The organism is Stenotrophomonas sp. YJH_SMC_82 (assembly GCF_059368875.1).
Genome location: NZ_JCAFSE010000002.1, coordinates 727173 through 782827 on the forward strand (window position 1 = coordinate 727173; position 55655 = coordinate 782827).

Here is a 55655-nt window from a genome sequence, read left to right on the forward strand (position 1 = left end):
CGCCGGCCTTCGCGGTCGATCGCGAACGCCCCGTGTTCCTGCCAGCCGGCGTCCGCGCGGGGCGCTGCGACGACCGCTGCCGCACGACGCAGGCGCGCGCGCACCCGCGCCACCAGCTCGCGCGGCGAGAACGGCTTGGTCATGTAATCGTCGGCGCCCAGTTCCAGGCCGAGCACGCGGTCCACTTCATCGTTGCGGGCGGTCAGGAAGATCACCGGCAGCTGCGCCGCCGGTCCGGGCTGCGCACGCAGCCGCCGGCAGACCTCGAAACCGCCCAGGTCCGGCAGGCCCACGTCCAGCACCACCACGTCGATATCGCCGGCCTGCAGCCGTTGCAGGGCCTCGCCGCCCAGCAGGCAGTGGCTGGCGGCATAGCCTTCGCTGCGCAGCGCATAGAGCACGGTTTCGGCGATGGCGGCTTCGTCCTCGACCACCAGGACATGGGCAACGGGAGCTGTCATGGCGCGCAGCATAGCCGCTGCGGCCGCCGCCCCGTACACTGCCGCCCATGAACTATCGCCACGCCTTCCACGCCGGCAACCACGCCGATGTGCTCAAGCACATCGTGCAGCTGGCCCTGATCGACAGCTTCAAGCGCAAGGACAGCCCGTTCTTCGTGCTCGACACCCACGGCGGTGCCGGCCGCTACCTGCTGGCCAGCGAAGAGAGCCGCAAGACCCTGGAGGCCGAATCCGGGATCATGCGGCTGATGGCCCAGCCCAGGCTGCCGGAGGTGGTCGAGCGCTACCTGAAGGCGGTGCAGGCCGACAACCCGGTGGGCGCGCTGACCAACTACCCGGGCTCGCCGCTGCTGAGCGCACAGGCGATGCGCGCGCAGGACCGCATGGCGGTCTGCGAGCTGCAGGAAGCCGAAACGGCCACGCTGAAGGCCCTGTTCGCCCATGACAGCCGCGTCGATGTGCGCGCTGGCGATGGCTATGCCCTGCTGCGCTCGCTGCTGCCGCCGAAGTTCAACGGCAGCAAGATCGGCCGTGGCCTGGTGCTGATCGACCCGCCGTACGAGGCCCAGGACGCCGAGTACCAGGCCGTTCTGGCCGCCCTGGCCGAGACCCTGGCGCGCTGGCCGCAGGCGACCTGCGCGGTGTGGTTCCCGATCAAGCAGCGCCGCACCATCCTGCACTTCCTGCGCAAGGCCACCGCCCTGCCGGTGAAATCGGCGATGACGATCGAGTTCCTGGTGCGCCCGGACGACTCGCCGCTGCGCCTCAACGGCAGCGGCATGCTGCTGCTCAACCCGCCGTGGCAGTTCGACCGGGTGGTCGGCCCGGCCCTGCCGGCGCTGCGCCAGCACCTGGGCGAACCGGGGGCCAGCACCCGCCTGGATTGGCTCAAAGCCCCCGAATGACGGCCTTCACGAGGCTGTACCGCCGTGAGCCTTTCGTTCACGGAATGCAGCCCCGGTGATGCCACAATCGATGGACCACCAAGGAATCACCCGGTATGGCCACTCGCAACCGCATGCCGCCCTGGCATGAGATCTTCAAGGCTCCCAGCGGCCACGAGCTGCTGATCCGCCCCATCCGCCCGGAAGATGGCGCACCGCTGCAAGCGGCGTTCAGCCTGTTCGGGCCGGAAGAAATCCGTGATCGTTTCCTGCAGGCGGTGACCGAGCTTTCGCCGGAAACCACCCAGCGCCTGACCCACCCGAATCCCAAGACCGAGATCACCCTGGTCGCAGCCGAATCCCTGCCTGCTGGCGAAGCGGTGGTCGGCGCGGTCGCCCGGGCCTCGATCATCCCCGGCACCCGTGAAGCCGAGTACGCGATCCTGATCAGCCGCTTCCTCATTGGCCAGGGCCTGGGCCGGCAGCTGATGCGCAAGCTGGTGAAGTGGGGCCGCGGCAAGTACCTGGACCGCCTGTACGGCGACGTCGCCGCCGAGAACGAGCCGATGAAACAGCTGGCCGCCTCGCTGGGCTTCAAGCCGGTCCCGCACCCGGCCGGTGCCGAAGGCCTGGTGCGGATGGTGCTGGAGCTGGACAACTGACAGATGCGCCGGGCCCCGCCCGGCGACGCCTGCCGGTAGTGCCGGCCGCTGGCCTGAACTGCGTTACCCCAACGGTACATGAGGCTGCCGGCAATCGGCCGGCACGACCCACCGGGCTTCGATCGGGCTTCTGCTAAAATCCGGGGTCCATGTCGCGTACCTCATACCCCGCCCCGCCGCTGCCGCGCGCCGGCCAGCTCCGCGCCTGGTGGCGCGCCCCCGCCTCGCCGACCGCCCTGGCCTGGTACCTTGCCCAGGCCGCGCGTGCGCACGACGCCCCGCTGCTGGTGATCGCCCGTGACAACCACGGTGCCAACCAGCTCGAAGCCGACCTGCACACCCTGCTCGGCGGCGATCCGGCCCTGCCGGTGGTCGCCTTCCCGGACTGGGAAACCCTGCCCTACGACCGCTTCAGTCCGCATCCGGACATCATTTCGCAGCGCCTGGCCGCCCTGCACCGCCTGCCCGCGCTGAAGCGTGGCCTGGTGATCGTGCCGGTGCAGACCCTGCTGCAGCAGCTGGCCCCGCGCAGCTACGTGATCGGTGGCAGCTTCGACCTGAAGGTCGGCCAGCGCCTGGATTTGGAAGCCGAGAAGCGCCGCCTGGAAAGCGCCGGCTACCGCAACGTGCCGCAGGTGATGGACCCGGGCGACTTCGCTGTGCGCGGCGGCCTGCTCGACGTGTACCCGATGGGTGCCGACGAGCCGCTGCGGGTGGAACTGCTGGACGAGGACATCGACTCGATCCGTGCCTTTGACCCGGAAAGCCAGCGTTCGCTGGACAAGGTCGAGGCGGTGCACATGCTGCCCGGCCGCGAAGTGCCGATGGATGAAGCCAGCATCGCCCGCGTGCTGGCCACGCTGCGCGAGCGGTTCGATGTCGATACCCGGCGCAGTTCGCTGTACCAGGACCTGAAGTCCGGACTGGCGCCGGCCGGCGTCGAGTACTACCTGCCGCTGTTCTTCGAACGCACCGCAACCCTGTTCGACTACCTGCCCAGCGGCAGCCTGCCGGTGGTCTGTGCCGGTGCGTATGAAGCGTCCGTCGCGTTCTGGGCGCAGACTGCGGACCGCTATGAGCAGCGCCGCCATGATGTGGAGCGCCCGCTGCTGCCGCCGTCGGCGTTGTACCTGTCGCCGGAGCTGCTGCGCGAGCGCCTGAACGATGCCCCGCGCATCGAGGTGTGGGCGGCTGACCATGCGCGCATCGCCGACGCGCACGCGCTGGGCGACCAGCCGCTGCCACCGCTGCCGGTGGCCGCGCGCGAAGCCCCCGCTGGCGATGCGCTGAAATCCTTCCTCGGCCATTATCCGGGCCGGGTACTGATCGCCGCCGATTCACCCGGCCGCCGCGAGGCGCTGCTGGAAGTGCTGCAGGCCGCCGAGCTGAAGCCGCCGGTGGTGGCCGACCTGCCCAGCTTCCTCGCCGACGACGCGCGCTTCGCGATCGCGGTGGCACCGCTGGAGGATGGCTTCGCGCTGGACGATCCGCGCATCGCGGTGCTGACCGAGCGCCAGCTGTTCCCCGAGCGCGCCGGCAGCACCCGGCGCACGCGCCGTGCCGGCCGCGAGCCGGAAGCGATCATCCGCGACCTCGGTGAACTGACCGAGGGCGCGCCGATCGTGCACGAGGATCATGGCGTCGGCCGCTATCGTGGCCTGATCGCGATGGACGTCGGCGGCATGCCCGGCGAGTTCCTCGAAATCGAATATGCCAAGGGCGACCGCCTGTATGTGCCGGTCGCCCAGCTGCACCTGATCAGCCGCTATTCCGGTGCGTCGGCGGAAACCGCGCCGCTGCATTCGCTCGGTGGCGAGCAGTGGAGCAAGGCCAAGCGCAAGGCCGCCGAGAAAGTACGCGACGTCGCCGCCGAACTGCTGGAGATCCAGGCCCGCCGCCAGGCGCGTGCCGGCCTGGCTCTGCAGGTCGACCGCGCGATGTACGAGCCGTTCGCGGCCGGTTTCCCGTTCGAGGAGACCCCGGACCAGCTGGCCGCGATCGACGCCACCCTGCGCGACCTGGCCAGCAGCCAGCCGATGGACCGCGTGGTCTGCGGCGACGTCGGCTTCGGCAAGACCGAGGTGGCGGTGCGTGCGGCCTTTGCGGCCGCCAGTGCCGGCAAGCAGGTGGCTGTGCTGGTGCCGACCACGCTGCTGGCCGAACAGCATTACCGCAACTTCCGCGACCGCTTCGCCGATTACCCGCTGAAGGTCGAGGTGCTGTCGCGCTTCAAGACCACCAAGGAAATCAAGGCCGAGCTGGAAAAGGTCGCCGCCGGCACCATCGACGTGATCGTCGGTACCCATCGCCTGCTGCAGCCGGACGTGAAGTTCAAGGACCTGGGCATGGTCATCGTCGACGAGGAGCAGCGTTTCGGCGTACGCCAGAAGGAAGCGCTGAAGGCGCTGCGCGCCAACGTGCACCTGCTGACCCTGACCGCCACACCGATTCCGCGCACGCTCAACATGGCCATGGCCGGCCTGCGCGACCTGTCGATCATCGCCACGCCGCCGCCGAACCGGCTGGCGGTGCAGACCTTCATCACCCAGTGGGACAACGCGCTGCTGCGCGAAGCCTTCCAGCGCGAGCTGGCGCGTGGTGGCCAGCTGTATTTCCTGCACAACGACGTGGAAAGCATCGGCCGCATGCAGCGCGAGCTGTCCGAGCTGGTGCCGGAGGCGCGCATCGGCATCGCCCATGGGCAGATGCCCGAGCGCGAGCTGGAAAAGGTGATGCTGGATTTCCAGAAGCAGCGCTTCAACGTGCTGCTGTCGACCACGATCATCGAGTCGGGCATCGACATCCCCAACGCCAATACCATCATCATCAACCGTGCGGACCGTTTCGGCCTGGCCCAGCTGCACCAGCTGCGTGGCCGCGTCGGACGTTCGCACCACCGCGCCTACGCGTACCTGATCACGCCCGACCGCCGCGCGATCACCCCCGACGCTGAGAAGCGCCTGGAAGCGATCGCCTCGATGGACGAGCTGGGCGCCGGCTTCACCCTGGCCACGCACGATCTGGAAATCCGCGGTGCCGGCGAACTGCTCGGCGAGGACCAGAGCGGGCAGATGGCCGAGGTCGGCTTCAGCCTGTACACCGAGCTGCTGGAGCGCGCGGTGCGCAGCATCAAGCAGGGCAAGCTGCCCGACCTTGATGCCGGCGAGGAAGTGCGTGGTGCCGAGGTCGAACTGCATGTGCCGGCACTGATCCCGGAAGACTACCTGCCGGACGTGCATACCCGCCTGACCCTGTACAAGCGTATTTCCAGCGCGCGCGACAGCGATGCGCTGCGCGAACTGCAGGTGGAGATGATCGATCGCTTCGGCCTGCTGCCGGATGCGGCCAAGCACCTGTTCGCCATCGCCGAGCTGAAGCTGAAGGCCAACACGCTGGGCATCCGCAAGCTGGACCTGGGCGAAAATGGTGGCCGCATCGTGTTCGAATCCAAGCCGAACATCGACCCGATGGCGGTGATCCAGCTGATCCAGAAGCAACCGAACCTGTACGCCATGGAAGGGCCCGACAAGCTGCGCATCAAGCACCCGCTGCCGTTGCCGGAAGACCGCTTCAACGCGGCCCGCGCCCTTCTGACCACCCTCGCCCCGGGTTGATCGCCCCCCGAACACCCCGCACCGGTCCCCACCCGGTGCGGGCGGATGACCATGTTTCCTGACGCCGTACCCGCCCCCGACCTGCTGCACGCGCAGGCCTGCCTGATCGATGCCCTCTCGATGTCGCTGCAGATGCGCGACGCCTACACCCGCCATCACTGCGACCGCGTCGGCCTGTTCGCGCAGCGGCTGGCCGCGCACTGCGATCTCGACGACCAGGCCTGTGCGCAGGTCGGCCTGGCCGCGCGCTTTCACGACATCGGCAAGATCGGCATTCCCGACGACGTACTGCTGGCACCGCGCCGGCATACCGATGAGGAGCGCGCGATCATGCGCGAGCATCCGGTGCGCGGCGAGCACATCTTCCTGGCCACCGGCCGCAGCGACGCCGCGCCCGTGGCGCGGCTGATCCGCGCCCATCACGAAGCCTTCGATGGCAGCGGCTATCCCGATGGGCTGCGCGGCGAATCCATCCCGCTGGGCGCGCGCATCGTCACCATCGCCGATGCCTACGATGCGATGACCAGCGTGCGCCCGTACCGCGACGCGATGGAGCACGAAACCGCGTTGCGGATCATCGATTCGCAGTCTGGAGGGCTGGTCGATCCCTACGTGCTGCAGCGCTTCCATCGCATGCTGGCGCGGGAGCCGGAGCTGGCCTGAGATCTTCCGGAAGGTGAAACGACCCGTCGGTAGAGTCGACTGTCAGTCGACTGCTCTTCGTCCAGATCGCGAAAATCCCGCGCTGCGCGCGATAGTCGACTGACAGTCGACTCTACCAGTCGGCGCTGCGCTACCGGCCTGGAAGACAAAAGGCCCGGCATTCGCCGGGCCTTTCGCATCACGCAGTCACGGGTGATCGATTACCAGATCACCACGCGCTTGTCGTCGGCACGCACCATCGCGTCGCCGGCCTTGCACTGGAATGCAGCGGCATAGGACGGCATGTTCGACGGTGCGCCGTTGGCACGGAAGTTGGCCGGGGCGTGCGGATCGGTGTTCAGGCGGACGCGCAGCTCACCATCGGTGAAGTTGCGGCGCCACACGGTGGCCCAGTTCATGAAGAAGCGCTGGTCCTGGCTGTGGCCATCCACTTCGACATTCGCCTTCGGGTCTTCCTTCAGCGCCATCTGCAACGCGTCGTAGGCCACGGTCAGGCCGCCGAGGTCGCCGATGTTCTCGCCCAGGGTCAGCTTGCCCTTCACGAACACGCCCGGCACCGATTCATAGCCGTCGAACTGCGCGACCAGCTGGTCGGTACGCTCGGTGAAGGCCTTGCGGTCGGCGTCGGTCCACCAGTTGTCGAAGTTGCCGTTGGCGGCGAACTGGCTGCCCGAGTCGTCGTAGCCGTGCATCATCTCGTGGCCGATGACCGCACCGATGCCGCCGTAGTTCAGCGCCGGATCGGCCTTGGCGTCGAAGAACGGTGCCTGCAGGATCGCCGCCGGGAACACGATCTCGTTCTTGGTGGCGTTGTAGTACGCGTTGACGGTCTGCGGGGTCATGCCCCACTCGGTCTTGTCCACCGGCTTGCCGATCTTGTCCAGCATGTAGCGGTAGTTGAACGCACGCGCCGCCTGCATGTTGCCCAGGTAGCTGTCGCCGTTGGTCTGCAGGCCCGCCCAGTCACGCCACTTGTCGGGGTAACCGATCTTCGGGGTGAAGCTGGCCCACTTCTCCAGGGCCTTCTTCCTGGTTTCTTCGCCCATCCACGGCAGCTGCTCCAGGCGCGCCTTCAGCGCCTGCGACAGGTTTTCCACCAGGTGCTGCATGGCGACCTTCGACTCGGCCGGGAACACGGCGTCGACGTACAGCTGGCCCAGGGCTTCGCCCATGCCACCGTTGACCGACTCCAGCACGCGCTTCCAGCGCGGCTGCATTTCCTTCTGGCCACGCAGGGTGGTGCCATAGAAATCGAAGTTGGCCTTCTCGAACTGGCTGCTCAGGTACGGCGAGGCGTCGTCGATGGTGTGGAAGCGCAGGTAGGCCTGCCAGGTGCTGGCCGGCACATCGGCCAGCATCTTGTCCATTTCAGCGAAGAAGCCCGGCTGGGCCAGCGAGAACTTCTGCGCGGCCGGCACCTTGAGGGTCTCGAACAGCGCGGTCCAGCTGAAGTTCGGGGTCAGCTTGTCGGCCTCAGCCGCGCTGAGCGGGTTGTAGCGCTTTGCCGGGTCACGCATTTCGATGCGCGACATCGAGGCCTTGGCCAGGCGGGTTTCGAAGGCCATCACGGCCTTGGCCTGCTCGGCGGCCTGCGCCGCGTCCACGCCGGACAGGGTCAGCACCTGTGCGATGTAGGCCACGTAGGCGTCGCGGATCTTGGCCTGCGCATCGTCGAAGTAGTAGCCCTTCTCCGGCAGGCCCAGGCCACCCTGGCCGACGTAGGCGATGACGTTGGCCGAATCCTTGTAGTCGGCATTGGCGAACAGCGAGAACAGCACGCCCTTGCCCTCGGCCTGGCTGTCGCGCAGGTACCGGGTGATGGCGGCGGTGTCGTTCAGCGCGGTGATCTTGTCCAGCTGCGGCTGCAGCGGCCCCAGGCCGGCAGCTTCGATCTTCGCTTCATCGTTGCCGGTCTTCCAGATGTCACCGATCTTCGCTTCCACCGAGCCCGCCTTGGCCTGGCTGGCGGCGGCCTGCTGCACCAGCGCGTGCTGCACTTCCAGCGAGCGCTCGCGCAGGATCTCGAAGCTGCCCCAGGTGGTCTGGTCGCCCGGCACCGGGTTGGCCTTCAGCCACTTGCTGTTGACGAAGCCATTGAGGTCGGTACAGGCCGGAATGGCCGGATCGAGGTCGGCGCTGTTGAGCGAGATCAGCGGCGTCTTGATCTGCGACAGGTCGAAGGCCGGCTTGGCGTCGGCACTGGCCGCCGGGGCGGTTTCGTTCTTGCCACAGGCCGCCAGTGAGGCAGCGATGGCGATGGTCAGGCCCAGCGGGACCAGGTTGCGGACGTTCATGAGGCTCTCCTGCGGGTAATTTCACAGGGTAGCCGCGGGAGCGACGCTGGGGACCGGCCAAAGGTCACGAGCGCATGGCGCGGCTCCGTCTGCATGCCGCTATGCTCTGGCTTCCGCGATCACTGGACTTCATGACCATGGACGAAGCTGCGCTGCTGCAGGCCATCGACGCTTGTGAGTGTCTGTTCCTGGCGGGCATCGGCGAGCCGGAAGCGAATCGTCTGCGCCTGGTCGTCGAGGAAGGCCTGGTGGTCGGAAAGCCCTCCCGTGTGGAGCTCGCTCATGGACGTTCAATCGATGATGCGCGTGCGATAGAGGTGATGCCCCACTCGCAGCGTTTTGAGCTGATCTGGGACCACTACATCAGCTACGCCGTGCACAACGAGTCCTACCAGAGCTGGGACGACGCCGAAACCTGGAGCGGCAACCTGTTCCGCCGCTACAGCCGTTCGAAGTTCCTCGATTATCTGGACCATGCCACCTTTGCCGATGTCAGTTACCCGGGCCCATTCACGCACTATCAGGTGATATGCCAGGAACACGTCATCGACATTGCCGCGTTGCGGCCGCCGAAGGTGCGCCGCATGGATCCCTCGTAGCTGGCCGATGCAGCCCCCATGGGTTGGCTCTACCGGGTTGCGACAGCGCCGGCCGAGCGTGGGCTCGGCTCGACAAAAGCGAAGGCCGGCTTGCGCCGGCCTTGTGCTTCTTACTTCGCCTTGCCCTGGTTGGCCACGGCTTCGGCGGCCTTGCGCGCTGCTTCCGGGTCGCCCAGGTAGCGGAACGACTGCACGGTCAGGTCGTCGTTCAGTTCGAACAGCAGCGGGATGCCGGTCGGGATGTTCAGCTCGAGGATCTCCTCGCGCGAGACATTGTTGAGGTACTTGTACAGCGCGCGCAGCGAGTTGCCGTGGGCAGTGACCAGCACGGTCTTGCCGTCCTTCAGCTGCGGCGCGATGGCGTCGTGCCAGTACGGCAGCACGCGGTCCAGGGTGGTGGCCAGCGACTCGGTGCCCGGCAGCGCGTTGCGGTCCAGACCGGCGTAGCGGCGGTCATGGATCGGGTGGCCCGGATCTTCCAGGTCCATCGGCGGCGGCGGGATGTCGTACGAACGACGCCAGACCTTGACCTGCTCTTCGCCGTGCTTGGCCGCGGTCTCGGCCTTGTCCAGCCCCTGCAGGCCGCCGTAGTGCCGCTCGTTGAGGCGCCAGGACTTGTTCACCGGCAGCCAGTCCTGCTCCAGCTCGGCCAGCGCACCCTGCAGGGTGTGGATGGCACGCTTGAGCACGGAGGTGTGGGCGACGTCGAACTGCAGGCCTTCCTCGCGCATCAGGCGACCGGCGGCGGCCGCTTCCCGGCGCCCCTGCTCGGTCAGGTCGACATCGACCCAGCCGGTGAAGCGGTTGTCCAGGTTCCACTGGCTCTGGCCATGGCGCAACAGTACGAGTTTACGGGTCACTGCAGGGTCTCCAACGCGAGGAAAGGCAGGCCGCCATTGTAGCCCGGCCGCCGCTCACCGGGCCGTGGCGCCGCCCGTGCGATGCTGTGACCGATGAATACGGTGATCGATCCCGGATGTTGGGAAGGCAGCGTCTCCGCGGCACGCGCGCAGCAGCTCCAGCTGGCCGGCCGCGTGGAGCGCCAGGACCGCCTGCCACGCGACGTCCGTTGGCTGGCCGGGCTGGATGTTGGCTTTGAAGACGACGGCGCCATCACCCGCGCCGCGGCGGTACTGCTGGACGTGGAGACGCTGAAGCCCGTGGCGCAGGAGATCGCGCGCATCCCCACGGTGATGCCCTACATCCCCGGCCTGCTCAGCTTCCGCGAGCTGCCGGCACTGCTGGCCGCGCTGGCGCTGCTGCCGCGCACGCCGGACCTGGTGTTCGTCGATGGCCATGGCATCAGCCATCCGCGCCGGCTGGGCGTGGCCGCGCATCTGGGCGTGGTCACCGACCTGCCCAGCATCGGCGTGGCCAAGTCGAAGCTGGTGGGCCGGTTCGTCGAACCGGGCGCCGAGGCCGGTGCACATGCGCCGCTGCAGGATGGCGACGAACAACTGGGCTGGGTGCTGCGCAGCAAGGTGCGCTGCAAGCCGCTGTTCGTGGCCGGCGGCCATCGGGTCAGTGCCGATACCGCGCTGGACTGGGTGCAGCGCACGCTGCGCGGTTACCGGCTGCCGGAACCGACCCGGCTGGCGGATCGGCTGGCCTCGCGACGCGACGAATGACCGCACCGGGCATTCCCCGGTGCGGCTTTCATTTTCATTCAATGATGCACGCGGCCGCGATGGCCCTGCGCGTCCTCACCGTGGTCGTGGCCTTCATGGCCCTGCTGCGCGCCGCCCTTTGCCGACGCCGGTCCAGCGCAGGCTTCACCACAGTGGTCCGCTTCGATCTGCAGCGTCACGTGTTCGATGCCGAAGTCATCGTGCAGGCGCCCGCCCAGCTCACGGCGCAGCGCATCGGCGTCGGTGCCGTCGCGCATCACGATGTGCGCGGTCAGCGCCGGCGTGCTGGAGGCCAGCGCCCACACATGCAGGTCATGCACGTCCAGCACCGCAGCATGACCGGACAGGCTGTCGCGCACCTTGGCCACGTCCATGCCCTTGGGCACGCCTTCCAGCAGCACGTTGATCGCCTCGCGCATCAGCACGTAGGTGCGCGGCAGTACCCACAGGCCGATCAGCACCGCCAGGATCGGGTCGATCGGCTTCCAGCCGGTCCACTTGATCAACAACGCACCGGCGATCACCGCCACCGAGCCAAGCATGTCCGCCCACACTTCCAGGTAGGCGCCCTTCACGTTCAGGCTCTCGCCGCTGCCGGCCTGCAGCAGGCGCATCGAGATCAGGTTGATGACCAGGCCTGCGGCGGCGATCACCAGCATGCCCGAAGATGCGATCTCCTGCGGTTCGCGGAAACGACCGATCGCCTCCCACAGGATGTAGGCGGCGACCACGAACAGCATGGCGCCGTTGATCATCGCGCCCAGCGCTTCCAGGCGTGCATAGCCGTAGGTGCGGCGCGCGTCCGGCGGGCGTCGGCTCAACCGCACAGCGACCAGCGCGATCATCAGTGCCAGTGCATCGGTGGCCATGTGTGCCGCGTCGGACAGCAGCGCCAGGCTGTTGGTCCAGAACGCGCCCACCACCTCGATGACGAGGAAGGTGGAGGTCAGGCCGAGCGCCCACCACAAGGGTTTCTCGTGGCGGATCTGGGATGGCAGGTGATCGTGGTCGTGGCCCATGGCAACAGCTCCTTTGCGATGCGGTGCAGGCTACGCCGTGCTGGCGGGGGAGACTATTACGGTGTTTATAACATTGCAGGCACGCGGCGCCGGTGTCGCCGGGCAAGGCCCGGCGCTACCGGAGCGTGGCCGGCAGCGCCTGGCCTGGCCTGGCGACCGCAGCGGACCGGCGTCCGCGTGCGGTCAGAACCCGAAGCGCAGGCTGGCCCAGTAGGCGCGGCCCGGTTCGTTGTAGGTCGCCGCACCGGCATCGCTGCTGTTGGCCTCGCGGAACAGGCGCTTGTCGGCCAGGTTGTTCACGCCGAAGCCGAAGCTGACGGTCCCGGTCACCCTGTAGCGCGCGCTCACGCCCCAGATGTTGTAGGCACCGCGGTCCTGCAGCGCGATCGAGGGATCGCAGCTGCCGGTGCAGCGCGGATCATTGTTGATGTTGGCGGTGGCCGGTTCCTGCTTGCCGTAGAACGTGCCGGTCAGCAGCACCGACAGCTTGTCGGTGGCCTGCCAGTCCAGCATCGTGTTGACGGTGTACTTCGGGATCACCGACAGCGGCTGGCCGGTGCTCTTGTTCTCGTTTTCCACCATGTAGGTGAAGTTGTTGCTCCATTTCAGGCGGTTGCCCTGCTCGCCCAGCAGCGGGATCACCAGGTTGCCTTCAAGCCCCTGCACGATCGCCTTGGGCGCGTTCTCCCAGCGGAAGATGCGGCCCTTGGTGTCGGCGGTCAGGCCAATCTGGGTGTAGCCGGCCTGGATCTTGTCCTTGTAGTCGTTGTGGAAGTAGGTCAACGAGGCCTGCCAGCCGCTCTGCGGTGCCCACTCGATGCCCAGTTCCTTGTTCAGGCTGGTTTCCGCCTTCAGGTCCGCGTTGCCGCGCATGTAGCAACCGGCACCCAGGCTCGGCAGTGCATTCGGGCAGCCGTTGCCACGGGTGTAGTACAGATAGTCCGGATTGGACTGGTACAGGTTCGGCGCCTTGAACGCGCGGGCGATGCCGCCCTTCACCACCCAGTCGCTGTTGATGCGGAACTGCGCATTGAGGCTGGGGCTGGTGTTGTTGCCGAACTGGCTGTGGTGGTCGAAGCGCAGGCCCGGGGTGACGATCCAGCGCTCACCCAGGTAGATGTTGTCTTCGACGAACACTGCGGTGGTCTGCGCGTCGGCCTTGCCCCGCGCGCGATCGGCCGACAGCCCCGGGATGCCGCCGCCGCTGCTGCTGGACTGGCTCATCGAGTACGGGTCGGTCAGGCGGCTGTCCAGGTATTCAAAGCCCAGCGTCCAGATGTTCTCGGCGCTGCCCAGCGAGGTCGGGAAGCTCACTTCGCCATCCAGCTGGTAGTTGCGCAGGCGCGAGGTCGACCAGTCGGTGCCGTTGAAGCTGCCTTCCGGGCCACCGGCCAGGCCTTCATTGATGCGCGAGTTGTTGACCGCTTCCACCGCGGCGGTCACCCGCGAGGTCACGTCGCCCCAGCGGCCGCGATGGGTGATCGCGCCGGTGTTGCGGTACATGCGGTTGGTTTCCGCTTCGCCGTCGGCCAGCGCCGCCAGGTCAACGCCGGTCGAGGTACCGGTAGTGCTGACCGCGCGGTCACCGGCGTAGATGTTGCCCTGGCGGCTGGTGCCGGCTTCGAACTCCACCACCTGGTCGGCGGTGATGTCCCAGCGCAGCAACGCGTTGACGTCGCGGTTCTTGACACCCTCGCGGCCAGCCGGCGGCACCGCGTTCGGGTTGGTGGCGTACTGGCGGTTGAGGTCCAGTGAGTCGGCGTCGGTCTTGTTGAGGTTGCCGTACAGGCGGAACGACAGGGTGTCGGTCATCGGCCCGCTCAGCTGCAGGCCGACGCGCTCGCTGCCGCCTTCGGCGCTGTGCTCGGGCACCAGGCCATACAGGTCGACCGCTCCGGTCAGGTCGCCGGTCGGGCGCTTGGTGATGATGTTGACCACGCCACCGGACGCACCGGAGCCATAGCGTGCCGCCGCAGGGCCGCGCAGCACTTCGATGCGCTCGATCATTTCCGCCGGCACCCAGTTGGTATCACCGCGGGTATTGCGCTCACCGCTACGGCCCATGCGCACGGCATCACGCGCACCGATGCGCTTGCCGTCGACCAGGATCAGGGTGTTTTCCGGGCCCATGCCACGCAGGTCGATCTGGCGGTTGTTGCCGTACTGGCCCGAGGCGCTGTTGCCGGTGAGGTTGACGCCCGGCATGGTGCGCAGCAGCTCGGCGATGTCGTTGGCCGGCGGGCGCTTGGCGATGTCCTCGGCGGTGATGGTCGAGGTACCCAGTGCCTGGCGGGCAATCTGCGAGGCGGTGACATGCACCGTGTCGATATCGGTGGCATCGGTTTCGGCCTGGGCGGTCAGGGCGCTTCCCGCCAGCAGGGCGGCAACGGCGAGCGCCAGCGGGCGCGGCGAAAGGACAACGGCAGGAGACATGATCTGGACCTTCTGGCAGGGCAACGGGGCCTCTGGCAAAGGGCTTGAGGCAACGACGAGGGGGAGGCGGAGCGTCGCTGCAGTCGCCTGCGGGCCGATCCGTGCGCGCATTCTCCCATCAATGCGAGTGATTCTCAAATGCGTTCACTCATTGCCGCCGCGGCGCCGACGTGCTTTGCGCGCCGTGCAACCCTGCATCGCGCATAAACTGACCGGCCAACCCGCCATCAACCGTGCGCCACCGCGGCCGATACCCGTGGTTTGCCGTACGCAGTCAGAGATCGACGTGGAACCACCCCAACTGGACGATGCCAGCCAACCGCTGGCCGAGGCCTGGCAGCACTGCCTGCAACAGGCCGGCCCTGCCGCCACCGCGCTGCTGCACGCCGCCGCCGCCGATGCCCCGCCGGCGCTGGCCCAACGCTTCTACGAGGTACTGCTGCAGGACGGGCGTGCACGCCGCTTCCTGTCCCACGATCAGGTCAAGCAGCGCCTGCAGCCGGCCATGCAGCGCTGGCTGGTGCAGTTGCTGACCACCAATGCCGACGGTATTGCCGGCGCCGTTGCCTCGCAGCGGGTGATCGGCGATGTGCATGCCCGGGTCGGTATTCCGGTCGACCTGGTCACCCGCGGCGCGCGCGTGCTCAAGCACGAACTGTTCGTGCGCCTGCACGACGACGCGCCCGACAGTGCCACTGCGTTCGCCGCCATCGACTGCCTCAGCGCGATCATGGACATCGCCATGGAAGGCATGACCCTGGCCTATACCCATGCACGCGAGCGCTCGACCCGCGCCGATGCTGCGTACCGGCTGTTCTCGCTGGTGCAGAACGTCGGCACCGAACGCGAACGCCAGCGCGCACTGCTGCTGGACTGGGAGAACGCCCTGCTCTACGCGCTCGCTGGCCACGTACAGGCCAGCGACAGCGCCAGCCTGGCCACTTCCGAGTTCGGCCTGTGGTTCACCCACAAGGGCATCCCCAGCTTCGGCGAGAGCAGCGAGACCCGGCAGGTCGGCCAGCTGATGGCCCGCATCGACAGCAACCTGCAGCGGGCGAGCAACGATGCCCCGGCACAACGACTGGCGGTGCTGCCGGCCATCCGCGAGGACCTGGCCGCCATCCGCACCCTGATGACGCTGCTGTTCGAGCGCATCGGCGAGCTGGATGCCGGCAGCGATGCGCTGACCAACCTGCTCAACCGCCGCTTCCTGCCTACCGTGCTGCGCCGGGAGATCGAGCTGGCCACGCGCAACCGCACGCCGTTCTCGCTGCTGCTGCTCGACCTGGATCACTTCAAGGCGATCAACGACGGCCACGGCCACGACGCCGGGGACCGCGCGCTGCAGCACGTCGCCGGCCTGCTCGGCCAGCTGACCCGCGGCAGTGACTACCTGTTCCGCTATGGCGGCGAGGAGTTCGTGGTGGTGCTGGTCGCGGCCAGCGAATCACAGGCCGCGGTGATCGCCGAAAGCCTGCGGCGGCAGATCGCGCAGTCACCGGTGGCATTGGCCAACGGCCAGGTACTGGCACTGACCGCCAGCATCGGCGTAGCCGGCCATGACGGCCACCCGGACTACGAGCGGCTGATGGCACGGGCCGATGCGGCGATGTACGAGGCCAAGCGCAGCGGCCGCAACCGCGTGGTAGTGGCCAGCGCGGACCTTGAGGAAGCACCGGGACGGCGTGCACTGCAGCGATGACGACAGGACAGGTAGAGTCGACCGCTGGTCGACTATCGCACGCAGCGCGGGATTTTTCGCACGCGGGGCGAAGAGCAGTCGACTGACAGTCGACTCTACCGACAGTCGACTCTACCGATTCGCCCGCCAGCCGATGCATTGGACGCCACCACCCGCCATGCTGCCCACCACAGCAGCGCCAGCGCCGCGATGCCTGCACCCAGCAGGCACACGGCAGGCCAGCCATGCCGGGCCTGCATCCAGGGCCCGGCAGCCGCACCGGCACCACTGCCCACTGCATAGAACAGCATGTACAACGCCACCAGGCGTCCATGCTGTTCTGCCGGTGCACGCAGCAGCAGCGCCTGGTTCGATACGTGCAGTGCCTGCCCACCGAGGTCGAGCACGATCACGCCCAGCAGCAGCAACGACAGCGACTGCGGCAGGCCCAGCAGCGGCCACCACGCGGCCAGCATCAGCAGCAACGCGCCAAGACTGACCCGACCGGCGAAACCGCGGTCCATCCAGTGCCCGACCCGCGCCGCCATCAAGGCGCCCACTACGCCGGCCAGGCCCAGTGCGCCGATGGCCGCGGTGGACCACTGCAACGGCGGCGCCGACAGCGGCAGCGGCACCGCCGCCCAGAACACGTTGAGGCCAGCAAACAGCAGCAATGCCAGCGGCCCACGCTCGCGCAGCGCGCGGTCCCGGCGCAGCATGCCCAGCATCGAACCCAGCAGTTCGCGCCAGCGCGGTGGTACCGCCGGCACCGGCACCGCCGGCAGACGCCGCCACAGCAGCACGGCCAGGGCCGCCATCAGCGCTGCCGACAGCAGATAGACCGCCCGCCAGCCGACGGTGGCCGCGACCGCGCCCGATACAACGCGCGCCAGCAACAGGCCGATGAACACGCCGCCCTGCACCACGCCCACCAGGCGCCCGCGCTGCTCGGGCGGCGCAAGCGTGGCGGTATAGGCGATCAAGCCCTGGGTCAGCGCGGTGCCCAACAGCCCGGCCAGCAGCATGCCCGACAACAGCCAACCGGCCGTGCGTGCCGCTGCCAGCCACAGCAGGGCCAGCACCAGCGCCATCAACTGCATCCGCAGCAGGCGTCGCCGGTCACCGCGATCGGCGAGCGGCAGCAGGCCCAGCAATGCCAGCACACTGCCGGCCTGGGTTGCCGCCAACACTGCGCCCGCCACGGCACGGTGCAATGCGAAGGCCTGTGCCAGCCGATCCAGCAGCGGTTGCGCGTAATAGACGTTGGCAACGCTGGCGCCGGCCGCGACCGCGAGCAGGGTCAGCAATGGGCGGGACATCGATGCGCTCATGATGTAGTTGCAATTTGAAACTTGATGCAGGCTATCGTCATTGGTTTTAAACTGCAACCACATTCGGAGGCCACAGCATGCACGCCAACAGTCCCTGCCCCGTTGCCCGCAGCGCCGACCTGCTCGGTGATCGCTGGGCACTGCTGGTGATCCGCGATGCCTTCGACGGCGTCACGCGCTTTGGCGACTTCCAGCGCAGCCTCGGCGCGGCGCGCAACATCCTCAGCGATCGCCTGCGCAGGCTGGTCGAGGCCGGCATCCTGCAACTGCAACCGGCCTCCGATGGCTCGGCCTACCAGGAATACGTGCTCACCCGCGCCGGCCAGGAACTGTTCCCGCTGCTGGTCGCGCTGCGCCAGTGGGGAGAACGCCATCGCTTCAGCGCCGGTGAAGCCCATTCGCAGTTGATCGAATCCAGCACGCGGCGACCACTGCCCTACATGCAGCCACACGGGCGCGACGGTCAGCCGCTGCAGGCCGCCGCCACCCGCGTGCGCAAGCTCAAGGACGACCGGCGCGGCGCCTGGTCCGCCCATTCGCGCACACCACGATCCGGCCGCGCCGGTTAGCATCGGAGGTTTCCGCCGCCGGACGCCGCCGATGCCGCGCTATCGCCCTTTCCTGCTGACCGCCCTGCTGTTGCCGCTGCTGGCCTGCGCCACAGCAACCACGCAGGCCCGCGAGGTTGCCGCGCCCGCCGACCACGTGCAGGCCGATGGCCCCTATGTATTCCGCCAGGGCGACCAGCTGCAGGCCAAGTGGATCTGCGACGACAAGGTCGAGTCGCGCTCGCTGGCCATCAACACGACGGGCACCGATATCGCGCCGCGCTGTGGCTACGAACACACCGTGCACGTGGCCGCGCCGAATGCGGCCTCGGTCTCCGTGCTGCCGGCCGCGCCGCGCATCGTCGCGCTGTCGGACATCCATGGCCAGTACGGGCTGCTGGTGCGCCTGCTGCGCGCCCACCAGGTCATCGACGCCCAGGATCGCTGGGCCCTGGGCAAGGACACGCTGGTCATCGCTGGCGATGTATTCGACCGCGGCCCGCAGGTGACCGAGGCGTTCTGGCTGCTGTACGGCCTGCAGCAGCAGGCCGCCGCCGCCGGTGGCGCAGTGCACTTCGTGCTCGGCAACCACGAAACCATGGTGCTGTACGACGACCTGCGCTACGTCAACCCGAAGTACCTGCGCAGCGCCCAGCTGCTGGGCCGCAGCTACCCGCAACTGTATGGCGCCGACTCGGTGATCGGGCAGTGGCTGCGCACCCGCCCGGTGCTGCTGAAGATCGGCGATACCCTGTTCCTGCATGGCGGCATCTCGCCCGAGGCGTTGCAGCTGGCGCTGGACCCGGTACGCACCAATGCGGCCTACCAGGCCTCTCTGGGCCTGCCCAAGGCCGAAGTGAAGGCCGACCCGGCCACCGCACCGCTGTATGACGGCAAGACCAGCCCGATCTGGTACCGCGGCTATTTCGATGGCCGCCTCGACACCGCGGCGGTACAGGCCGTGCTCGACCGCCTGCAGCTCACGCGCATCGTGGTTGGCCATACCTCGATGCCACACGTCAGCAGCTTCCACGGCGACCGCGTGATCGCCATCGACAGCAGCATCAAGAACGGCGAGAACGGCGAACTGCTGTTCATCGAGGATGGCAGGCTCAGCCGCGGCCTGCTGGACGGCTCACGGGTGCCGCTGGCACTGGGTGAGCCGGGCCTGCAGGACTGAATGGCGGGACAGCGCGACGGTGCCGGGAGGTGCCGGCGCGCTCCACCTTCACCCGGTTTGCGGCTACCCTCGGCAGCCGAGAGGCCCGCCCCGTCCACCCGCTGGGCCCGACCGTCACAGGAGCTCCCCGCGCATGCGCGTTCTGATTGCTGAAGACGACCCGGACATCGCCTCCGGCCTGTGCGCCTCGCTGCGCCGGCAGGGGCATGTGGTCGACCACGTCGACAACGGCGCGCACGCCGACGCCGCGCTGGGTTCGACCCAATACGCGCTGCTGGTGCTGGACCTGGGCCTGCCGCAGCTGGATGGCCGCGACGTGCTGCAGCGCCTGCGCCAGCGCGGCGATGGCCTGGCGGTACTGGTGGTGACCGCCCGCGACGGCCTGGCCGAACGCGTGCGCGTGCTCGACCTCGGTGCCGACGACTACCTGGTCAAGCCATTCGCACTGGACGAATTCGAAGCCCGCGTGCGCGCACAGCTGCGCCGCGTGACCAGCAATGGCAACCCGGACCTGCGCATCGGCCGCCTGCGCATCGATCTGGCCGGGCATCGGGTGTGGATCGACGACCAGTCGCTGGAACTGACCGCACGCGAGTTCGGCCTGCTGTCGGCACTGGCGGTACGCGCCGAGCGCATCGTCTCGCGCGCACAGCTGGTGGAGGCGCTGTGCGACTGGGGCCAGGACCTGACCGACAACGGCCTGGACATCGCCCTGCACCGCCTGCGCCGCAAGCTGCAGCCCGGCGGCATGGGCATCCGCACCGTGCGCGGACTGGGCTACATGCTGGAAGACGCGCAGGACGACAGCGCCCCGTGATCAGTGGCCCCCCCAGCCTGCGCCGGCGCCTGCTCGCCTTCCTGGCGTTGCCGATGCTGGGCCTGCTTACCTTCAATACGATCCTGGCCTATTACGTTGCGTTGGATTATTCCAACCGCATCCACGACCGTAACCTGATCGACGACACGCACTCGTTCGCGCAGATGCTGAGCACCATGCCGGTGACCAGCGACCTGTCTCCGCAGGCGCGCTTCCTGATCGAATACGAGCCCGACGGCCATCGCTATTTCAACGTGGACAGCAGCCGCCAGGGGACACTCAGCGGCAATGCGGATTTCAGTGCCTACGCGCCTTCGCAGGAATGCACCGGCGTGGACCCCACCCTGTACGATGGCATTCTCAACGGCCAGCCGGTGCGCATGGCCACCGTCTGCACGCGTGCGATGAACGATCCGCAGGACCAGCTGGCGGTGACGGTGGCCGAAAGCATGGCCGAACGACGCCAGCGTGCGCGCGAGATCCTGATGATCATCATCCCGCTGATGACCATGCTGGCGCTGGGCACCGCCGCGCTGGTCTGGTTCGGGGTGACCCATGGCCTGCGCATCCTGACCCCGCTGAGGACCCGCCTGGCGCAGCGCCGCGGCGAACTGGCACCGATCTCCGATGCCGACGTGCCCGAAGAGATCCAGCCGCTGATCAGCACCATCGACGATCTGTTCGCGCGCCAGGCGGAAATGATCACGCTGCAGAACCGTTTCATCGCCGATGCCGCGCACCAGCTGCGCTCGCCGTTGGCCGGCATGGCCCTGCACGTGGACCAGGCACTGGCACATGGCGACCCGGACACGGTGCGCGAGGCATTGCAGCACATCCGCCGGCTCAACCAGCGCACCGCCCGGGTCAGCACCCAGCTGCTCGCACTGAGCCGGGCGCAGACCGTGCCCGATACCGTGGAGGCACTGGACCTGTGCGAGCTGGTGCCGCAGTGGGTCGGCATGCGCGTGCCCGAAGCGATCCGCGATGGCATCGATCTGGGCTACCGCGGCAGCCCCCACCCGCTGCGCGTGCTCGGCAATGGTGCCCAGCTGCAGGAAGCACTGGACAACCTGATCGACAATGCGCTGCGCTATGCCGGCCGCGATGCGACCGTCACGGTCGGCGTGCATGCGCTGGATGACAATGACGTCGAACTGTACGTGGAGGACAACGGCCCCGGCGTGCCCGAGGACGTGATGCCACGGCTGGGCGAGCGCTTCTTCCGAGCGCCTGGCACCGCAGCCAGCGGCACCGGCCTGGGCCTGGCCATCGCGCACGAAGCGGTGGAGCATTCCGGCGGCCGCCTGACCTTCCTCAACCGCGCCGGTGGGGGCCTGAAGGTCGCCATCACACTGCCGCTGCTGAAGGGCCCCTGACCCGTACCGGGGCGCTGAAAGGCTGGCGAAAATCGCGCTTGCGATCCTGACCATCCCCACTGCCGTCCCGGAGCCGCCAGGTGACCGAATCGCACGACTTCTTCCTCCCCGGTGGCCCGCAGGGCGTGCTGCTGGTCCACGGCCTGACCGGCACCCCGGCGGAAATGCGCATGCTGGGCAAGGGCCTGAACAACGCCGGCTTCACCGTACACGGCGTGCAGTTGCCCGGCCATTGCGGCACCGTGGATGACCTGCTGGCGACCACCTGGGAACAGTGGTACCAGGGCGTGGAAGATGCAGCGGCGAGCCTGCGTGGCAAGGTCGACCAGTTGTTCGTCGGCGGCCTGTCGATGGGCGCGGTACTGGCGCTGGCGCTGGCTGCACGCCGCCCCGAATGGGTGTCCGGCGTCGGCGTGTATGGCGCCACCTTCCGCTACGACGGCTGGAACATTCCCGCCGTGGCCCGCCTGTCGTTCCTGCTGCCGTGGTTCAAGCGCTTCAACATCGGCCGCGACCGCATGTTCATGGAAGAACCGCCCTATGGCCTGCGTGACGAGCGCCTGCGTGCGCAGGTCAGTGCCGCCATGCTGTCCGGCGACAGCGCCGCGGCCGGCCTGCCGGGCAACCCCTGGCACGCGCTGGCCGAGATGCGCGCCCTGAGCAACTGGACCCGCCGCCACCTGCACCAGGTCACCGCACCGTGCCTGGTGATGCACGCCCGCGAAGACGACGTGGCCAGCATGGGCAACGCCGAACTGGTGATGTCGAGGGTCAGCGGCCCGAAGGAACTGGTGGTGCTGGAAGACAGCTACCACATGATCACGATCGACCGCGAACGCCGCGAGGTGATCCGCCGCAGCGCGCGTTTCTTCACCGAAATAGGTGAACGCAGCGGCGTGCTCAAGGCGGTGGCCTGAGATGGGGGCACTCGCCACGCTGCTGTGGCTGGCCAATGTGGTGCTCGATACCGGTGGCCAGCTCGCCTTCAAGGCCGCCGCCAGCGACCCGCAGGATGGCGAAGGACTGCAACGCTGGAAACACATGCTCAGCCGCCCTTGGCTGTGGATCGGCATCGCCTGCTACGTGCTTGAGTTCGTTGCCTGGATCGCGTTCCTGTCGCTGGTGCCGTTGTCCAAGGGCGTGCTGCTGGGCTCGATCAACATCGTCGCGCTGATGATCGCCGGCCGCATCCTGTTCCGCGAAAAGCTCACGCCATTGCGGGTGACCGGCATGCTGCTGGTCACGGCGGGCGTGGCGGTGGTAGGGGCCGGCTCATGAGGCGCCTGTATGTGATCGGCTTTCCCCTGCTGATGGCCTTCGACACGCTGGCCCAGCTGTGCTTCAAGTACGCCGGTGACGCCGCGCTGCCGGTCGAGGCCAACACCGCGTGGCTGCTGCGCGTGCTGTCGCAGCCGTGGGTATACGGCGCGGTCCTCGGCTACGTCGGCGCGTTCTTCACCTGGATGAGCCTGCTGCGCCATGCGCCGATCGGCCCGGCGTTCGCGGCCTCGCACCTGGAGGTGATCAGTGTGCTGCTGCTGTCGGCCTGGCTGCTGAAAGAGCCGCTGACCCTGCATCACCTTGTCGGTGCGGTACTGATCGTGGCTGGCATCGTCTGCCTCGGCCGCGCCGAAGCGGATGATCCGCACAGCCCCGCCGACAGCACTTCGTGAGCGGGCTGCGATGAGCCTGTTCGCGCGCGAACTGCCGCCGACCGCTGGCCTGCCGATGCAGGCCAGCGACTTCCTTCCCGGCGGCGGCGACCTGCGCGACATCCTGGCCACCCAGCTCGGCACACCGCCGCTGCAGCTGACCTGTTCCGGCACCCACGCGCTGCTGATCGCACTGCGCACCCTGCGCAAGCGCGCGCCCAAGCGCGATACCGTGATCCTGCCCGCCTATACCTGTCCGCTGGTGCCGATCGCGGTGCACAGCCTCGGCCTGCGCGTGCAGCTGTGCGATACCCGGCGTGGCCATTTCGACTTTGATCCGGCACAGCTCTCGCGCCTGGCCGACGCACGGACGCTGGCGATCCTGCCCACCCACCTCGGCGGGCGCATCGCCGATGTCGAACGGGCCTGCGAGGTCGCACGCGGCGCCGGCGCCTGGGTGATCGAAGATGCCGCACAGGCGCTGGGTGCACGGGTCGGCAACAGCAGCGTGGGCCTGCGTGGCGACATCGGATTCTTCAGCCTGGCCGCCGGCAAGGGGCTGAGCCTGCATGAAGGCGGCCTGCTGGTCAGCCGCGATGACGAGCTGCGCGCCGCGCTGGCCGAACATGCCGCCGAACAGGTACGTTTCAGCCTGCGCTGGGAGCTGCTTCGCAGCGTGCAGCTGCTGGGTCTTGCCGCCTGTTACCGCCCCTCGCTGCTGTCGCTGGTGTACGGCAATCCGCTGCGCAGCGCCCTGCAACGCGGCGATCTGGAAGACGCGGTCGGAGACATTTTCCCGCTGGACATCCCCCAGCACCGGGTCAGCCAGTGGCGGCAGAACGTGGGCGCCCACGCTGCACGGCGGCTGCCTGCGTTCCTGCAGGCCGGGCGCCTGCGCGCACTGCAGCTGCGTGTGCAGCTGGCACAGCTGCCGGCGGTGGAGGTGGTCGATGGCCTGGCCGGCACCGGCGGCACCTGGCCGATGCTGATGCTGCTGCTGCCCAGCCAGCGCGCGCGCGATGCCGCACTGGACGAACTGTGGCCGCGCGGTCTCGGTGCCAGCCGCATGTTCATCCATGCCCTGCCCGACTACGCCTACCTGCGTGGCATCGTGCCGCAGGACGACATGCCGAACGCGCGCGACTTCGCCGCACGCATGCTGACCCTCGGCAACAGCGCCTGGCAGACCCGGGAAGAGACCGCGCAGATCCTGCGGGCGCTGGCCGCTGCGCAGCCCTGAAAGCGCGGTTTTCACGGCATCACGCCCATTCAGCACGCTCGATTCCTGAACACTTTCCCCACCCGGCGGTGCAGGCTTTCAACAGGAAAGGAACGAGAAAGGCTGCCTGCCTACATTGAGCCTGCCCCGGCATCGTGCCGGACGTTTCTTTCATCGACGGACCTGCCCATGCACTGGAGCATCCTGTGTGACTTCGATGGCACCATCAGCCTCGAAGATGTCATCGACTCGCTGCTGGAGAAGTACGGCCAGCCGGGCTGGCAGCAACTGGAAGACCAGTGGAAGGCGGGAAAGATCGGCTCGCGTGAATGCATGCAGGGCCAGGTGCGGCTGTTGAAGCTGGACCCGGCCACGCTCGACGCGCACCTGGACCAGGTGCAGATCGATCCGGGCTTCGCCGCCTTTGTCAGCCGCGCCGAACAGCTGGGCGTGCCGCTGCGCATCGTCAGCGACGGGCTGGACTATGCGATCCACCGCATCCTCGCCAACCACGGCCTGTCGCGACTGCCGGTGGTGGCCAACCACCTGCGCTGGTGCGAAGACCATTGGGAACTGGAGTCGCCCTACCAGGCCGAAGGATGCCGCAGTGGTACCTGCAAGTGCACCTGCGCCGCGCAGGCGCGTGCCGACGAAGCACCACGCGTGCTGATGATCGGCGATGGCAGCTCGGATTTCTGCGTCTCCGAAGATGCCGACTTCGTGTTCGCCAAGCGCCGCCTGATCACCCATTGCACGAAGGCCGGCATCGAGCATGCCGCCATCGATACCTTCCACGATGCAATCGCACTGTTGCCGCGCTTGCTCGATGGCAGCCTGCTGCAGCCACGTCGCCTCGACGCCAGCCCGCAGCCCACCGCACTGCCCCTGCTGCTGGCCACCGCCTGAGCACTCCCTTCCAGGCGCGCTCCCCCGTCACCCCTTTCGAACGTCCTTCACGGAACCGAACTGCATGAACATTTTTGACAAGAACGCCGACGCGGCTGCCTCCGACGCGCAGCTGCTGGCCGACGAAGCCCGCTACAGCTCCTTCGGCGACACCGTCCACTACGTCGACCCGCCGAAGATCTTCCAGCGCGGCGAAGGAAGCTACATGTTCGATGGTGCGGGCGTGCCCTACCTCGACCTGCAGATGTGGTACTCGGCCTGCAACTTCGGCTACAGCAACAAGCGCCTGAACGACGCGCTGAAGGACCAGATCGACACCCTGCCGCAGGTCGCCAGCCAGTACCTGCACCCGACCCGCGTGCAGCTGGCCAAGACCATTGCCGTGGACATGCACCAGAAGTTCGGCCTCGACGGCCGCGTGCACTTCAACGTCGGCGGCGCGCAGGCCATTGAAGATTCGCTGAAGATCGTGCGCAACGCGCGCGGCGGCAAGAGCCTGATGTTCGCCTTCGAGGGCGGCTACCACGGCCGCACCCTGGGTGCCTCGTCGATCACCTCCAGCTACCGCTACCGCCGCCGCTACGGCCACTTCGGCGAGCGCGCGATGTTCATCCCGTTCCCGTACCCGTTCCGTCGCCCGAAGGGCATGACCCCGGACGAGTATTCCGACCACTGCGTGTGGCAGTTCGAGCGCCTGTTCGAAAGCGAGTACAACGGCGTGTGGGATCCCAAGGTCGGCCAGGCCGAGTACGCCGCGTTCTACGTCGAGCCGATCCAGGGCACCGGTGGCTACGTCATCCCGCCGCGCAACTTCTTCACTGGCCTCAAGCGCGTGCTGGACAAGTACGGCATCCTGATGGTCGTCGATGAAATCCAGATGGGTTTCTGGCGCACCGGCAAGCTGTGGTCGATCGAGCACTTCGGCGTTACCCCGGACGTGCTGGTGTTCGGCAAGGCGCTGACCAACGGCCTGAACCCGCTGTCGGGCCTGTGGGCGCGCGAAGAACTGATCAACCCGACCGTGTTCCCGCCGGGCTCCACCCACTCCACCTTCAACTCCAATCCGCTGGGCACCCGCCTCGGCCTGGAAGTGCTGAAGCTGGGCAAGGAAATGGATTACGAGCGCACCGTGCCGGAGAAGGGCGCGTACTTCCTGGACGGCCTGCGTGGCCTGCAGAAGCGTCACCCGGAGATCGGCGACGTCGACGGCCTGGGCCTGGCCCTGCGCGCCGAGATCTGCCAGACCGACGGCTACACCCCCAACAAGGAACTGCTGGACCGCATGGTCGACATCGGCCTGGCCGGTGACCTCCTGCACGACGGCAAGCGCATGGGCCTCGTGCTCGACGTGGGTGGCTGGTACAAGAACGTGATCACCTTCGCGCCGTCGCTGGACATCAGCTACGAAGAGATCGACCTGGCGATCACCCTGCTCGACCAGGCGCTGACCAAGGCCAAGGGCTGAGGTCGATGCGCTGCCGGTTCCCGTGCCGATGGAGATGACGTCACGCGCATCCAGCACCGCGCTGGAACCGGCCGCGCTGCTGGAGGGCTTCCTGGCCCACCCGCCGCTTGGATTCGAGGCAGGCCTGCTCCCCAGCGGCCTGCCGACCTTCCGTGCGCCGCTCGACCTGACCACCACGATGGACGACGACCTGCGCGGCAAGCTGCTTGGCTTGCCGCTGGCGCGCCTGTGGCGGCCCTGGATCACCTGGAAGACCCGCTTCGTCGGTGCCACCAGCACCGAGTACACCCCGTTGCCCGCGCACGTCGCACCAGAGGCATTGGCCGAGGACGTGACGCGGCACGCGATCGGCGATTCCCGGCTGCTGGTGGTCAAGGACCTGGCAATCGATTCGCCGCTGCTGGACGACGCGGCCAATGCACACAGCAGCGCCTTCCTGCAGGCGCTGCTGGCACGCGGCTTCGTCGAGCTGGAAGGCATGCCGCTGGCCTGGGTGGCGATCGATTTCGATTCGATCGATGGCTATCTCGGACGCCTGTCGTCCTCGCGCCGCAAGAACATCCGGCGCAAGCTGCGCTCGCGCGATGGCCTGCAGATCGACTGCATCGCCACCGGCGATCCGGCCCTCGCCGACCCGCAACTGCAGGCCGAACTGTACGCGCTGTACCTGGGCGTGTTCGCGCAGAGCGCGGTGCATTTCGACCAGCTCGACCTGCCCTACTTCCAACACCTGCTGGCCGACAGCCAGGGCCAGGGACGGATGTTCCTGTACCGCCACCAGGGTCTGCTGATCGGCTGGAACCTGTGCTACATCCACGCCGGAAAGCTGGTGGACAAGTACATCGGCCTGGCCTACCCGCAATCACGCGAGCACAACCTGTACGCGGTCAGCTGGATGCACAACCTCGAGTACGCGCTGCAGCACAGCCTGAGCCACTACGTGGCCGGCTGGACCGACTCGCGGATCAAGGCCGAGCTGGGCGCCCGCTTCACCTCCACCCGGCACGCGATCCACGCTCGCTCCCCGCTGCTGCGCGCTGCCCTGCGCAAGCTGGCCCCGTACCTGCAGGGCGAACCTGATGGAGGCGGTTGAACGATGTCGTCGCGTTTTCCGCTGATCCTGGACCTGGACGGTGGCGTACTGCCGCTTCCACAGGCGCAGACCCTGGCGCTGCCGCAGTGGCACGATCCGCTGCGCTTCGCCTGCAGCACTTCAACCCTGGACCGTTTCGCCGCTGAAGTGCTGGCACAGCTGCCGGCCCAGCTCGGCACGGTGATGCTCGGCAGTGGCGACTTCCACCACCTCAGCCTGCCGCTGCTGCGTCGCATGCGCGCGCACCAGCCGTTCCAGCTGGTGGTGCTGGACAACCATCCGGACAACATGCGTTTCCCGTTCGGCATGCACTGCGGGTCGTGGGTGAACGCGGCCAGCAAGCTGCCGCAGATCTCGCACATCCATGTGCTCGGCATCACCTCCAGTGACATCGGCCTGGGCCACGCCTGGGAGAACCATTGGCGCCCGCTGATGGGCGGGCGCCTGACTTACTGGTGCATGGATGTGGACGTGGGCTGGGGCCACCGCCTCGGCAGCGGCCGTGCATTCCGACGGTTCGAGCACCCGGAGGCACTGGTTGCCGCGTTCGCCGCCGAGCAGGCCAAGTCGCCGCAACCGACCTACCTGTCGATCGACAAGGATGTGTTCGCCGAGGACGTCGCCCGCAGCAACTGGGACCAGGGCCGCTTCCAGCTGGAACACGCACTGGTGGTGATCGAAGCGCTGCGCGCAGGCGGCCTGGTCGGCAGCGACATCACCGGCGAAGTGTCGCTGGCCAACTACCAGAGCCGCTTCAAGCGCTGGCTGTCGTCGCTGGACGGCCAACCTGACGTCAGCGCCGAGGATCTGCCGGTGTGGCAGGCACGGCACCAGCAGGTGAATCGCGAACTGCTGGCGGCGATGGCCGCCGTGCCGACCGCCTGCTGACCGCGTCGGTCGTGCCGGCCGCTGGCCGGCGTGGCTTCGGTAGTGCCGGGCGCTGGCCGGCAACCTCATCGTTCCCAGGCTCGCCGGGATGCCGGCCAGCGGCCGGCACTACACTGGACTCCCGCCCCGGAGCCTCGCGATGCCCCAGACCGTCATCCCGCAACTGCGCATGCGCCATGCCGACACCACCCTGCCATTCTACGTGCAGGGGCTGGGTTTCGTGGTCGACTGGGAACACCGCTTCGAACCCGGCTTCCCGCTGTTCGCCCAGCTCACCCGCGACGGCCAGACGATCTTCCTCACCGAACACAGCGGCGACTGCGAGGTCGGCGGCGCGGTGTACTTCATCGTTGAAGACGTCGACGCCCTGCACCGCGCCTTCAGTGCCGCCAACGTACCGATCGAGCAGCCACCGCACGACACCGGATGGGGCAGCCGCGAGATGCTCCTGCGTGACCCGGACGGCAACCGACTGCGCTTTGCCACCCACGTGGACTGAACGATGCGGGCTTGAGGCGGATATACGGAACATATATGCTTCATATATCCATTCCGCCAGGACCGCCCATGGGCATCGTCAACATCGATGACACCCTGCACGACCAGCTGCGCCGTGCCTGCACCGTCTCCAGCCGTTCGATCAACGCCCAGGCCACCTTCTGGATCCGGGTCGGCATGCTGTGCGAGATGAACCCCACGCTGAGCTTCCAGGACATCGTCGCCAGCGAACTGCGGGCAGCCGGGGTGCAGCCGCAGGCGCTGGCGCCCGGGCGGGCCTGACATGACGATGATCAAGCAGCCGCACGAAATCGCGTTGCTGGCCGAATCCGGGCGCCTGCTGGCGCAGGTGTTCGCCGCGCTCGACCAGCTGCCGCTGCAGGGACGCAGCACGATGGAGATCAACGACTTCGTCGAGCGCATGATCGTCGATGAGCTGCAGGCGCGGCCGGCCAGCAAGGGCCAGTACGGCTTCCCGTATGTGCTCAACACCTCGATCGACAACGTGGTCTGCCACGGCGTTCCCAGCACCACCGACGTGCTGCGCAACGGCCAGATCGTCAACCTCGACATCACCCTGGAGAAGAACGGCTACATCGCCGACTCCAGCACCACCTACCTGGTCGGTGAGGTCGACTACGCCGCGCGCAGGCTGGTGCAGGCCACCTACCAGGCGATGTGGAAAGGCATCGCTGCGGTGCGCCCGGGAGCGCGCCTGGGCGATATCGGCCACGCCATCGCCCGCCACGCGCGCAGCCACGGCTACAGCGTGGTGAAGGAATACTGCGGCCATGGCATCGGCCAGCAGATGCACGAGGAACCGCAGATCCTGCATTACGGCCATCCCAACACCGGCATGGTGCTGGAAGAAGGCATGGTGTTCACCATCGAGCCGATGCTCAACCAGGGCAAGCCGGCCATCCGTCAGCAGCCGGACCAATGGCCGGTCTACACCCGCGACGGCAAGCTGTCGGCGCAGTTCGAGCACACCGTGGCGGTCACCCGCAGCGGTGTGCGCGTGCTGACCCTGCGCCCCGGCGAAACCCCGCAGTGCGCGGTGGACGCGGCCTAGAGCGGGCGCAACAGCAGCAGCGTGGCGAGGCAGGACATGAAGACCGCCACGGCGGCATCCAGCACCCGCCAGGCGCCCGGCCTGCGGAACACCGGCTGCAACAGGCGCGCGCCATAGCCCAGCGTGCAGAACCAGGCCACGCTGGCGGCGCAGGCACCGGCGGCGAACGCCCAGCGCAGGTCACCGGGGTAGCGCGTGGACAGACTGCCCAGCAGCACCACCGTATCCAGATAGACGTGCGGGTTGAGCAGCGTGAACGCCAGGCAGGTCAGCAGTACCTGCCGTCCGCTGCCGCCCTGCGCCTCGGCGGCGGCCAGGGCACTGCCACCGCGCCACGCGCGCAGCCCCGCCCGCAGGCCATACCAGAACAGGAAGGCCGCACCACCGAAGCGCAGCACCTGCAGCAGCAGCGGCCACTGCAGCACCAGCGCGCCCATGCCGCCAACGCCAGCAAGGATCAGCGCGATATCCGCGCCGGCGCAGGCCAGCACTACCGTCCCCACATTGCGCTGCTGCAGGCCCTGGCGCAGCACGAAGGCATTCTGCGCGCCGATGGCGATGATCAGGCCGGCACCTGCGAACAGGCCGGCGGCGGTAGCGGCAATCCACATCGGGACAGGCCAGGCAGCGAGGGGACGCGCAGGGTGCGGCCAACCGCCTTGATTAGACAAACTGATTTTTCTTTATCCTGTGCAGGAAAACTGAAGAGGCACCGGCATGGACCTGGTACACCCGCAACTGGCCGCGTTTGCCGCGGTGCTGGAGGAAGGCAGCTTCGAGGCTGCGGCACGCCGCCTGTCGATCAGCCCGTCAGCACTGTCGCAGCGGATCAAGGCCCTGGAGGACAGGCTCGGGCAGGTACTGGTGGTGCGCCAGGCACCCTGCCGGCCGACTGCCGCGGGTGAAGCGCTGCTGCGCCGGGTGCGACCGATGCAGGCGCTGGAGGCCGAGGCATTGGCCGAGCTGCTACCCGAGCGTGGCAGCGACGCTGCGCGCACGCCGATCCCCCTGGCGGTCAACGATGACTCGCTTGATACCTGGTTCGTACCGGCCATCGCCGACCTGCACCAGCGCCACGGCTATCTGTTCGACCTGCGCATGGACGACCAGGACCACACCCTGCAGCTGCTGCGCGATGGCAGCGTGCTCGGCGCGGTCACCGCCGAAAGCCAACCGGTGAAGGGATGCAACGTGCACCCGCTCGGCGCGATGCGCTACCACGCCATCGCCTCGCCCGGCTTCGCCCGCCAGTACTTCCGCGATGGCATGCAGGCCGCAACCCTGGCGCACGCACCGATGCTGGTGTTCAACCGCAAAGATGAACTGCAGTGGCGCTTCGTGCGGCGCCTGACCCGCGCGCGGCTGCAGCCGCCGCTACACTACCTGCCCTCCTCCACCGGTTTCGTCGAAGCCGCCGCCTGCGGACTCGGCTGGGGCATGGCTCCGGAAACCCTGGTCGCGCCCGCCGTGCGCGCCGGCCGCGTGGTGGTACTGGAACCCCGCCGCTGGCTCGATGTGCCGCTGTACTGGCAGCATGCCGCCGTGCGCTCAAGCACGCTGCAGCACATCACCCAGGCGCTGCGCACTGCGGCCAGAGGCACCCTTCGTTGAGGACAAACCGATGATCGCAGACCCGGGCTTCACGCTGCACGCACTACCGTTTGCGCACTTCTTCACTACTGGGACGGCATGGGCGTGATCGGCCGACGTACAAGGATGCACCGCGCGAAGGCCGCGCTGGCGCTGGCAGCCTGCCTGCCATTCGCTGCCGCCGCGCAGCCCACCAGCAACGCACCGGCATTGGACTGGGAACAGGCACGGCAACGCCTGGAGCAGGTCTCCGATGCGTTGGCCGCTGCCGACGCCGCCGTGCGCAACAAGCAGGACCTGCAGGACGCGACCCGCCTGCTGCGCCTGCCGGAGATCACCGGCGAAGTGCGCCGGCTGCAGTTCCAGAAGACGCTCACCCTGCCCCTGGGTTCGCTGGCTCCGGTGGCCGAGGCCTTTGGCATCGACTCGCCGCTGTCGTTCACCGAACGCGACTGGCGTACCCGCCCGGTGGTGACTGCAGTGCTGCCGCTGTACACCGGCGGCGTGATTCCGGCCGCGCAACGTGCGGCCAGTGCCGCCCACGAACAGGCCAGCGCCGAGCGCGAAGCACAACGCCAATCGCTGACCGTGCAGCTGGCCCAGGCCTATTTCGGCCAGCGCCTGGCCGAGCAGGCGGTGGACGTGCGCCGCGATGTGCGCGATGGCCTCAACCGCCACCTGTCCGACGCAGAGAAGCTGGAACGCGAGGGCTTCGCCACCCGCGCGCAGCGCCTGCAGGCCACCGTGGCCCGCGACAAGGCCGAGCGCGAATACCAGAAGACGGTGAACGACCTGGCCACGCTGAAGGCCGCACTGGCCACGCTGCTGCGCAGTGGCGGCGAGGTGCAGCCGGTGTCGCCGCTGTTCGTGCAGCGCGTGCCACTGGAACCGGTGGCCAGCTTCGAACGCACCGCGCAGGCGCGGCAGCCGCAGATCGCGCGCCTGCGGGCGATGGTGGCGCAGGCCGAACAGGGCGTGCGCGTGCAGCAGGCCAAGCTGAAACCACAGATCTTCGCCTTCGGCCAGTACGACTTCCGTCGCCGCGACGAGATGCTGACCGATCCGGACTGGGCGTTCGGCATCGGCCTGAAGTACACCTTCCTGTCGCCGAACTCGCGGCCGGCGCAGATCAGCGCCGCGCGTGCGCAGCAGGACCAGGCCGAAGCGGGCCTGCGCGAGGCCGAGAACCAGGTCGCGCTGGGTGTGCGCAAGGCCTGGAACGAGCTGGAAACCGCACGCCAGCAGTACGTGCTGCTCGACAGCAGCATCGCCCAGGCACAGGAAAACCTGCGCCTGCAGGAGCTGGCGTTCCGCGAAGGCCAGGCGACTTCGCTGGATGTGATCGACGCGCGGCTCGGCCTGGGCGGCGCCCGCGTCGAGCGCGCACAGGCCGCCTACCAATACGATATTGCGCTGGCACAGTTGCTGGAGATCAGTGGACAGATGGACCGTTTCGAAGAGTTCCGGCGGCGGGCGGACGAGGTGATCGACCATGAGTGATGTGCTGCACGACGATGCGACGACGCCCCCGGGCAAGCGCCGGTTGGGACCGATCCTGGCAGTGGTGCTGCTGGTCGTGGTGGTGCTCGGCCTGTGGCTGGCCTGGCGCAGCCCGGCCGACCAGATCCAGGGCATGGCCGATGCGGACACGATCAACGTGGCCGCCAAGATCACCGCGCGCGTGGCCGAACTGAAGGTGCGCGAGGGCGACCGCGTGCAGGCCGGGCAAGTGCTGTTCCTGCTCGACAGCCCCGAAGTGGCCGCCAAGGAACAGCAGGCGCACGGCGCTTTGGCCGCCGCACAGGCAGTGGCCGACAAGGCCGACGAAGGCGCACGCAGCGAAGACATCCGCGCCGCCGAAGCGAACTGGAAGCGGGCCGAAGCCGGTGCGACGCTGGCTGAAGCCACTTACCAGCGCGTGCAGAACCTGTTCAACGAAGGGGTGATGACCCGGCAGAAGCGTGATGAAGCGCATGCCCAGGCCACCAGTTCGCGTGAGCTGGCCCGTGCCGCGCGCGCGCAGTACGACATGGCCCTGGCCGGCGCGCGCGAGCAGGACAAGCGTGCCGCGCAGGGCCAGGTGCAACAGGCACAGGGCGCGGTGGCCGAAGTCAACGCCGCGCGTGTCGAAGTGGAAGGGCGCGCGCCGGTGGCCGGCGAGATCAACAAGCGCATGGCCGACCCGGGCGAGCTGGTGCCGGCCGGCTACCCGGTGTTCACCCTGGTCGACATCGACCGCATGTGGGTCGCCATGAACCTGCGCGAATCGCAGATGCAGGGCCTGAAGGTCGGCAGCAAGCTGCAGGGCAGCGTGCCGGCGCTCGGCCTGGACGGCGAATTCGAGGTCTACTTCATCAATCCGGCCGGCGACTATGCAACCTGGCGTACCACCCGCCAGTCGTCCGGCTACGACGTCCGCAGCTTCGAGGTGCGGGTGCGCCCGGTACGCCGCATCGAGGGCTTCCGCCCCGGCATGAGCGTGCTGTTCGCATGGCCCCAGCACTGAGCCCCGGCCGCGGCGGCTTCGCCGCCAGCTGGCGGCGCGAGCTGCAGTCGCTGCGCGGCAACCGCGCCGACCTGCTGCTGGTCACCGTGCTGCCGCTGCTGATGCTGGTGGTGATGGCGTGGATGTTCACGCCTTCGGTGATGCGCGACATCCCGATCGCCGTGGTCGACCTCGACCACAGCAGTGACAGCCGCCTGCTGCTGCGCATGCTCGACGCCAGTCCCGGCGTGCGCGTCGCCAGCCAGCCGGTGGACCTGGAAGACGCACGTTCGCAGCTGCGTCGGCTGGATGTGTTCGCCATCGTACTGGTGCCGCGCGATGTCACCCGGCAGGCGTTGCGTGGACGCCAGGGCACGGTGTTCGCCTATTACAACGCCACCTACATGACCACCGGCCAGTCCGCGTCGCGCGATATCGGCGACGCGGTCTCGGCCTGGAACGCGCGCCTGCTGCGCGAGCGCATCGGCCTGCAGGTCGGCCCGGGCAAGCTGCGCGCGGCACCCATCGCGGTGCAGTCGGACATTCTGTACAACCCGGCACGCAGCTACGAGCTGTTCCTGCTGCCGTTGATCTTCCCGGCGGTATTGTCGCTGGTACTGGCACTTGCAGTGGCCGGCAGCCTTGGCCGCGAGATCCGCGACGGCACCCTGCCCGCCTCGTTGGGCCGCACGCCATGGCCGGCGATTGCCGGCAAGGTCGCGCCATACATCCTGCTGTTCTCGCTGTATGGCGCGCTCGGCATCGGTTACCTGGCCTGGCTGCGCGGTGACGGCGTGGCCGGCAGCGTGCTCCTGCTGCTGCTCGCACAGCCACTGTTCTACCTTGCCACGGCCGCCTACGCGTTGTTCTTCGTCGGCGTCACCCGCGACATGGGTACCGCGCTGTCCGCAGTCGGCCTCAGCATCGGCACCGCGTTGGCCTTCTCCAGCGCCACCTTCCCGGTGCTGGACGGCCCTCTGTTCACCCGCATCTGGCATCAACTGCTGCCACTCAGCGCCTACATCAAGCTGCAGACCCAGCAGCAGTTCATCGGTTCGCCGCTGCAGGTTTCGGTGTGGCCGCTGGCCACGCTGTTGTTGATGGCGGTGGTGGCAGGAGGCGTCGGCGGCCTGCGCCTGATCGCCTTTGCGCGCACACCTGCCGCCGCACAGCCCGCAGGGGCCGACGCATGAGCGCACTCTGGCGCAGCCTGCGGCAGACCCTGATGGCAGTGCTCTGCGACCGCTACGCGATCGTGGTGATGGTCGGGGCGGTGATCCTGTACTCGTTCTTCTATCCAGCCGCCTACCGGCACCAGGTGGCCGGCAACCTGCCGGTGCTGGTGGTGGACGAAGACCACAGCGCGACCAGCCGCGAGCTGCTGCGCAAGCTCGACGCACTGCGCGTTGCGCGCGTGGTCGGTCAACCCGCGGACGTCGACAGCGCACGCCGGCAGCTGGAAGCCGGCCATGCCGAAGGGATCGTCGTGATCCCGGCCAATCTGGAGCGCGACATCCTGCGCGGCCACCCGGCCAAGCTGGTACTGCTTGGCAACGGTGCCTACCTGGGCCGCGCCAGCTGGGTGCTGGGCAGCGTGGCTGACGCGCTGGGTGCGTTCGGGCGTGATGCCGTGGTCGGCCAGGCCGCCTTCATGGGCGCACCGCAGGCACCACCGGTCACGCTTGTGCAGCGCCCCCTGTACAACACGCAGGAAGGCTATGGCAGCGCCATCGTTCCCGGCGTGGCCGAGCTGATCGTGCACCAGACGCTGCTGATGGGCATCGGCGTCCTGCTCGGCGGCCGCCGCCTCGCGCTCGGCCGGCGCCTGCGCTTCGACCTGCCGACCCTGGCCGGCATGGCACTGGGCTTCGGCCTGATCGGCCTGTTCGGTCTGTTCTGGTATGCCGGGTTCACTGCCTGGGTGCAGGACTATCCACGCGGAGGCAACCCGCTGGGCCAGCTGCTGGGTGGCACGCTGTTCATCGCGGCGACGGTGGCATTCGGCCTGTTCGTCGGCAGCTTCTTCCGCACCCGCGAACGCGCCTTCCAGTACATCATCGCCACCTCGATCCCGCTGTTCTTCCTCGCCAACCTGTCGTGGCCCTCGGTGATGACGCCACAACCGCTGGTCTGGCTGGCGCAGCTGCTGCCGACCACCTCCGGCATCAACCTGATGGTGCGCCTGAACCAGATGGACGCCAGCCTGGCCGAAGTCAGCCACGAACTGATCACCCTCACCGTCCTGCTGCTGCTCTACGGCAGCCTCGCCACCTGGCGCCTCCTCGCAAAAAAGGGGACGGAGGGGATTAAGTCGTAAGCGGCCGGTTGGGGGGATTGCGACTTAATCCCCTCCGTCCCCTTTTCCCGCAATGAAGAACGCCGGCGCGAGGCCGGCGTTCGAGTACTGCCATGTGGAAGGGGAAAAACGGGGGCCGTCGGCGATTGATCAGCGATAGACGCGTTCGCAGCGGCGCTCGACCACGCGGTCGCCGTTCTTCTGCTGGCTGTTGCCCTGGATCTGGCGGCCCGCCGCACCACCGGCAACAGCACCGGCCACGGTAGCGAGCTTCTTGCCATTGCCGCCGCCCACCTGGTTGCCCAGCAGGCCGCCGATCACCGCGCCAGTGGCCGTACCGGCGATGCGGTTCGGATCGCGCGAGTTGCGCTGCACTTCCACGTTCTTGCAGACCACGCGGCTGCCATCGTTGAATCGGCGTCCTTCATCACGCGGACCATAGGTCTGCGCGCCGGCCACCGACGAAGCCGCCAGCAGGGTGCCCAGCACAAGCAATCGGGTCGAGGTCTTCATGGCCATCTCCTAGGTTCCGGTATGGCGCAAGTGTCCTCCCGCGGCTGGCAACCGGAAGTGAAATGCGCGTGTCCGCGGCCTCATCGGCCATCGCGCGTTCAGGAAGAAAATCCGCGCCCATCACGATCAGCCAGCGTGATGGGCGCCGTCTCCCTGCCGGCATTGCCCTCTGCTAGAACTCTTCCCACCCCCAGGCATTGGCCGCCAGTGTCGGCTCGATGCGCGGCGACAGCGTTGCCGCCCTGCGCACCGGGGTGACCTTCGCGGCCACCGCAGCCAGGGCCGGACGCACGGCTGCAGCCGCCGTTGCCGCGCCGGTGCGGAACACCGAAACCGCCTCGGCCAGCAGGTTCGCCTGCTCCTCCATGGAACGCGCCGCAGCACTGGCCTCTTCCACCAGTGCCGCATTCTGCTGCGTGGTCTCGTCCATCTGCACCACCGCCTGGTTCACCTGTTCGATGCCGGAGCTCTGCTCCTGCGAGGCAGCAGAAATATCGGCCATGATGTCGGTCACGCGCTGCACGGAAGCAACGATCTCGCCCATCGTGGTGCCTGCCTGTCGGACCAGGGCCGATCCATCGGCGACCTTGCCAACCGAATCCTCGATCAGGCCCTTGATCTCCTTGGCCGCACCGGCCGAGCGCTGTGCCAGCGTGCGCACCTCACTGGCCACCACCGCAAAGCCCCTGCCCTGCTCGCCGGCACGCGCGGCTTCCACCGCCGCGTTCAACGCCAGGATGTTGGTCTGGAAGGCAATGCCATCGATGACCGAGATGATCTCGGCGATCTTCTTCGACGAGGCCTCGATGGCCGACATCGTGGTGACCACCTGGCCGACCACCTCGCCGCCCTGCGAGGCGACACCGTGCGCACCGATGGCGAGCTGGTTGGCCTGGCGGGCGTGCTCGGCGTTCTGCTTCACGGTGGAGGTCAGTTCCTCCATCGACGCCGCCGTCTCTTCCAGGTTCGCCGCCTGCTGCTCGGTGCGCCGCGACAGATCGGTGTTACCCGAGGCGATTTCGCCTGCCGCCAGATTGATGCTGGACGCGCTGGCCTGGATGCGCCCGACGATCTGCTTGAGCTGATCGACGGTGGCATTGCAGTCATCGCGCATGCGGGCGAACACGCCGTGGAAGTCGCCCTGCATGCGCACGGTGAGGTCACCGCGCGAGATCGCCTGCAGCAGGCTCGACACCTGCACCAGGTTCTGGTCGGTGGTCTGCATCAGGCGATTGAGCCCGGCCACCATGTCGCGGAAATCGTAGGCGAAGCGATCTTCATCGCCGCGCAGGCTGAAGTCGCCCGCCGCCGCGGCCGTCGCCAGCCGGCGGATCTCGCTGTTGATCGCCGACAGGCTGGCCTTGGTCTCGTCCATTGCCTGGGTGATCGCCGCCTTCTCGCCCGGCAGCGGATCCATGTCCACCGACAGGTCGCCACGGGCGTAATGCTTCATCACTTCGATCAGCCGGTTCTGTACCTGCACGTGTGAGCCGACCAGCGCGTTGGTCTCGTGCACCATGCGCCCGTAGTCACCAGGGAAGGCACTCTCGTCCATGCGATAGCTGAGGCTGCCCGCATCGTGCTGGCGGGCCAACTCGCCCTGCGCCGCCATCACCGACTGCAACTGCGCCTGCATGCGCTGCATCGACCTGAGCAGCTGCGTGACCTCATCGTTGCCGGAGGCGTCAATGCTGTTGTCCAGCCGCCCATTGGCGATGCTGTCGGCCAGCTTCACCGCGCCTTCCAGCGGGCGGGTCAGGCTGCGGGTGATGGCCCAGGCGGCCAGCGAGCCCAGTACCAGGCTCAACACGCCGAACACGATCGACAGCGTGCCGGTCCAGGATTCAGTTGAACGGTATTCCTCGCGGCTGCGCTCGGTCAGTGTCTCCTGATGCCGCAGCAGGGTCGAGATCGCTTCGTTCCACGCGGTTGCCAGCCCCTGCTCGGCAAGCAGTTCCTTGGCCGCGCCGTCGAAATCCCCGGCCTTCATGCGCTCGTGAAGATGCCGGGTGGAGGCGTCGGTGGCCTTGCGTGCCGCGTCGATTTTCGCCACCAGGGTATCGCCGGTCGCGTCGCGCGGAATCCTGATGTACCTGGCCCAGATACCGTCGTAGGTCTGCGACAGCTCCTGCGCCTTCTGATAATCCTTGTCGAAATCCTCGCCGCGCTTGATCACCATCAGCCGTCGGTGCATCAACAGCGCGTTGTTGGTATCCAGCATGTCGTTCAACAGCCGCATCTTCACCATGTTGACGTCCACCACTTTCTCGAACTGGGCGGACTTCAGGTGATTTCCGTACAGCGCCAGGCCAACGATGGCCACGATGAACAGCAGCAGCAATCCAAACCCGGCACCCAGCCGGGATCCCACTCGGAGGTTGCGTAAGGCGAGCATCTCAATTCCCTTGATCATGGCCGTACGATCGATGGCGGCGCAGCGCGGGGAAACTTTATGGGTCGATATTATTGTATCGATCCAAATCTCTGGAACTATGCAGACAGGTGTGAAGGACACACTTAATGGAGGTGGTTATTCCTGCCGGGCATATCAATGTACGAGCACATCAATCGCAGTCATCACGCATCGCTCGCGAGTCGTGACCGCGGAAACCGTCACTTGATGCACGGAGGGGGAGGATGAAGCCCATCGATCCCGGCACCCTTCTGTCCAGAGGAACAACGCGCCGCTTCGCGACTACCGTCAGGGCTGCAATCTGGCATCTGCCATCGCAGGGCCCCGACCCTTGAGTATTTCAACCCTGATGAAGGGGTCCAGACCCCATTACAATCGACTGCCACTGATCTCCCACTTATTGACCTTCAAGTCAATAAAACCGCAGTCATTGAGATTCTCGTCGCTCTGGAAGTAGGAGACGGGAAGGTCACCCCATGCTGCACGGACCCACGCGCTGCGCTGAGGCAATACGATCGAGGAGTGCATGGAAACTGCGTACTTTCTACTCATGCCTGTCCACGGAAATTGACTCCCAGGACGGGGCGACGGAAATTTCCTCAAGATACCGCTCAAGGTCTCTGAACGGAGAGACCCCTATAGCAGCGAAGGAGAACCACACGGCATCGCACTCGTCGCAGACAAATATCTGAACGCCGCGCTCCTTTACTTGAGCTTTCAACACCTCACCCTGCTCACAACGGGGACAGATCAAACTCCCCCCCACCTCACCGGAGACGCAGATACAACGTTACTGACCATCCAAGAAACAATTTTCCAGACCTTTATTGCCGATGATACAGGAGGAGAATCTATTTCCATCACCCAGCCAGTCATCACTGACAGTGGAAGTTGAACGCGCCCGAGGGGGTCCTGCTGCCGATGGCACCAATCAATGAAGAAGAAGACTTCGGGCGAACTCTCTACCAGCTGATGGCCCTGCTATTGGCGATGGGTCACGTCGTTTTCTTCCCTGCAAACCGGCGCGCGTCACGACGGGAGTGCCGAGCACTTGACTCAGCAAAGAAGTTTGCCAAACCCCAGCATGGGTCCCCAAAGCATCCGGCGCTCAGCCATGTCCAACGCACAGGGAACAACGCTACAGTCGACATATGACGCTCATCCTGCAGATCGAAGGCTGTGCCATTCACGACATCCCCAGCCTGTACGCGGAGATCAACCGCGTGTTCATGGCCGGCGAGGACTGGCAGCTCGGGCCAAGCCTGGACGCCCTGGATGATCTGCTGCATGGCGTCCATGGCGTGTTGGCCGGCCATGAGCGGGCCACGGTGATCTGGAGTGATATCGAGCACAGCCGCGCCGCACTGGGACGAACTACCACCCGCGAGTGGCTGCAGTCCAAGCTGGAAGCCCCGGGCACCTTCAACACGCGGACCATTGCGCGCCAGCTGGACGCCCTGCAACGGGGCGAGGGCCCAACCTACTTCGAGATCGTGATGGATATCTTCGCCAGCCACCGGCAGATCACCCTGGTCCCGGCCTGACCCCGTGGCTGTGCGGTACCCGCCTGCCACCGGTGGCGGCAGCCCTGTGCCCCAGCAGTTACCATGGACGGCCCTGTACCCGCTCCGTTGCCGCTGCCCTCCGGCGCGAACGGACGCCCCGGATTCACGAGCCCCATGTCCAAAGAAAAGTCCGCCGAACACACCCCGCTGATGAAGCAGTTCTTCGCAGCCAAGTCCGAGTATCCGGACCTGCTGCTGTTCTTCCGCATGGGCGACTTCTACGAGCTGTTCTACGACGATGCGCGCAAGGCCGCGCGCCTGCTCGACATCACCCTGACCCAGCGTGGCAGCTCCGGCGGCGCGCCGATTCCGATGGCCGGCGTGCCGGTACATGCCTATGAAGGCTACCTGGCGCGGTTGGTGGCGCTGGGCGAGTCGGTGGCGATCTGCGAGCAGATCGGCGACCCGGCGCTGGCCAAGGGCCTGGTCGAACGCAAGGTGGTGCGCATCGTCACCCCCGGCACCGTGACCGACGAAGCGCTGCTGGACGAACGCCGCGACACCCTGCTGATGGCGCTGTCGCGCACGAAGCAGGGCTACGGCCTGGCCTGGGCCGACCTGGCCGGTGGCCGCTTCCTGGTCAATGAAGTCGAGACCGACGACGCGCTGGAAGCCGAACTGGCCCGACTGGAACCGGCCGAGCTGCTGGTGCCCGACGAGGAGAACTGGCCCGACTTCCTGCGCCAGCGCACCGGCGTGCGCCGCCGTGCGCCGTGGCTGTTCGACGCGGACAGCGGCCGCCGCCAGCTGCTGAACTTCTTCAAGCTGCACGATCTGAGCGGCTTCGGTATCGATGACAAGCCACGTGCCACCGCCGCCGCCGGCGCCCTGCTCGGTTATGTCGAGGAAACCCAGAAGCAGCGCCTGCCGCACCTGACCTCGATCGCGATGGAAACCGCCGCCGAGGCGATCGCGATGAACGCCGCCACCCGCCGCCACCTGGAACTGGATACGCGCGTCGACGGCGATACCCGCAATACCTTGCTGGGCGTGCTCGACAGCACGGTGACGCCGATGGGCGGGCGCCTGCTGCGCCGGTGGCTGCACCGCCCGCTGCGCCTGCGCGAGGTGCTGGTACAGCGCCACCATGCGGTGGAAACCCTGATCGATCGCGGCAGCGATGCCGACATCCGCGAACAGTTCCGCCGCCTCGGCGACCTGGAACGCATCCTGACCCGCGTCGCACTGCGTTCGGCGCGCCCGCGTGATTTCTCCACCCTGCGCGATGGCCTGGGCCTGCTGCCGGCGGTGCGCGAAGTGCTGGCGCCGCTGGATTCACCGCGCCTGCAGGCACTGCATGCCGCCTTGGGCGAGCACGACGCGTGCGCACAACTGCTGGCCAGCGCCATCGCCGAAATGCCGCCACTGAAGCTGAGCGACGGCGGCGTGCTGGCCGATGGCTTCGATGAAGAGCTGGACGAGCTGCGCCGCCTGTCCACCCATGCCGACCAGTTCCTGGTTGACCTGGAACTGCGCGAGCGCGAGAGCAGCGGCATTCCCACCCTGAAGGTGGGCTACAACCGCGTGCACGGCTACTACATCGAAATCAGCAAGGGCCAGTCCGATCGCGCGCCGGTGCACTACACCCGCCGCCAGACGCTGACCAATGCCGAGCGTTACATCACCGAAGAACTGAAGGCATTCGAGGACAAGGTGCTGTCCGCGCGCGACCGTTCGCTGTCGCGCGAGAAGTACCTGTACGAGCAGCTGCTGGACACCCTCGGCGAACAGCTGGAACCGTTGAAGCAGTGCGCCGCTGCGCTGAGCGAACTGGACGTGCTGGCCGCCTTCGCCGAACGCGCGCAGGCGCTGGACTGGTCGCGGCCGGAACTTGAAACGGCACCGTGCCTGAAGATCGAGCGTGGCCGCCATCCGGTGGTCGAGGCGGTGCGCGAGCAGCCGTTCGAACCCAACGATCTGGATCTGCATCCGGACCGCCGCATGCTGGTCATCACCGGTCCGAACATGGGTGGTAAATCGACCTACATGCGGCAGAACGCGCTGATCGTGCTGCTGGCCCACATCGGCAGCTTCGTGCCGGCCAGCCGGGCGCTGATCGGCCCGATCGACCGCATCCTGACCCGCATCGGCGCCGGTGACGACCTCGCCCGTGGGCAGTCGACCTTCATGGTCGAGATGGCCGAGACCAGCTACATCCTGCACCACGCCACCGCGCATTCGCTGGTGCTGATGGACGAGATCGGCCGTGGCACGTCCACCTACGACGGTCTGGCGCTGGCCGACGCGGTGGCCCGCCACCTGGCCTACCAGAACCGCTGCTACACGCTGTTCGCCACCCACTACTTCGAGCTGACCGCGCTGGCCGACGAGCAGCACGAGGGCGGCCGCAGCGGCATCGCCAACGTGCACCTGGATGCCGTCGAGCACGGTGAAGCGCTGGTGTTCATGCACGCCGTTAAGGACGGCCCGGCCAACCGCAGCTTCGGCCTGCAGGTGGCCGCACTGGCCGGCCTGCCGCGCGCCACCGTGGCGCAGGCGCGCCGTCGACTGGCCGAGCTGGAACAGCGCGGCGGTGAGAGCCATGCCGCCGAGCTGGCGCCGCAGGCATTGGATGCACCGCAGCAGTTCGGCCTGTTCGCGGCGCCGTCGAACAAGGCACAGGAAGCACTGGCCGCCATCGATCCGGACGAACTGACGCCGAAGCAGGCACTCGAAGCGCTGTACCGACTGAAAGCACTGCTGTAACCGCAGCACGCACCCATGGCTTCCCGCCGCCACGCGGGAGGCCTGTCGAAAGATCCGGCAAATCTTATTCTTCGTTTCAATTGACAGAAACTATCAAACTGAACGGATCATTCGATTATTCATTTCATCTGGCCCTAGCTAAAGTCGAGTGAAGATGTTCCATCCCGTCTTCACCCGCAGGAGCCAGCCATGAGCCAGTCCGATAACAACAGCCCGAAATGTCCGTATCACACCGCGCCGTCGCCTGCGGAAGGCGCCCAGCAGCAGCGCGAGCTGAGCACTACCCCGAAGCAGAAGCACGGCGATGAACCGGTCACGCCGATGACCACGGCCTTCGGCGCGCCGGTGGTGGACAACCAGAACAGCAAGACCGCCGGCCCGCGTGGCCCGCTGCTGATGGAAGACGTGTGGCTGCTGGAAAAGCTGGCCAACCTCAACCGCGAGATCATTCCCGAGCGCCGCATGCACGCCAAGGGCTCGGGCGCATTCGGCACCTTCACCGTCACTCACGACATCAGCAAGTACACCCGCGCCAAGCTGTTCGAGAAGGTCGGCAAGCAGACCGAGATGTTCGCCCGCTTCACCACGGTGGCCGGCGAGCGTGGCGCCGCCGACGCCGAGCGTGACATCCGCGGCTTCGCCCTGAAGTTCTACACCGAAGAAGGCAATTGGGACCTGGTCGGCAACAACACGCCGGTGTTCTTCCTGCGCGACCCGCGCAAGTTCGCCGACCTCAACAAGGCCGTCAAGCGCGACCCGCATACCAACCTGCGCAGCGCACGCAACAACTGGGATTTCTGGACGCTGCTGCCCGAAGCCCTGCTGCAGGTGACCGTGGTGATGAGCGACCGCGGCATTCCGCGCAGCTTCCGCCACATGCACGGTTTCGGCTCGCACACCTACAGCTTCACCAACGCCGACAGCGAGCGCTTCTGGGTGAAGTTCCACTTCGTCAGCCAGCAGGGCATCGAATCGCTGACCGACGCGCAGGCGCAGATCCTGGTCGGCCATGACCGCGAAAGCCACGGCCGCGACCTGTTCGCCGCGATCGAGAAGGGCGACTTCCCGAAGTGGAAACTGTTCATCCAGGTCATGCCGGAACTGGAGGCGGAAACCTACCGCATCCATCCTTTCGACCTGACCAAGGTGTGGCCGAAGAGCGACTACCCGCTGATCGAAGTGGGCCAGTTCGAACTGAACCGCAATCCGGTCAACTGGTACCAGGACGTGGAGCAGTCAGCGTTCGCGCCGAGCAACCTGGTGCCGGGTATCGGCCCGTCGCCGGACAAGATGCTGCAGGCGCGCCTGTTCGCCTACTCCGATGCGCAGCGCTACCGCCTGGGCGTGAACCACCACCAGATTCCGGTGAACGCGGCGCGCTGCCCGGTGCACAGCAACCACCGCGACGGTGCGATGCGCGTGGACGGCAACTACGGCGGCCTGCCGCACTACGAGCCCAACAGCTACGGCCAGTGGCAGGAACAGCCGCAGTACCGCGAACCGCCGATGAAGATCCGGGGCGACGCCGACTTCTGGAACTTCCGTGAGGACGACGCCGACTACTTCAGCCAGCCCGGTGCGCTGTTCCGCAGCTACAACCAGGCACAGAAGGAGCGACTGTTCGCCAACACCGCCCGTGCCCTGGGCGATGCGCCGGACTTCATCAAGCAGCGCCACATCGACAACTGCAGCAAGGCCGACCCGGCCTATGGCGCTGGTGTTGCCGCGGCGCTGAAGGCGCTGGCCAGCCAGCCGTCGGATCCGTTCAAGCCGGCCCAGCCGGAAGCGGACTTCCCCACCGCGACCCCGGGCGCCGAAGACATCGAGCTCTGATCGCCCTGCACCGTGAACGCCACGCCGCCTCCCCGTGAGGCGGCGTCGCCGTTTTAACGGTCTGCGTCGTACCTTCTGCACGCCCAACCCCAATCAAGGATTCCGCAGATGAGCCTGACCGACGAACTTCTCGCCAAATTGCAGGGCGCCCCGCTGCAGCAGGTATCGCAGCAGCTCGGCATCAGCGATACTCAGGCGTCCGGTGCGATCAGTGCCGCGCTACCGGTGCTGATGGGCGCGCTGGGCAACAACGCCTCGCAGCCGCAGGGCGCACAGGCGCTGCTCGGTGCACTGCAGAACAACCACAGCGGCCTGGACCTGGGCAGCGTGCTCGGCTCGGTACTGGGCGGCGGTGGCGGTGGCGCCGCCAGCGACGGTGCCGGCATCCTCGGCCACATCTTCGGCGGCAGCCAGCAGAAGGTGGAAACCGGCCTGGCCCAGGCCACCCAGCTCGACAGCGGCCGTACCAGCCAGTTGCTGCAGATCCTCGCACCGATCGTGATGGCCTTCCTCGCCCAGCGCCTTGGTGGTGGCCAGGCCGATGCCGGCTCGCTCAGCCAGGCCCTCGGCCAGGAAAAGCAGCAGGTGCAGCAACAGGGCGGCCTTGCCGGCGGCCTGCTTGGCAGCGTGCTGGACCAGGACGGTGACGGCCAGCTCGGCGTGGGCGATCTGCTGAAGATCGGCGGCAGCCTGCTGGGCGGCAAGCGCTGAGCCAAGGGGGCGCCGGACCCGGTCTGGCGCCCTGCAACTTACAACGCGTCGATATCGCCGAGCGCGCGGATCAACCGCCGTGCGCGTTTGTCCGGCTTGTGCTCCGGCGGCTGGAAACCATCGCGTGCGGCGATGCGCAGCGCCCGCTGCTCGGCGCGGCGGGCCCTGGAGGCCTCACTCTCGGCATACAGCTGCTGCGCCGCCGGCGCCGGCCCGCGCTGATCGCTCAGCCCCAGCACCTGGATCTCGAAATGCTCCTCGCCGCGATCCACCTGCAGCTGCTCGCCGACGCGCACCGCGCGTGAGGATTTCGGGCGCTGCCCAGCCACGCTGACCTTGCCGGTCTCGATGGCCTGCTTGGCCAGGCTGCGGGTCTTGAAGAAACGGGCCGCCCACAGCCAGATGTCCAGGCGGACACTGGGCGGCAGCGGGGAAAGCTCGGTCATCGGCAGGGACTACTCCGTTCGCTTGTTCAGGGGACGCGGGTTGTCGGGGTCGGTGCGGCAGCCGCTGCCCCCGATCAGGGTGGGTACGCCGGCAGAAAGATCCTGGCGCTGGCTGCCGACCAGGCACTCGGGCCGGTCGGTGGGCCGCACCTGGGTATCGCCCAGCCGGTCACCTGTCGAACATGCGGCCAGTACGACGCTGATCAAGGCCAGCGCCAGGCTCCACTTCACCTGCAGTCGTTGATGCATTGCCACATCCCGCAAACCGGCTTGGTGCTAGTGTGCGCCTCCCGGGATTCGATCACCACTCCATGGCCAAAGCGCCGCTTGACCTGACCTCCGGCCCGATCGGCCGCAATCTCCTGCTGTTTTCCCTGCCGATCCTGGCAGGCAACATCGCGCAGTCGCTGAACGGTTCGGTGAATGCGGTCTGGGTCGGGCGCTTCCTCGGTGAGGCGGCACTGACCGCCACCGCGAACGCCAACAACATCATGTTCTTCCTGATCGGCTCGGTGTTCGGCTTCGGCATGGCTTCGACCATCCTGATCGGACAGGCGATCGGCGCGCGCGACATCGCGCAGGCGCGGCGCGTGGTCGGCACCAGTGCCACCTTCTTCATCGGCCTGTCGGTGATCATCGCCATCGCCGGTTGGTTCATGGCCCATCCGCTGCTGGCGGCGATGGGCACGCCGGCCGCCTCGCTGCCATTGGCCGAGGCCTACCTGCAGATCATCTTCCTGGCGATGCCGACGCTGTACGCGTTCGCCTTCCTCACCGCCGCCCTGCGCGGTGCCGGTGATTCGCGCACGCCGTTCCGCTTCCTGATGGTATCGGTGGCACTGGACATCGTGCTGAACCCTGTACTGATCTTCGGCATGGGGCCCTTCCCCGCGCTGGGCATCGCCGGCTCGGCCTGGGCCACGCTGGTCGCGCAGACGCTGTCGCTGGCCGGCCTGCTGCTGTACATGCGGCACAAGCGCCACACCCTGTGGCTGGGCCGCGCCGACCTGCGCCTGTTCAAGCTCGACATGACCATCCTCAAGGCGCTGGTGGTCAAGGGCGTGCCGATGGGCCTGCAGATGGTGCTGATCTCGCTGTCGGTGATCCTGCTGATGACCATGGTCAACCAGTACGGCACCGACACCGCCGCGGGCTACGGCGCGTCCCTGCAGCTGTGGAACTACCTGCAGATGCCGGCGATGGCGATCGGTGCGGCGTGTTCTTCGATGGCCGCACAGAACGTCGGTGCGCAGCGCTGGGACCGCGTGCGCGGTACCGCACGCCAGGGCGTGCTGTTCAACTTCCTGCTGACCGGCGCGCTGATCCTGCCGTTGGTTGTGTTCGATCGCCAGCTGCTGGCGCTGTTCCTGCCGCCGGCCAGCCAGGCGCTGGACATCGCCCGCCACCTCAACCATGTGGTGATCGGCTCGTTCCTGTTCTTCGGCGTCAGCTTCGTGATCTCCGGCGTGGTGCGCTCCACCGGCGCGGTGATTCCGCCACTGCTGATCCTGGCCGGCTCGCTGTGGGGCGTGCGCGTGCCGTTCGCCGAACTGCTGCAGCCGTACTGGGGCGCCGATGCAATCTGGTGGAGCTTCCCGGTCAGCTCGCTGGTGTCGATGCTGCTGTCGCTGGCGTATTACCGCTGGGGCGGCTGGCGCAAGGCGAAGATGATGGGCAAGCCCTCGCATGCCGAAGAACTGGCGACGCCGTCGGAGATTCCGGCCTGTCCGCCGTCGCCGGTGGCCGACCCGGATGCCGCACCGCTGCGGTAGTGCCGGCCGCCGGCCGGCAACCTCATGGACCGGCCAATGACAAGGTAGTGCCGGCCGCTGGCCGGCAACCTCACACCTCTCCAGCAGCATCGCGCAACAGCCGGCCAGCGGCCGGCTCTACCGTTTCTTCTTCGCCGCATTGAACGCCGCCGCTGCGCGCAGCAGCGCCTTGAACGCAGCGGCATCCGGCATCGCACCTTCATGGATGTCGATCGCACGCCGCGTGTTGCCCTCCAGGCTGGCGTTGAACAGGCCTTTGGGATCGGTCAGCGCCGCACCGTTGGCGAAGGTCAGTTTCACTGCCTGCTTGTAGGTTTCGCCGGTGCACAGGATGCCGTTGTGCTCCCACACCGGTGTACCGCGCCACTTCCAGGCTTCCTGCACGTCCGGCAGCGCTTCATGGATCAATGCACGCACGCGTGCCAGCGTTTCGCCGCGCCAGTCTCCCAGCTCGGCGATGCGTGCATCGATCAGTTCGGTCGCCGGGGTTCCGGCATCGTCAGGGTTCGGCGCGTGCGTGGCCATCAGCGGTTCTCGTCGGGAAAGGAATCAGAACGGTGGGCTTACATGCGCTCGCCGGGCAACGCGGCGGCCTGGCGCACCCAGTCGAGGAACTGTGCCTCATCCAGCGCGCCATCCTGTGCGATATGCAGGTAGCGCGTATCGGCACTCCTGGACGGCTCGGGCGGCATCGGCTTCAGCGCCGCGCCACGAAAGAACGCCACCTTGATGTAGCGGGTGAAGCAATGGAAGCTGAGAAACCAGCCTTCGCCCGGCGCCACCGCATACATCGGCGAGTTCCACTTCACCGCCTTGTGCACGCCGGGTACGGCCCGTTCGATCAACGCATCCAGCTGTGCGCCGACCGGGCGTTTCCAGTCCGGCATGGCGGCGATGTATGCCTGCACCGGAGCATCGCCCTCGCCCTTGGCGATCCGGGGGTTGCCGCCGGACAACAGCGTGGGCGCGGTGGAAGGTGCGGTTCGCTTGGCAGGCATCGCACGGCATGTCCATCGGGATGAAACCGCAGCCTAGCGCGGCCCGTAGCCAGCGGTCACGGCGCAGTGCGCCATCGGCTCAGTCCGCCTGCCGCGCCCGGAACTGGCGCCAATCCGGCAGCTTGCGGTGGCGGCGCAGCGAGCGCATCAGCGCCGCCATCACAAGGCCGAACAGCGCGCCGGCCACCAGACCGGCCACCAGCAACAGCACCAGCGGACGTTCGCTGCCCTGCCACAGCATCAGCCACATCAGCGCGGTCCAGAACAGCCCGAACAGCAGGCCCTGCACCAACGCGTTGGTGCCAAAGCCGGCCAGGATCGGTGGCGGCAGTGCGATGCCCAGGCGCCACAGCAGGCGATGCAGCAACGGCGCCGATTGCACGCGTGCCAGTCGCTTGCCGTCGAGGAAGCGCAACGCCGACTGGATCACGGCCGGATAGCGAAGGTTGATGTCGTTCATCACCTGATCGTGGCCGATGCGATGCCGGAAACGCAAACGGCCACCCGAAGGTGGCCGTCGCGGCAACAACCGAAGTTGTTTATCAGGCCTTGTCGGCCAGACGGGCAGCCTTGGCGGCAGCAGCGGCAGCCAGGTCTTCCTTGATGCGGGCAGCCTTGCCTTCCAGGCCACGCAGGTAGTACAGCTTGCCGGCGCGGACCTTACCACGACGCTTCACTTCGACCGAGTCGATGATGGCGCTGTGGGTCTGGAAAACGCGCTCGACGCCGTAGCCGTGCGAGATCTTGCGGACGGTGAACGAGGAGTTCAGGCCGGCGTTCTTGGTGGCGATGACGACGCCTTCGTAGGCCTGCACGCGCTCGCGGCTGCCTTCCTTCACCTTCACGTTGACGACAACGGTGTCGCCCTGGCTGAACTTCGGCAGTTCACGGGTGATCTGGGCGGATTCGAATTCCGCGACGATGGACTTGTTCAGCTTGCTCATGGGTTACACCGATTCTTGTTCGGGTGGGCGTGTCGTATCGACAACGTAGGCTCATGCAGTCACCGGACTGTGCTGCACGTTTGTTTTGGGTACTGCGCGCGCCGACCAGGGTCGACGGGAATTGGCCATGATAGCCGATAAAGCCGACCCTGCGCTAGGGGCTGGCCTTCTGGTTCCGGGCCTGACGGCCCTGCTCCAGCAGTTTGCGGTCGGCCTTGCCCAGTGCCTGCTCATCCAGCAGGTCCGGGCGCCGCTCGGCGGTCCGGAGCAGCGACTGCTGGCGGCGCCAGGCGGCGATGGCCGCGTGGTTGCCCGAGCGCAGCACGTCCGGTACGTCACCCAGCGGGTGCTGGGCCGGCTGGCTGTAGTGCGGGCAGTCGAGCAGGCCGAGGTCGCCCTCGAAGCTGTCCTGCGCCGCCGATTCGGCGTCGTTCAGGGCACCGTCCTGCAGGCGGGCCACGGCGTCGATGATCACCGCCGCGCCCAGTTCCCCCCCGGACAGCACGTAGTCGCCGAGGGAGATCTCCTCGTCGACATTGGCCTCCAGGAAACGCTCGTCGATGCCCTCGTAGCGGCCGCAGAGCAGGACCACGCGCGGCAGCGCCGCCAGTTCCCGCACCTTGGCCTGGGTCAGCGGCGCCCCCTGCGGGCTGAGGTAGATCACCCGCGCCGGGGTCGGATCAGCCTCACGGATCGCCTGCAGGCAGGCCTGCAGCGGCTCGATCAGCATCACCATGCCCGGGCCACCACCGAACGGACGGTCGTCCACGCGGCGGTAGTTGCCTTCGGCGTAATCACGGGGGTTCCAGCCGTGCAGGCTGAACAGCCCCTTCTCCTGCGCGCGCCCGACCACGCCCAGTCCGGCGGACTGGGCGAGGAACTCGGGGAACAGGGTGATGACGTCGAAACGCATGCTCACGCTCAGAACTCGGGATCCCAGTCGACCACGACCAGGTTGGCCTCGAAGTCGACCGACTTGACGAAGTCCGGCTGCACGAACGGAATCATCCGCTCGCGGTCACCGCGGACCACCACCACGTCGTTGGCGCCGGTGCTGAACAGGTGCGAGACCTGGCCCAGGGCAACGCCCTCGGTGGTCTTCACGTCCAGGCCTTCCAGGTCCACCCAGTAGTACTCATCGGGCTTCGGTGGCGGCAATGCACTGCGGGCCACGTAGATCTCGGTGCCGTGCATCGCTTCGACGGTATCGCGGTCCTCGACGCCGGGGAAACGGGCGACCAGGTGCTTGCCGCTGTCGCGGCCACGCACACCTTCAATCGTGGTTTCCACGCCGGACGGGCTGCGCACGATCCACGGCTGGTAACGGAAAATGGCGGAACGTGGCTCGGTCCAGGACTCGAGCTTGATTTCGCCGCGCACACCAAAAGCGCCGACAACCCTGCCCAGCAGGATGCGGCGCTCGATATCTTTCATCTGCTTCAACCAAGAGGGCCACGCCAAAGCGTGGCCCGTCAGGATCAGGCCGCAGCGGCCTGGGACTTGGTCGCTTCCTTGATCAGGTTGCGGACCTTGTCGGTCGGCTGGGCGCCGTTCTTGACCCAATGGTCAACGCGGGCCAGGTCCAGCTCGATGCGCTTCTCGGCGCCCTGGGCAACCGGGTTGTAGAAGCCAACGCGCTCGATGTTGCGGCCGTCGCGCGCGCTGCGCACGTCGGTGACGATGATGTGGTAGAACGGACGCTTCTTGGCGCCGCCGCGGGTCAGTCGAATCTTGACCATGGTGTTTTTCCTATTGCCCAGTCGCCAGGATGGCGAGGTAAGCGGGCGATTATAGCGGCAGAGCCCGGCCGAGCCAACCCCGGGGAACCCGCCCGGGGTCAGAACCCTTTTGCGCCGCAAAAGGGATCTGACCCCAATCTGTCCCAAGGCACCGCCGCCAGCACTGCCCTGCCCCGTTCAGCCAAGGCCTGCGAGCCGGGCAGGACATGCCCGTCAATGGCGTCCAGCGCCCAAAGACCGCTGGCGTTGCAGGCAAACGCGCTCTTCACACCGGCCAGGTCCGCCAGCCGCAACGGCTGCGTCGCCTGTGCCCCCGGCCAATGCTGCTTCAACAGCGCCTCGGCGGTCCCGCGCAGGGCCGGCGCCTGCGGCCAGAGCAGCCGTTCACCATCGTGCACGGCCAGGTTCCAGGTGCTCCCTTCACTCACGTCGCCATCGGCGGTCACGAACAGCACATCGTCGAATCCTTGCGCCATCGCCGCGCGCCGCTCGGCAAACAGGCCAAACGTGCCCACATGCTTGATCTGCGGCATTTCGCGCTGCCAGGCCACGCTGCGCACGCGCTTGGGCGCGGCCAGGGCCACCGGCGCTGAAACTGCCACCAGCACGTCCACCGGCACGGCCGCCAGCGGATTGCGGAAATCGAAGCGGCGCGAGTACACCGTCACCCGCAGCGAGGCATCGGCCAGGCCGGCCTGCCGCAGCGCCTGCGCCATCCACGCCTGCACCTGCACCGTGTCCAGTTCGCTGCCGAACAGTTCGCGCGTGGCCTGCGACAGCCGCGCCAGATGCAGGTCCAGCCCCTGCACTGCACCACCACGCACCTGCAGCGAGGTGAAGTGGCCGTAGTTCACCAGCGCCGGCAGCAGGTCCGCCACCTGCGCCGGCTGGCCATTGCAGGTGACCCTCATCGCAGCAGCGCCTGCGCCTGTTCCCACATGCCGCGCAGCACGTCGGCGGCCGGCTGTGCAGGCGCCATCCACGCCGACTGCCCGGCCCAGGCCTGCATCGCCGCCAGGCGATTTTCCTGCGCCGCCTGCCTGCGCATCGGGGCTGTCAGGCCGCGCTGCACCGGGTACGGGCGCGGCGCAGGGGCGCCTTCCGCAGCAGCGGCGCGCACATACGCGGTCGCCAGGCCACGGCCCAGGCGACCACTGAAGGCGCGGGTCGGCCAGGTATCTTCCGGTTCGCTGGCGGCCAGCCCATCGGCCCACGCCGACGCGATCGCCGCCTCGGGCGTGCGCAGGAAGGCGGTGCCGATCTGGACGGCGCTGGCCCCCAGGGTGAGTGCGGCAGCAATGCCACGGCCATCGGCGATGCCACCGGCAGCGATCACCGGAATCTGCAGGTGATCGGCCAGGCGCGGCAACAGCGCGAACAGCCCGACCAGCTGGCGTTCGGCCATTGCCGGATCAAACGCACCGCGATGGCCACCGGCCTCCATGCCCTGCGCCACCACGGCGTCGGCACCGGCGTCCTGTGCGGCACGCGCTTCGGACAAGGTGGTCGCGCAGGCGATCCAGGCAATGCCGGCGTCCTTCAGCTGCTGCACGTGGCGCGGCAGCAGCACACCCATGATGGTCGACGCCACCGCCGGGCGTGCCGCAAGCAACGCAGCGAACTGTTCTTCGAAATCGGCAGGCGTGGCGTCGGCGGCGCTGGCCGGCACGTCCGGGCCCCACTGCGCGAGGAAAGCGCGGCTGGCGGCCTCGGCAGCGACATCACGGCTCGGTGCGGGGTCCGGCAGCCACAGGTTCACCTGCGCCGGGCCGGTGGAGGTCGCGCGGAAGTCCTCCATCCAGCGACCGATATCGGCCGACGACGACAGCACCGCGCCCATCGCCCCCATGCTGCCGGCATTGGCCAGCGCGGCGGACAACGGTACGGGGCAGGCACCGGCCATCGGTGCCAGCAGGATCGGAACGGATACGCCAAAGCGCTGGCAGAACGCCTCGACGCGGGAAGTTACAGCGGAACTCTGCATGACGGCCCATCGTTTCGGACAGGCCACCATGGTGCGCGCGGGACAGGGGTGGCGTCGAGCCTGCTGCTGCGCGCCGCCGCCCGAGCGTGAGCTCGGGCGCTACATCACACTGCGGACGGGGCCGTCATCAACGGAACGGCATGCCGCGGCCGCCCATGGCGCCCATCATGCCCTTCATGCTGCGCAACATGCCCTTCATGCCACCGCCGGCCATCTTGCTCATCATCTTTTCCATCTGCATGTACTGCTTCATCAGCTTGTTGACGTCGGCCGGGGTCACGCCCGAACCCTTGGCGATGCGCGCGCGGCGCGAGCCGTTGAGCAGGTTCGGGTTGCGCCGTTCCTTCTTGGTCATCGAGCTGATGATGGCGATCATGCGCGGCACTTCCTTGCCCTGGCTGACCTGCTGCTTCAGGTGGTCGGGGATGTTGCCCAGGCCCGGCAGCTTGTCCATCAGGCCGCCGATGCCGCCCATGTTCTGCATCTGCTCCAGCTGGTCGCGCATGTCGTTCAGGTCGAACTTCTTTCCCTTCGCGACCTTCTCGGCCAGCTTGGCGGCCTTGTCCTTGTCGACCTGCTGCTCCACCTGCTCGACCAGCGACAGCACGTCGCCCATGTCGAGGATGCGGCTGGCGATGCGGTCCGGATGGAACACGTCCAGGCCTTCCGGCTTTTCGCTGACACCGACGAACTTGATCGGCTTGCCGGTGATGTAGCGCACGCTCAGCGCGGCACCGCCACGGGCGTCACCGTCGGTCTTGGTCAGCACCACGCCGGTCAGCGGCAGCGCATCACCGAAGGCCTTGGCGGTGTTGGCCGCGTCCTGGCCGGTCATGGCGTCGACCACGAACAGGGTTTCGGCCGGGTTCACGGCAGCGTGCAGGGCCTTGATCTCGGCCATCATCGCTTCGTCGATGGCCAGGCGGCCGGCGGTATCGACCAGCAGTACGTCGACGAACGACTTGCGGGCATCGTCGATGGCGGCGCGGACGATGGCTTCCGGCTTCTGGTCGGCGCTGGACGGGAAGAACAGCACGCCCACCTGCTCGGCCAGGGTCTTCAGCTGCTCGATCGCGGCCGGACGGTAGACGTCGGCCGAGACCACCATCACCTTCTTCTTGCGCTTTTCCTTCAGGTGCTTGGCCAGCTTGCCCACCGTGGTGGTCTTGCCGGCGCCCTGCAGGCCCGCCATCAGGATGATCGCCGGAGCGGGCACATTGAGGTTCAGGTCGCTGGCCTCGGCACCCATCACCGCGGTCAGCTCGTCGCGCACGACCTTGATCAGGGCCTGGCCCGGGGTCAGCGACTTCAGCACTTCCTGGCCAACCGCGCGCACCTTGATGCGCTCGATCAGGGCCTGCACCACCGGCAGCGCGACGTCGGCTTCGAGCAGCGCGATGCGTACTTCGCGGGTCGCCTCGCGGATGTTCTCCTCGGTCAGGCGGCCGCGGCCACGCAGGCGCTCGATGGTGCCGGAAAGGCGCTGGGTCAGGGACTCGAACATGCGGCGCAACCTGTCTGAAAGCGGGGGACAATAAGGCAGACAGTATAACGGGTCCGGCTGTCCGCCCGGACTGCGACCACCGGGCCGTCGCCAGCATCACAGGGGTATGCGAAACTGCAACGATGACAATCGTTCTCATCGCCGTCCTGCTCTACCTGGCTGCCAGTGCCCTG

General features: G+C 67.4%; 54 protein-coding genes (2 of these 54 cut by a window edge). 33 read left to right on the forward strand and 21 right to left on the reverse strand.

The annotated features are described in order from the left end of the window. Positions 1–473: the 5' portion of a two-component system response regulator CreB gene (gene creB / locus AC5P53_RS11055; RefSeq protein WP_075076204.1), read on the reverse strand. The gene continues 253 nt to the left of window position 1, outside the view; 473 of the gene's 726 nt are visible here — the first part of the coding sequence; it begins with the start codon at positions 471–473; its stop codon lies beyond the left edge, outside the window. Between the two features lie 35 nt (positions 474–508). Between creB and AC5P53_RS11060 the strand changes: the two genes are divergently transcribed. The 4 genes from AC5P53_RS11060 to AC5P53_RS11075 all read left to right on the forward strand — a co-directional run bounded on the left by AC5P53_RS11060 (position 509) and on the right by AC5P53_RS11075 (position 6284). Next, the gene (locus AC5P53_RS11060) at positions 509–1366 is read left to right on the forward strand and encodes a 23S rRNA (adenine(2030)-N(6))-methyltransferase RlmJ (RefSeq protein ID WP_014646445.1); all 858 of its coding nucleotides are present in this window, start codon (positions 509–511) and stop codon (positions 1364–1366) included. 95 nt (positions 1367–1461) lie between these two features. Beyond that, positions 1462–2007 carry a GNAT family N-acetyltransferase gene (locus AC5P53_RS11065; RefSeq protein ID WP_014646444.1) on the forward strand — a complete coding sequence of 182 codons (546 nt, stop codon included), beginning with the start codon at positions 1462–1464 and terminating at the stop codon, positions 2005–2007. Positions 2008–2156: 149 nt separating this feature from the next. Then, complete coding sequence (gene mfd / locus AC5P53_RS11070; RefSeq protein ID WP_049441517.1) at positions 2157–5621, forward strand: transcription-repair coupling factor; 3465 nt, start codon at positions 2157–2159, stop codon at positions 5619–5621. 45 nt (positions 5622–5666) lie between these two features. Then, positions 5667–6284 carry an HD-GYP domain-containing protein gene (locus AC5P53_RS11075; RefSeq protein ID WP_053494648.1) on the forward strand — a complete coding sequence of 206 codons (618 nt, stop codon included), beginning with the start codon at positions 5667–5669 and terminating at the stop codon, positions 6282–6284. Positions 6285–6484: 200 nt separating this feature from the next. Here AC5P53_RS11075 and AC5P53_RS11080 read toward each other — a convergent pair whose 3' ends face one another. Next, positions 6485–8578, reverse strand: a complete 2094-nt coding sequence (locus tag AC5P53_RS11080; protein WP_241886621.1) for a M13 family metallopeptidase — start codon at positions 8576–8578, stop codon at positions 6485–6487. A gap of 131 nt (positions 8579–8709) precedes the next feature. Between AC5P53_RS11080 and AC5P53_RS11085 the strand changes: the two genes are divergently transcribed. Further along, the gene (locus AC5P53_RS11085) at positions 8710–9177 is read left to right on the forward strand and encodes a hypothetical protein (protein WP_049408863.1); all 468 of its coding nucleotides are present in this window, start codon (positions 8710–8712) and stop codon (positions 9175–9177) included. A 110-nt stretch (positions 9178–9287) separates the two neighbouring features. Here the strand turns inward: AC5P53_RS11085 and gpmA are convergent, their stop codons facing one another. Next, positions 9288–10037, reverse strand: coding sequence for a 2,3-diphosphoglycerate-dependent phosphoglycerate mutase (gpmA, locus tag AC5P53_RS11090; protein ID WP_014036448.1), 750 nt, complete (start codon positions 10035–10037; stop codon positions 9288–9290). Between the two features lie 93 nt (positions 10038–10130). Between gpmA and nfi the strand changes: the two genes are divergently transcribed. Continuing rightward, a complete protein-coding gene (gene nfi / locus AC5P53_RS11095; protein ID WP_014646440.1) occupies positions 10131–10805 on the forward strand; it encodes a deoxyribonuclease V in 675 nt (224 codons plus the stop codon). Between the two features lie 38 nt (positions 10806–10843). Here the strand turns inward: nfi and AC5P53_RS11100 are convergent, their stop codons facing one another. Further along, positions 10844–11824 carry a cation diffusion facilitator family transporter gene (locus AC5P53_RS11100; RefSeq protein WP_049441512.1) on the reverse strand — a complete coding sequence of 327 codons (981 nt, stop codon included), beginning with the start codon at positions 11822–11824 and terminating at the stop codon, positions 10844–10846. Positions 11825–12007: 183 nt separating this feature from the next. Continuing rightward, a complete protein-coding gene (locus tag AC5P53_RS11105) occupies positions 12008–14257 on the reverse strand; it encodes a TonB-dependent siderophore receptor (RefSeq protein WP_241886620.1) in 2250 nt (749 codons plus the stop codon). A 286-nt stretch (positions 14258–14543) separates the two neighbouring features. Here AC5P53_RS11105 and AC5P53_RS11110 point away from each other — a divergent pair, with 286 nt between their 5' ends. Then, complete coding sequence (locus AC5P53_RS11110; RefSeq protein ID WP_032958025.1) at positions 14544–15959, forward strand: GGDEF domain-containing protein; 1416 nt, start codon at positions 14544–14546, stop codon at positions 15957–15959. 95 nt (positions 15960–16054) lie between these two features. Here AC5P53_RS11110 and AC5P53_RS11115 read toward each other — a convergent pair whose 3' ends face one another. Further along, positions 16055–17257, reverse strand: a complete 1203-nt coding sequence (locus AC5P53_RS11115; RefSeq protein ID WP_414611939.1) for an MFS transporter — start codon at positions 17255–17257, stop codon at positions 16055–16057. An 89-nt stretch (positions 17258–17346) separates the two neighbouring features. Here AC5P53_RS11115 and AC5P53_RS11120 point away from each other — a divergent pair, with 89 nt between their 5' ends. The 15 genes from AC5P53_RS11120 (at position 17347) to map (ending at position 29983) form a co-directional block, all read left to right on the forward strand. After that, a complete protein-coding gene (locus tag AC5P53_RS11120) occupies positions 17347–17838 on the forward strand; it encodes a winged helix-turn-helix transcriptional regulator (RefSeq protein ID WP_241886619.1) in 492 nt (163 codons plus the stop codon). Positions 17839–17869: 31 nt separating this feature from the next. Next, complete coding sequence (locus AC5P53_RS11125; RefSeq protein WP_197574156.1) at positions 17870–18997, forward strand: metallophosphoesterase; 1128 nt, start codon at positions 17870–17872, stop codon at positions 18995–18997. A gap of 133 nt (positions 18998–19130) precedes the next feature. After that, positions 19131–19814, forward strand: coding sequence for a response regulator (locus AC5P53_RS11130; protein WP_014646433.1), 684 nt, complete (start codon positions 19131–19133; stop codon positions 19812–19814). After that, on the forward strand, positions 19811–21190 hold the full coding sequence (locus AC5P53_RS11135) for a sensor histidine kinase (RefSeq protein ID WP_227863648.1): 1380 nt from the start codon (positions 19811–19813) through the stop codon (positions 21188–21190). Before AC5P53_RS11130 ends, AC5P53_RS11135 begins: the two co-directional genes overlap by 4 nt. A gap of 80 nt (positions 21191–21270) precedes the next feature. Further along, positions 21271–22107, forward strand: a complete 837-nt coding sequence (locus tag AC5P53_RS11140) for an alpha/beta hydrolase (protein ID WP_014646431.1) — start codon at positions 21271–21273, stop codon at positions 22105–22107. A 1-nt stretch (position 22108) separates the two neighbouring features. After that, positions 22109–22468 carry an EamA family transporter gene (locus tag AC5P53_RS11145; protein ID WP_014646430.1) on the forward strand — a complete coding sequence of 120 codons (360 nt, stop codon included), beginning with the start codon at positions 22109–22111 and terminating at the stop codon, positions 22466–22468. Beyond that, positions 22465–22863: a DMT family transporter gene (locus AC5P53_RS11150; RefSeq protein WP_049441504.1), complete on the forward strand. Its 399-nt coding sequence runs from the start codon at positions 22465–22467 to the stop codon at positions 22861–22863. The genes AC5P53_RS11145 and AC5P53_RS11150 overlap by 4 nt, the downstream gene beginning before the upstream one ends. A 10-nt stretch (positions 22864–22873) precedes the next feature. Continuing rightward, complete coding sequence (locus AC5P53_RS11155; protein WP_014646428.1) at positions 22874–24082, forward strand: DegT/DnrJ/EryC1/StrS family aminotransferase; 1209 nt, start codon at positions 22874–22876, stop codon at positions 24080–24082. A 168-nt stretch (positions 24083–24250) separates the two neighbouring features. Then, entirely contained in the window at positions 24251–24967 is a 717-nt protein-coding gene (locus tag AC5P53_RS11160; protein WP_049441501.1) for an MtnX-like HAD-IB family phosphatase, read from the forward strand. Between the two features lie 64 nt (positions 24968–25031). Further along, positions 25032–26432 (forward strand): aspartate aminotransferase family protein, encoded by a 1401-nt coding sequence (locus AC5P53_RS11165; RefSeq protein ID WP_014646426.1) that lies wholly within the window; start codon positions 25032–25034, stop codon positions 26430–26432. Positions 26433–26460: 28 nt separating this feature from the next. Then, the gene (locus AC5P53_RS11170) at positions 26461–27525 is read left to right on the forward strand and encodes a GNAT family N-acetyltransferase (RefSeq protein WP_241886618.1); all 1065 of its coding nucleotides are present in this window, start codon (positions 26461–26463) and stop codon (positions 27523–27525) included. Positions 27526–27528: 3 nt separating this feature from the next. Further along, complete coding sequence (locus AC5P53_RS11175) at positions 27529–28413, forward strand: arginase family protein (protein ID WP_241886617.1); 885 nt, start codon at positions 27529–27531, stop codon at positions 28411–28413. 139 nt (positions 28414–28552) lie between these two features. Beyond that, positions 28553–28912: a bleomycin resistance protein gene (locus tag AC5P53_RS11180; RefSeq protein WP_014646423.1), complete on the forward strand. Its 360-nt coding sequence runs from the start codon at positions 28553–28555 to the stop codon at positions 28910–28912. Positions 28913–28980: 68 nt separating this feature from the next. After that, entirely contained in the window at positions 28981–29193 is a 213-nt protein-coding gene (locus tag AC5P53_RS11185; RefSeq protein ID WP_014646422.1) for a ParD-like family protein, read from the forward strand. 7 nt (positions 29194–29200) lie between these two features. Continuing rightward, complete coding sequence (map, locus tag AC5P53_RS11190; protein WP_014646421.1) at positions 29201–29983, forward strand: type I methionyl aminopeptidase; 783 nt, start codon at positions 29201–29203, stop codon at positions 29981–29983. Here the strand turns inward: map and AC5P53_RS11195 are convergent. After that, positions 29980–30594: a LysE/ArgO family amino acid transporter gene (locus tag AC5P53_RS11195; RefSeq protein ID WP_014646420.1), complete on the reverse strand. Its 615-nt coding sequence runs from the start codon at positions 30592–30594 to the stop codon at positions 29980–29982. The two genes, map and AC5P53_RS11195, sit on opposite strands and share 4 nt — an antisense overlap. Before the next feature lie 106 nt (positions 30595–30700). Here AC5P53_RS11195 and AC5P53_RS11200 point away from each other — a divergent pair, with 106 nt between their 5' ends. The 5 genes from AC5P53_RS11200 (at position 30701) to AC5P53_RS11220 (ending at position 36375) form a co-directional block, all read left to right on the forward strand. Further along, positions 30701–31594: a LysR family transcriptional regulator ArgP gene (locus AC5P53_RS11200; protein ID WP_046429615.1), complete on the forward strand. Its 894-nt coding sequence runs from the start codon at positions 30701–30703 to the stop codon at positions 31592–31594. A gap of 78 nt (positions 31595–31672) precedes the next feature. Beyond that, on the forward strand, positions 31673–33073 hold the full coding sequence (locus tag AC5P53_RS11205; protein ID WP_014646418.1) for a TolC family protein: 1401 nt from the start codon (positions 31673–31675) through the stop codon (positions 33071–33073). Then, positions 33066–34079: an HlyD family secretion protein gene (locus tag AC5P53_RS11210; RefSeq protein ID WP_032958046.1), complete on the forward strand. Its 1014-nt coding sequence runs from the start codon at positions 33066–33068 to the stop codon at positions 34077–34079. The genes AC5P53_RS11205 and AC5P53_RS11210 overlap by 8 nt, the downstream gene beginning before the upstream one ends. After that, complete coding sequence (locus AC5P53_RS11215) at positions 34064–35251, forward strand: ABC transporter permease (RefSeq protein WP_046429612.1); 1188 nt, start codon at positions 34064–34066, stop codon at positions 35249–35251. The genes AC5P53_RS11210 and AC5P53_RS11215 overlap by 16 nt, the downstream gene beginning before the upstream one ends. Further along, positions 35248–36375: an ABC transporter permease gene (locus AC5P53_RS11220; protein ID WP_014646415.1), complete on the forward strand. Its 1128-nt coding sequence runs from the start codon at positions 35248–35250 to the stop codon at positions 36373–36375. Before AC5P53_RS11215 ends, AC5P53_RS11220 begins: the two co-directional genes overlap by 4 nt. Positions 36376–36504: 129 nt before the next feature. Here the strand turns inward: AC5P53_RS11220 and AC5P53_RS11225 are convergent, their stop codons facing one another. Beyond that, a complete protein-coding gene (locus AC5P53_RS11225; protein WP_014646414.1) occupies positions 36505–36873 on the reverse strand; it encodes a glycine zipper 2TM domain-containing protein in 369 nt (122 codons plus the stop codon). 166 nt (positions 36874–37039) lie between these two features. Further along, a complete protein-coding gene (locus tag AC5P53_RS11230) occupies positions 37040–39262 on the reverse strand; it encodes a methyl-accepting chemotaxis protein (protein WP_241886616.1) in 2223 nt (740 codons plus the stop codon). A 1169-nt stretch (positions 39263–40431) separates the two neighbouring features. Between AC5P53_RS11230 and AC5P53_RS11235 the strand changes: the two genes are divergently transcribed. The 4 genes from AC5P53_RS11235 to AC5P53_RS11250 all read left to right on the forward strand — a co-directional run bounded on the left by AC5P53_RS11235 (position 40432) and on the right by AC5P53_RS11250 (position 46095). Continuing rightward, a complete protein-coding gene (locus AC5P53_RS11235; protein WP_241886615.1) occupies positions 40432–40824 on the forward strand; it encodes a barstar family protein in 393 nt (130 codons plus the stop codon). A 135-nt stretch (positions 40825–40959) separates the two neighbouring features. Then, entirely contained in the window at positions 40960–43551 is a 2592-nt protein-coding gene (gene mutS, locus AC5P53_RS11240; protein ID WP_197574689.1) for a DNA mismatch repair protein MutS, read from the forward strand. Between the two features lie 189 nt (positions 43552–43740). Then, entirely contained in the window at positions 43741–45384 is a 1644-nt protein-coding gene (locus AC5P53_RS11245) for a catalase (RefSeq protein WP_126411849.1), read from the forward strand. Positions 45385–45492: 108 nt separating this feature from the next. Further along, positions 45493–46095 (forward strand): DUF937 domain-containing protein, encoded by a 603-nt coding sequence (locus AC5P53_RS11250; RefSeq protein ID WP_014646409.1) that lies wholly within the window; start codon positions 45493–45495, stop codon positions 46093–46095. A gap of 38 nt (positions 46096–46133) precedes the next feature. Here AC5P53_RS11250 and AC5P53_RS11255 read toward each other — a convergent pair whose 3' ends face one another. Together AC5P53_RS11255 and AC5P53_RS11260 are read right to left on the reverse strand one after the other, a co-directional pair. After that, the gene (locus AC5P53_RS11255; RefSeq protein ID WP_014646408.1) at positions 46134–46541 is read right to left on the reverse strand and encodes an RNA-binding S4 domain-containing protein; all 408 of its coding nucleotides are present in this window, start codon (positions 46539–46541) and stop codon (positions 46134–46136) included. Between the two features lie 9 nt (positions 46542–46550). Beyond that, positions 46551–46790 carry a hypothetical protein gene (locus AC5P53_RS11260; protein ID WP_014646407.1) on the reverse strand — a complete coding sequence of 80 codons (240 nt, stop codon included), beginning with the start codon at positions 46788–46790 and terminating at the stop codon, positions 46551–46553. A gap of 62 nt (positions 46791–46852) precedes the next feature. On the opposite strand from AC5P53_RS11260, the gene AC5P53_RS11265 reads away from it, so the two are divergent. Beyond that, positions 46853–48313: an MATE family efflux transporter gene (locus AC5P53_RS11265; protein WP_197604517.1), complete on the forward strand. Its 1461-nt coding sequence runs from the start codon at positions 46853–46855 to the stop codon at positions 48311–48313. Positions 48314–48430: 117 nt separating this feature from the next. Here AC5P53_RS11265 and AC5P53_RS11270 read toward each other — a convergent pair whose 3' ends face one another. The 10 genes from AC5P53_RS11270 to ffh all read right to left on the reverse strand — a co-directional run bounded on the left by AC5P53_RS11270 (position 48431) and on the right by ffh (position 55482). Beyond that, entirely contained in the window at positions 48431–48838 is a 408-nt protein-coding gene (locus tag AC5P53_RS11270; RefSeq protein WP_164077109.1) for a DUF1801 domain-containing protein, read from the reverse strand. 38 nt (positions 48839–48876) lie between these two features. Next, positions 48877–49311 (reverse strand): DUF1801 domain-containing protein, encoded by a 435-nt coding sequence (locus AC5P53_RS11275; RefSeq protein WP_241886614.1) that lies wholly within the window; start codon positions 49309–49311, stop codon positions 48877–48879. 79 nt (positions 49312–49390) lie between these two features. Further along, entirely contained in the window at positions 49391–49771 is a 381-nt protein-coding gene (locus AC5P53_RS11280) for a DUF6404 family protein (RefSeq protein ID WP_069117409.1), read from the reverse strand. Between the two features lie 82 nt (positions 49772–49853). Continuing rightward, positions 49854–50255, reverse strand: coding sequence for a 50S ribosomal protein L19 (gene rplS, locus AC5P53_RS11285; protein ID WP_005415736.1), 402 nt, complete (start codon positions 50253–50255; stop codon positions 49854–49856). A 154-nt stretch (positions 50256–50409) separates the two neighbouring features. Then, positions 50410–51168 (reverse strand): tRNA (guanosine(37)-N1)-methyltransferase TrmD, encoded by a 759-nt coding sequence (gene trmD, locus AC5P53_RS11290; RefSeq protein ID WP_046429552.1) that lies wholly within the window; start codon positions 51166–51168, stop codon positions 50410–50412. An 8-nt stretch (positions 51169–51176) separates the two neighbouring features. Continuing rightward, complete coding sequence (gene rimM, locus AC5P53_RS11295) at positions 51177–51689, reverse strand: ribosome maturation factor RimM (RefSeq protein ID WP_010483256.1); 513 nt, start codon at positions 51687–51689, stop codon at positions 51177–51179. Positions 51690–51733: 44 nt separating this feature from the next. Then, on the reverse strand, positions 51734–51994 hold the full coding sequence (rpsP, locus tag AC5P53_RS11300) for a 30S ribosomal protein S16 (protein ID WP_005415733.1): 261 nt from the start codon (positions 51992–51994) through the stop codon (positions 51734–51736). A gap of 98 nt (positions 51995–52092) precedes the next feature. Then, the gene (locus AC5P53_RS11305; RefSeq protein WP_111205794.1) at positions 52093–52905 is read right to left on the reverse strand and encodes an aminotransferase class IV family protein; all 813 of its coding nucleotides are present in this window, start codon (positions 52903–52905) and stop codon (positions 52093–52095) included. After that, a complete protein-coding gene (locus AC5P53_RS11310) occupies positions 52902–53978 on the reverse strand; it encodes an NAD(P)H-dependent flavin oxidoreductase (protein ID WP_111205795.1) in 1077 nt (358 codons plus the stop codon). The genes AC5P53_RS11305 and AC5P53_RS11310 overlap by 4 nt, the downstream gene beginning before the upstream one ends. Before the next feature lie 127 nt (positions 53979–54105). Continuing rightward, entirely contained in the window at positions 54106–55482 is a 1377-nt protein-coding gene (gene ffh / locus AC5P53_RS11315) for a signal recognition particle protein (RefSeq protein ID WP_005408591.1), read from the reverse strand. A 122-nt stretch (positions 55483–55604) separates the two neighbouring features. Here ffh and AC5P53_RS11320 point away from each other — a divergent pair, with 122 nt between their 5' ends. Further along, a protein-coding gene (locus tag AC5P53_RS11320) for a cytochrome C assembly family protein (RefSeq protein ID WP_049441480.1) crosses the window boundary here: on the forward strand, positions 55605–55655 show its beginning. The gene runs 744 nt beyond the window's last position; only the first 51 of its 795 coding nucleotides appear in the window; the start codon lies at positions 55605–55607; its stop codon lies beyond the right edge, outside the window.

Excerpts from the sequence above, each read along its gene's own strand:
- AC5P53_RS11060 (WP_014646445.1), top strand. The coding sequence starts at position 509 with ATGAACTATCGCCACGCCTTCCACGCCGGCAACCACGCCGATGTGCTC.
- AC5P53_RS11065 (WP_014646444.1), top strand. The coding sequence starts at position 1,462 with ATGGCCACTCGCAACCGCATGCCGCCCTGGCATGAGATCTTCAAGGCT.
- mfd (WP_049441517.1), top strand. The coding sequence starts at position 2,157 with ATGTCGCGTACCTCATACCCCGCCCCGCCGCTGCCGCGCGCCGGCCAG.
- AC5P53_RS11075 (WP_053494648.1), top strand. The coding sequence starts at position 5,667 with ATGACCATGTTTCCTGACGCCGTACCCGCCCCCGACCTGCTGCACGCG.
- AC5P53_RS11080 (WP_241886621.1), bottom strand. The coding sequence starts at position 8,578 with ATGAACGTCCGCAACCTGGTCCCGCTGGGCCTGACCATCGCCATCGCT.
- AC5P53_RS11085 (WP_049408863.1), top strand. The coding sequence starts at position 8,710 with ATGACCATGGACGAAGCTGCGCTGCTGCAGGCCATCGACGCTTGTGAG.
- nfi (WP_014646440.1), top strand. The coding sequence starts at position 10,131 with ATGAATACGGTGATCGATCCCGGATGTTGGGAAGGCAGCGTCTCCGCG.
- AC5P53_RS11100 (WP_049441512.1), bottom strand. The coding sequence starts at position 11,824 with ATGGGCCACGACCACGATCACCTGCCATCCCAGATCCGCCACGAGAAA.
- AC5P53_RS11105 (WP_241886620.1), bottom strand. The coding sequence starts at position 14,257 with ATGTCTCCTGCCGTTGTCCTTTCGCCGCGCCCGCTGGCGCTCGCCGTT.
- AC5P53_RS11115 (WP_414611939.1), bottom strand. The coding sequence starts at position 17,257 with ATGTCCCGCCCATTGCTGACCCTGCTCGCGGTCGCGGCCGGCGCCAGC.
- AC5P53_RS11120 (WP_241886619.1), top strand. The coding sequence starts at position 17,347 with ATGCACGCCAACAGTCCCTGCCCCGTTGCCCGCAGCGCCGACCTGCTC.
- AC5P53_RS11125 (WP_197574156.1), top strand. The coding sequence starts at position 17,870 with ATGCCGCGCTATCGCCCTTTCCTGCTGACCGCCCTGCTGTTGCCGCTG.
- AC5P53_RS11130 (WP_014646433.1), top strand. The coding sequence starts at position 19,131 with ATGCGCGTTCTGATTGCTGAAGACGACCCGGACATCGCCTCCGGCCTG.
- AC5P53_RS11145 (WP_014646430.1), top strand. The coding sequence starts at position 22,109 with ATGGGGGCACTCGCCACGCTGCTGTGGCTGGCCAATGTGGTGCTCGAT.
- AC5P53_RS11150 (WP_049441504.1), top strand. The coding sequence starts at position 22,465 with ATGAGGCGCCTGTATGTGATCGGCTTTCCCCTGCTGATGGCCTTCGAC.
- AC5P53_RS11155 (WP_014646428.1), top strand. The coding sequence starts at position 22,874 with ATGAGCCTGTTCGCGCGCGAACTGCCGCCGACCGCTGGCCTGCCGATG.
- AC5P53_RS11160 (WP_049441501.1), top strand. The coding sequence starts at position 24,251 with ATGCACTGGAGCATCCTGTGTGACTTCGATGGCACCATCAGCCTCGAA.
- AC5P53_RS11165 (WP_014646426.1), top strand. The coding sequence starts at position 25,032 with ATGAACATTTTTGACAAGAACGCCGACGCGGCTGCCTCCGACGCGCAG.
- AC5P53_RS11170 (WP_241886618.1), top strand. The coding sequence starts at position 26,461 with ATGGAGATGACGTCACGCGCATCCAGCACCGCGCTGGAACCGGCCGCG.
- AC5P53_RS11175 (WP_241886617.1), top strand. The coding sequence starts at position 27,529 with ATGTCGTCGCGTTTTCCGCTGATCCTGGACCTGGACGGTGGCGTACTG.
- AC5P53_RS11180 (WP_014646423.1), top strand. The coding sequence starts at position 28,553 with ATGCCCCAGACCGTCATCCCGCAACTGCGCATGCGCCATGCCGACACC.
- AC5P53_RS11185 (WP_014646422.1), top strand. The coding sequence starts at position 28,981 with ATGGGCATCGTCAACATCGATGACACCCTGCACGACCAGCTGCGCCGT.
- map (WP_014646421.1), top strand. The coding sequence starts at position 29,201 with ATGATCAAGCAGCCGCACGAAATCGCGTTGCTGGCCGAATCCGGGCGC.
- AC5P53_RS11195 (WP_014646420.1), bottom strand. The coding sequence starts at position 30,594 with ATGTGGATTGCCGCTACCGCCGCCGGCCTGTTCGCAGGTGCCGGCCTG.
- AC5P53_RS11200 (WP_046429615.1), top strand. The coding sequence starts at position 30,701 with ATGGACCTGGTACACCCGCAACTGGCCGCGTTTGCCGCGGTGCTGGAG.
- AC5P53_RS11205 (WP_014646418.1), top strand. The coding sequence starts at position 31,673 with ATGGGCGTGATCGGCCGACGTACAAGGATGCACCGCGCGAAGGCCGCG.
- AC5P53_RS11210 (WP_032958046.1), top strand. The coding sequence starts at position 33,066 with ATGAGTGATGTGCTGCACGACGATGCGACGACGCCCCCGGGCAAGCGC.
- AC5P53_RS11215 (WP_046429612.1), top strand. The coding sequence starts at position 34,064 with ATGGCCCCAGCACTGAGCCCCGGCCGCGGCGGCTTCGCCGCCAGCTGG.
- AC5P53_RS11220 (WP_014646415.1), top strand. The coding sequence starts at position 35,248 with ATGAGCGCACTCTGGCGCAGCCTGCGGCAGACCCTGATGGCAGTGCTC.
- AC5P53_RS11225 (WP_014646414.1), bottom strand. The coding sequence starts at position 36,873 with ATGGCCATGAAGACCTCGACCCGATTGCTTGTGCTGGGCACCCTGCTG.
- AC5P53_RS11230 (WP_241886616.1), bottom strand. The coding sequence starts at position 39,262 with ATGCTCGCCTTACGCAACCTCCGAGTGGGATCCCGGCTGGGTGCCGGG.
- AC5P53_RS11235 (WP_241886615.1), top strand. The coding sequence starts at position 40,432 with ATGACGCTCATCCTGCAGATCGAAGGCTGTGCCATTCACGACATCCCC.
- mutS (WP_197574689.1), top strand. The coding sequence starts at position 40,960 with ATGTCCAAAGAAAAGTCCGCCGAACACACCCCGCTGATGAAGCAGTTC.
- AC5P53_RS11245 (WP_126411849.1), top strand. The coding sequence starts at position 43,741 with ATGAGCCAGTCCGATAACAACAGCCCGAAATGTCCGTATCACACCGCG.
- AC5P53_RS11250 (WP_014646409.1), top strand. The coding sequence starts at position 45,493 with ATGAGCCTGACCGACGAACTTCTCGCCAAATTGCAGGGCGCCCCGCTG.
- AC5P53_RS11255 (WP_014646408.1), bottom strand. The coding sequence starts at position 46,541 with ATGACCGAGCTTTCCCCGCTGCCGCCCAGTGTCCGCCTGGACATCTGG.
- AC5P53_RS11260 (WP_014646407.1), bottom strand. The coding sequence starts at position 46,790 with ATGCATCAACGACTGCAGGTGAAGTGGAGCCTGGCGCTGGCCTTGATC.
- AC5P53_RS11265 (WP_197604517.1), top strand. The coding sequence starts at position 46,853 with ATGGCCAAAGCGCCGCTTGACCTGACCTCCGGCCCGATCGGCCGCAAT.
- AC5P53_RS11270 (WP_164077109.1), bottom strand. The coding sequence starts at position 48,838 with ATGGCCACGCACGCGCCGAACCCTGACGATGCCGGAACCCCGGCGACC.
- AC5P53_RS11275 (WP_241886614.1), bottom strand. The coding sequence starts at position 49,311 with ATGCCTGCCAAGCGAACCGCACCTTCCACCGCGCCCACGCTGTTGTCC.
- AC5P53_RS11280 (WP_069117409.1), bottom strand. The coding sequence starts at position 49,771 with ATGAACGACATCAACCTTCGCTATCCGGCCGTGATCCAGTCGGCGTTG.
- rplS (WP_005415736.1), bottom strand. The coding sequence starts at position 50,255 with ATGAGCAAGCTGAACAAGTCCATCGTCGCGGAATTCGAATCCGCCCAG.
- trmD (WP_046429552.1), bottom strand. The coding sequence starts at position 51,168 with ATGCGTTTCGACGTCATCACCCTGTTCCCCGAGTTCCTCGCCCAGTCC.
- rimM (WP_010483256.1), bottom strand. The coding sequence starts at position 51,689 with ATGAAAGATATCGAGCGCCGCATCCTGCTGGGCAGGGTTGTCGGCGCT.
- rpsP (WP_005415733.1), bottom strand. The coding sequence starts at position 51,994 with ATGGTCAAGATTCGACTGACCCGCGGCGGCGCCAAGAAGCGTCCGTTC.
- AC5P53_RS11305 (WP_111205794.1), bottom strand. The coding sequence starts at position 52,905 with ATGAGGGTCACCTGCAATGGCCAGCCGGCGCAGGTGGCGGACCTGCTG.
- AC5P53_RS11310 (WP_111205795.1), bottom strand. The coding sequence starts at position 53,978 with ATGCAGAGTTCCGCTGTAACTTCCCGCGTCGAGGCGTTCTGCCAGCGC.
- ffh (WP_005408591.1), bottom strand. The coding sequence starts at position 55,482 with ATGTTCGAGTCCCTGACCCAGCGCCTTTCCGGCACCATCGAGCGCCTG.